Genomic DNA, 42,101 nt, shown 5'->3' with positions numbered 1-42,101 from the left:
TGAAACTTTAAATTAAACCACCATGTCCCAAACAACTGAAATTGTCTCCTTAACATCCTCATACCTCCTAGCATTTGGATGTGAGCATAAAGCTTCATACGGATAGTCATTCCGTTTTGTAAATCCTCACATTGCGGACATACATACATATTCGCAATTATCAGGGATACCCATACCTGTACTCGGACAGATATCTCTATCATCCTGCAAATCGGTGACCATAATAGCGACCTCCCATTTATTCTTGTTTTACATCTACCAACTTCATTTAGCGCCCTTTCTTTATATGTTACCAATAGTATGTAAATTATCATTAAATATCAATTTAAATAATTGTAAACTGAATATTATATTTATGTAAAAAAAATCCGAGTTTAGCTCGGATTTATCGTCTTTGTAAAATTACTTACATCTTTAATTTTACGCATTAATTAACCCTGCGTCACCGTCATCTTAGTTCACATTCAGGCTTGACCTTGATAATGTTGACTAGGTACCATAACCTTGAGCGCTTCTGGAACCAAGGAAATGTTAACCGGTGTCCTCGTAGTTATTTCACCATCCACCTCAACACACTGTGACGGCAAAGCCTCAAGCTTTACTTCCTTCACCCTAAAAAAACGGGCCTGCGGAAAGATTGCCGCTTTTCGAAGCAGGAAGGCAATCCACAGTTTTAACGTATGCCAACGGTGCGGCGTATCCATAACGAAAACCATCAGTTCCTGATCATCCGCCGTGGCATTTTGGGCAAACGGCGTTATTCCAAAGTACCCGCCATTGGCTATCACAACCTGGTGTGTATTAAATTTGAATACTTCGTTATTCATGGTCAGCGTGCATTCAATAGGGCGATGGGAAAACATGATCCGCATTCCCATCAGGACATAAGACAGCATACCTGTGTACTTTTTAAGCCTACGGGAAATGTACCGGGCAATATCTGCAGATAAACCGATGGCAACTACGTTTGAGAAATAATCATGATCTACTTTCCCCAGGTCCACATCAGCCACTTTTCCATTGACAATAACTTCAACAGCCCTCTTCAGGTCTAAAGGTATTCCAAGCGTTCGCGCAAAACTGTTTACCGTACCGAATGGCAGTATGCCAAGCACCACATCCTGACAGGCAAAATAATCCACTACCGAACTTATTGTTCCGTCCCCTCCGCCGACAATTATGAGTTTATGCTTACGCTTTACCGCATTTTGCACCACTTTAGGCAAACGCTCCGGATATTTAACCGGGTATGAAGCCGCAACCGAGATCCCTTGTTTAGTTAATTCGTCCTTAGCCGCACGGAAAAATTTTTGCCCCCTGCGGGAATGGGTGTTAACTATAAGCGCAGCGGCGCGCTCCTTGTTATACATACCATTAGATTCATATTCATTAACTCGTTGAGGCGATGAATTTATCATTTAGTCACTACCATGGTTTCCGTGACGATGATGTCCTTTACTTGATGAACGTGAGAACTTAGACAAAAATCCCATAATTAAACCTCCTGAAATTAATTATTTTTTTACCTGCTGCGGAAAACAAAAGTGGCCCAGGGCGTAAGCCTTGAACCAGATGATATGCGTTCGGATTTACTCTTCCTCGCCCTCTCCCCCGGACTCGCCTCCGTTTTCATTAGCTTCAGACTCAGATCCAGACTCCGCTCCGTTATTTCCCTCATTAGGCGATAAATTGTTTACTGTATCCTGTATGCTTTTGTTGACATCCTGAACTGATTTGTTGACATCCTGGATGCTATCATTAACTTTTTTAACGCCATCTGTAACGTCCTGTACATTGCCACACCCGGCGGCGACCAAAGAAAACATTAAAAAAACGGCTGCGAGGCAAAGTAATTTTTTCATTAAAACACCTCCTTCATAACATTTCGGGCATATTTCTTTTGCCTTAATCATACACGATACTGCTGTCTACTGTCCACGGCTACAGGAATGTTTTTATTCTCTGGATCTTCTGTTCTTAGTATATCCCCGCCGGCTAAAGATCAACCGAGAGAAAACTAAAAGAAAGCTAGGAGATTTGATGACTTAAAAGATCCTCATACCTCCTAGCGTTTGGATGTGAGCATAGAACTTCATATGGATAGCCATTCCGTTTTATAAACCCCTCGCAGTACGGACATTCATAGTTGCAGCTACCAGGTATCTCCATCCCCCTGCTTGGGCAGGTATCCCTATCACTCCGCAAATTGGTGGCCATTATCTCGACCTCCCGCTTTACACCTTAACAGCCTTATTTAACCACCTCATGTTTAGCCCCTAAGTCGCCGTCATCTTCCGGTGTATTCTCCTGCCCAGCCAGCGGGCTGTCAGGTTGAAGCTGAGCACGAACAGAATCAGCACCGCCGCGGAGCCGTCCGCTACTCTGCGCAGGTCTGGGATAAGCCCCTCAGTATTAATCTTCCATATATGAACAGACAGGGTTTCCGCCGGGCGGAACGGGTTGAGAGGTGAGGTTTCGTTGAAAATATTCCACTGGCTGAAATCCATCGGCGGGCTGGACATGCCGGCGGTGAACAGCAGCGCCGCGGCCTCTTCAAACACTCTGCCGCAAGTGATAATGATACCACTGATCAAACCGGGAAAAGCAGCAGGCAATACTACTTTGCAGATCGTCTGCCAGCGGTTGGCGCCCAGGGCCAAGCTCGCCTCGCGCAGGCCGGCCGGCACACCGCGAATAGATTCCTCGGTGATCCTGACCATGAACGGAAGGTTCAGCACTGTCAGGGCAAGAGCGCCCGAGAGCAGCGAATAACCCCAGCCGGTCATATTGACGAAAACCAGGAGACCGAAAAGGCCGACAACAATTGAAGGCAGAGAATTCAAGGTCTCGATAGAAAGCTTGATAGCCTCGGTAAACTTGTTGGCACCCGCGTATTCAGACAGGTAAACCCCGGCTAACAGACCTACGGGAATGGTGATGGACATGGACAGCAGCAGGAGATAAAAAGTATTGAAAATCTGCGGGCCAATACCCCCGCCGGCGCTGATTACCTGGGAAGGCTTTGTTAAGAAGGCCCAGTCGATATACTTTCCTCCATGATAAAGTATGTAACAGACTATGGCACCCAGAAAAAAAATAACCGCAAGAGCGCCGGCCCAAAATATCGCAGTGGCAATCCGATCGACGCGGCGTGAATTCACCGGACAACCCCCCCCTTACGCACAACAAAACGCAAAACCAGGATAAAAAAACAAGACATCATCAAGGTAAACAAGCCCATCGACCAGAGCGCGTTGTTCCACAATGAGCCCATGGGCGTGTTGCCCATATCCATGGTAATAGCGCTGGTCAAAGTAATCACCGGATCCATAATTGACGTGGGCATTTTTCTCATATTGCCGATTACCATCTGCACAGCCAGGGCTTCGCCGAAAGCTCTGGCCAAACCCAGAACAATACCCGTGATTAAACCGGAACGGGCAGCCGGAATAAGCACATGATAGATTGATTGCCAGCGGGTGGAACCCAGTGCCAGCGCCGCCTCCTTATATTCACGGGGCAAAGATCTCAGGCTGTCCGTCAACACGCTGACGATAGTGGGCAGAATCATTATTGACAGCACCAGGAAACCGGCCAGTATGCTAAAACCCATGCCGCCAATATTGTCCCGGATAAAAGGAACCAACAGGCTTAAGCCGATATACCCGTATACAACGGACGGAATACCGGCCAGCAGTTCGATTGCAGGCTGCAAAAACCGCTGTCCCCAAGAAGGTGCGATTTCAGCCATAAATACAGCGCAGATGATGCCAAGCGGCGCGCTCAAAAGAACAGCCAGCATGGCGATTACTACGGACCCAAAAATAAAAACCAGCACGCCTACTTGCGGACCGCCATCTTCCGGCAGGCGGTCGGGCCACCATTGCGTGGAGAATAGAAATTCTTTCACACTGACCCCGTTGATTATAAAAGTAGACAGACCTTTTACGGTAATAAACGATACAATTGTTACAACAGAAATTATTGCCAGAATCGCCGCCCCCATGGTTAGGAATCTGCCCAGCAATTCGCTGTTCGGCCTAAATACTCCCTTGGCAAAACTTTTCTTCATCCAAATCACTCCCGCTTCCAACAATGAACTAGTTGAAAAAGGGCCGGGGACCCGGCCCTTTTAACACACTAACAGCTTTTCTGAACACAAATATTCGTCTTCCGCCGGAGCCACTCGCGGCGTATGCGTCTATTTATTCTTAACATTACCGTTCACATCTCTGACTATTTTCATATCAGTGCCAGGAATATAACCCAGCTGCGGCACTATGTTTTTCTGCACATCATCAGACATCATGTAGTTCAAAAAAGCTTCTGTCGCGCTTCCCGGCTGACCCTTGGTATAACTGTGCATGTAAGCCCATACCGGGTACTTGCCGGTAGTAATATTCTCCTTGTCGGGCGCCACACCATCCAGGCTAACGGCCTTCACGCTGCCGTCCAGATAAGACAGCGCCAAGTAACCGATCGCTCCGGGAGTTTCTTTAATGATTTTGCGAACTGTGCCCGAGGAATCCTCTTCGATGCCTGCCGCCTCCTCGGCGTTGCCCAGGGCGTATTTCTTAAACGTCGCCCGTGTACCTGAAGCCTTCGGACGGTTTACCAGGACTATCTTTTGATCAGGACCCCCCACGCTCTTCCAGTTAGTAGTTTTTCCGGTAAAAATATCGACTAATTGTTGCTTGGTCAGGTTGTCAATTTTAACATCCGGGTTAACTACCGCGGCCATGCCAACAACACAAATCTGGTGGTCAGTCAGTTGAGAAGCGTCGATACCGTCTTTTTCTTCAGCAAAAATATCCGAATTACCGATATCGGCCGCTCCCTGTGAAACTTGAGTAAGTCCGGTGCCGCTGCCGCCGCCCTGCACCACCACCTTCACATTCGGGTTCTTGGCCATGAACTGAGTCGCGGCCTGTTCCGCGAGCGGCTGCATGGCGGTGGAACCTACCGCCGTGACGTTGCCGGATAACTGTTGGGCCGCCTTGTTATCCGTGCTTTGCTGAGCGCCCTGCCCGCCGCAGCCGACCAACGCTGTCACAACGGACAGGCACAGTGCGGCAACCACTATTACTTTTACTTTTTTCAGCAAATCTTTCTCCTCCTTATATGCTTTTTTTATATACAAAGTGGCTGAAATAAAGCCACAATATTTTAGCGCGTCTCACGAAAACGGTATCCCACTCCGCGCACTGTTTCGATATAGTCAGGATTGGCCGGGTCTTTTTCAATCTTCTGGCGCAAGTACCTGATATGAACGTCCACGGTGCGTGATTTCCGGTCATAGTTATATCCCCAGATTTTTTCCAGCAGCGCATCCCTGGTAAAAACGCGGCCGGGGTTAGCCACCAGCAGGTAAAGAAGTTCAAACTCTTTCTGGGCAAGTTCCAGTCTTTCCCCGTCAAGCAACGCTTCGTACTTCTCCGGCTGGATTACCAAACGGTTCGCCCTTACCGCCTCTTTCGCAACCTCCTCTTCGGTAGAAGGCTGCTTGCGACGCAAGTGCACTTTTACCCTGGCCACCAGTTCCCTGGGGGAAAATGGTTTCGTAATGTAGTCATCCGCGCCCAGTTCCAGCCCGAGCACCTTGTCCAGCATTTCACTCCTGGCGCTTAACATAATAACGGGAATGGAAGCGCTTTGCCGGTTGTTCTTTAAGATGCGGAGCACGTCAAAGCCGTCCAGTTCCGGAAGCATTTTATCCAGAATAATCAAATCAGGTGTTTTTTCGCCGGTTAACTTAATCGCGTCATGCCCATTGGTTGCTTCAATTACCTGGTAGCCTTCTCTTGTCAGGTTAAACTTCAGAAGCTGCAGGATATTAACCTCATCATCCACAACCAGGATTAACGGCATCTCAAATCACCCTTTTTCAGTTTAAAACAGCATGGTTAAAAACAAGTTGCCGCCAGTTTAACTGTTTATTAATTGATTATTAACTCTCTGTAAAACCAACCCTGCTCCTGCGGTCACGAACATATACACTGCCGGGAATGGATTTGGCATAACATTTTAGCTGCGCAGCCTTTTCAGACAAAGTCTTCAAATCCGCTTTTTCACCTCCTTCGCACTCAATAACAGCCATGGACACGGATATGAATGGGAACCACTTGGCCAGTCCATTCCTGTCGTACCCGGGAATCCTACCCTCCTTTCGGTCTTCCGGCAGATAATAGGATTTAATCAGGCGGTCAAAATACTTGATGATCCGTTTACAAAGCGTGTCTGTACGTTCTCTGTCAGTAACCAGAATAAAATCGTCTCCACCTATATGCCCAAGAAAGTCTTTTTCACTTCCGTATTTATTGATTACACTGCTCAATAATTTTGAAGTAAACAAAATGACTTTATCACCGTTCTCAAAACCGTATTTGTCATTATATATTTTGAAATTATCCAAATCAAAGTAGACAATACTAAAGGTTGAGCTCTCAGTTGCGCGTTTGAGCAACTCCTGCTCTATGGCAATGTTCCCCGGCAAACCGGTTAGGGGGTTGGCGCCCCTGGCCAGCTCCAGGCGGATCCTGGTCATGGTGTCCAGGAGATTTTGGACCGAGACTACCCCTTTTAGCAAATTGTTTTTTGTTACAATGATGTAATCGTATATTTTGATTCGATCACGGTTCATGGCCACCTGAGACACTAACTCGATGGTTGCATCCTCCTCCACGATGAGCGGAGAGACATCCATAATCACAGAGATCGGGCGCTCGTAATAAAGAGGCACCCCATACTGCATGCCAAGATGGCGGTATAACAGGTGGCGCATGACCAACCCCTTGGGTTCTCCTTCATCCACTATCACCACGCCCGCGAGAAGCTCGTCATTATCCAAAATCTTCTTGACTTCCCGCACCAGAGTGTTCTTGTCAACGCTGACAGCGTTTTCAGCAATGCTGCCCACCGGGAAGGCAGGCTTCCAGATACGGTTGCGATTGTTGGAGGCCAGGCGTATTATTCTTGCGAGAACATCGTCACTAATAAGCGCTTTTGGATAAGCAGGTTTGCCGATAAAGAAACCCTGCCCGTAATGCACGCCCATGCTGGCGAGCGTATTTAACTCCTCCTCCTCCTCAATGCCTTCGGCGATAATCGAACAGCTTATTTTTTCGGCAAACGTCGTGAATGTTTCCAGAAGCGCTCTCTTCACCCGGTTGTTATGAACACCTCTGACCAGAGACATGTCGATTTTGATAAAATCCGGTCTTATTTCAGCAATCGATTGGAGGCAGGAAAATCCCGCGCCGGCATCGTCAACCGCCACGAGGAAGCCCTGACCCCGGTAATATTCAAGAGTCTTGTTAAAATAGGAAAAGTCATCAATACAATGCCTTTCGGTTATCTCGAAAACAACATTGCCAGGATTTAAGCCCATTTCCTTAATTAACTTGATGGTTTCACCATTGACGAAGTTCGGATCACCAAGCGAACGGGGATGAATATTCAAAAAAAGCTTCTGGTCGGCCTCCAATCCACCAAGCTGATTTATGGCAATCCGACGGCAGAGCTTTTCCACCGGGTAAAGCAGGTTTACCTCTTCAGCAAAGGAAAAGATCACATCCGGGCTGTGAAAATAGCTGTCCAGTGGTCCTCTGGCAAGTGCTTCCCAACCTAAAACGCAGCCTGATTGAAAAGAAACGATGGGCTGGTATACAGCGTTAAAACCTGCGCCTTCAAGAATTTCACTAAATTCATGCAGCAGTTTTGCTTTTTGCAGGTCGATAGAGCTCTTGGCTGCACCCTGCGCTTCCCGCACGGCATCGTGCAACCGGCTTTCCAAATTTCCGGACCTGATCTTGCAGCTGCTCTTAACACTGGCAAAGTTGACAAATCGTTCGAACAGACCGGCAACTTTCGTTAATACGGAATTGATGCTAACACCCCCCACTGCACATTTTTTCTATCAATGCTCATGGTTGGTAAAAAGTATGATTTTAATATATACCCCTGATGTTAAATAATGTTTACTTGCGAATTAAAGCTTCGTTAAATAAAGGTTATATTTAAGTAATAATGGAACATAATGAAAGGATAAAAAAAAACCCGGCTACCAATACCGGGAACAGGAGAGGAGAATACCAATATTTCTGATTTGTCAGCGATTTGTTTAATAATATACCTAATCGTTCAGATCTTTGCGCTCACCGGTCGCCAGGTAAACAATCCGTTCACCGATGTTGGTCGCATGATCGGCAATCCGCTCCAGGTGGCGGCTGGCGAACATGAGAGCGGTTGCCTGGTTGATGGTTTTGGGATTTTCCATCATATATAAAAGCAACTCCCGGAAGACCTGGTTATGCAGACTGTCTACCAAATCATCTTCTTTAGCCATCGAGACGGCCAGTTGCACATCCTCCCGCACAAAAGCGTCAAGGGACTCTTTTACCATTTTCTGGGCTATTTGCGCCATTCGCGGAATGTCAATCAGAGGCTTGATCAGGGGCTCACAGGCTATCCTACGGGTTATCTTGGCAATGTCACACGCTAAATCAGCCATTCGTTCCAAATCGGTAATGATCATCAGTCCCGTCGCAATACGCCGCAGGTCCTTGGCCATCGGCTGCTGGGTGGCAATAAGCTTGAGGCATTTATCCTCTATCAGCTGATGCTGGTTGTCAATAAGCACGTCCCCGTCGATAACACCCTGGGCCCTAATTTCATCCTGCCCGACGAGGGATTCCACCGCATGGGCAATGGCCTCTTCCACAGAAAAGCCCATGCGGATAATATCTTGCTGGAGTTCACTTAAGGCCTGGTCAAAAGTTGTTCTGGTCCTCATGTTTAACTTTTTTCTCCCTTCATCGACTGCCAATTAATATAATGATGAATTTACATTATATTATATTATGATTGCTCACGGTATGATGATTCTTCATAACGTATAAAAACACCTATGCCTATTTTAGCCGAAACGGCCCGTAATATAATCCTCAGTACGCTGATCCGACGGTTTGGTAAACATTGCTTCGGTATTGCCGTATTCAATCAGATCGCCGTTTAAGAAAAAAGCGGTGACACCGGAAACACGGGCGGCCTGCTGCATGTTATGGGTTACAATGACAATAGTGTAGTCGTTTTTTAATACTTGAATCAACTCTTCAATTTTCATAGTTGCCAGCGGATCCAAAGCTGAAGTGGGTTCGTCCATAAGCAGCACTTCCGGTTCCACTGCAAGCAGCCGGGCGATACATACCCGTTGCTGTTGGCCGCCGGAAAGCCCCAGCGCCGACTTATAAAGCCGGTCCCGCACCTCGTCCCAAAGGACTGCCGCGCGCAGGCTTTTTTCTACGATTTCATCCAATTTGCGCCTGTTCTTCTCCCCGTGAATACGCGGCCCGTAGGCAATATTATCATATACCGACATCGGAAAAGGGTTGGGGCGCTGAAAAACCATACCCACCCTTTTGCGCAGATTAACCACGTCTTCGTCCTGGCGGTAGATATCCATACCGTCCAGAAGTACCATACCGTCCACCCTGACTCCCTCGATCAAGTCGTTCATTCTGTTCAAGATGCGCAAGAACGTCGACTTGCCGCAGCCGGACGGTCCAATAAGCGCTGTAACCTGGTTTTCCTCAACTTCCAGGTTTACGTTTTTTAAAGCCTGAAAATCCCTGTAATAAAGGTTCAGTCTTTCCACAGATATTTTTGATGACGTCAAGCTGTTTGCCTCCCCAGTCAAGCTGACCGTTGCAGTATTATCTACAAATATGATGTCGCATAAATTATAGCTGAGCGAGGTTAGGTTATTATTATCGCCTTGTTAAATATTGTTAAATTCAGATTAATTTCATGTATATCTCTCTAAATAATAAAAAAATCGACCTGGCGGCTGGCCAGATCAAAAAAAAGACGGAAGTTAGACACGTTAATTAACCCGGTAAAAGTAAAAGACATGTTTTCTCAGAATTAATTTGAGGGTTTATGAACACATGTACTGCCATCGGCGGGGGTTGAATAATATTTTAACTGTCCCGCCTTTTTCAATATAAATTTTAAGTCTATCTTTTCGCCTATTCCAAAATCGATCACGTACATTGATATAAAAGGAAGACTCTCTTGGGTGTAGATCAGGTTTCTGCTTATTTTCCGCTTCTCCTGCTCGTCTAAAGACTTGATCAAACTGTCATAGTATTTGATGGTACGCTCACAAAATGCGCCTACCCGCTCTTTTTCAATGATCGCGATGAAATTGTCGCCTTTAATATGAGCCAGGAAGTCCTTCTTTCCGCCATATTTCTTTAGTATGTTAGCCAGAAGTCTCGCTGTAAACAGAATAATGCGGCTTCCGCCGGATAATCCATATTTTTTTCTGCATATTTTATCCGGCAGGTCGACGTAAACGGCACAGATAGGCAGTTTCTCAGCCGTGCGTCTGCGCAGTTCCTGTTCCAAAGCAATATTGCCGGACAAGCCGGTGAGAGGATTGGCATCCCCGGCCAATTCCCAGCGAATCTTGGTCATGACGCCGGGGAAGGTCTGGTTCTTGTTCAATAAACTAATAAAAAGTTTGACTATGCGAACGGTCTTCGAGCAAATGGAACTCATATACAATTCCTCCCCGAATAAACATTGCATAAACAAACAGCGCAATCATATTAATCAGGGGCCGGCACTCCCGTGTCCCGCCCCCCCAGCCTTGATTATTTATTATTTATCCTTAATTTTGCCGTTTACATCCCTTGTTATTTTCATATCAGCTTCAGGAATATAGCCTAACTGCGGGACTATATTCTTCTGCACATCCTCTGACAGCATATATTGCAAGAAAGCGTCCACCGCACCGCCTGGCTTGCCTTTGGTGTAACTGTGCATATAGGCCCACACCGGGTACTTGCCGTTGATAACGTTTTCCTTAGCGGGCGTCACACCGTCCAGATTGACAACCTTTAGACTACCGTCCAGATAAGACAGCGCCAGATAGCCAATCGCGCCGGGAGTTTCTTTAATGATTTTACGAACTGTGCCGGAAGAGTCTTCTTCAATACCGGAAGCCTCTTCAGCGCCGCCCAGCGCGTATTTCTTAAACGTCGCCCTTGTGCCGGAAGCCTTCGGGCGGTTTACCAGCACTATTTTTTGATCAGGGCCGCCCACGCTGTTCCAGTTGGTCGTCTTGCCGGTAAAAATGTCAATCAGCTGCTGTTTGGTCAGGTTGTCGACGGTTATGGCCGGGTTTACCACACAAGCCATGCCGACGACACAAATCTGGTGGTCGGTGAGCTGGGAAGCGTCAATACCTTCCTTTTCTTCAGCGTATATATCTGAATTACCGATGTCAGCCGCTCCCTGCGCGACTTGGGTGAGGCCGGTGCCGCTGCCGCCGCCCTGCACCACGATCCTGGCATTCGGGTTCCCGGCCATGAACTGGGTTGCGGCCTGTTCCATCAGCGGCTGCAGGGCGGTGGAACCTACCGCCGTAATGCTGTTCGACAACGTTCCTTGTTGAGCCTGCGCGCCGCAGCCGGCCAACATAGCCGCCGCTGCCAGGCACAACACAACAGCAATTATTAATTTAGAATTTTTCAGCAAGTCACTTCCTCCTTGAAACTATTTTCCTTGATACTATTTTCATTTTTTTATGCCACAAATTTTTAATGAAATTCACGGAAACGATAGCCCACCCCGCGCACCGTTTCGATATATTCCGGGTTAGCCGGGTCTTTTTCAATCTTCTGGCGCAAGTAGCTGATATGAACATCCACAGTGCGGGATTTCCGGTCGAAATCATAGCCCCAGATCTTCTCCAGCAGGATGTCTCTGGTAAAAACCCGGCCGGGGTTTGCCGCCAGCAGGTGCAGCAGCTCAAATTCTTTTTGGGTAAGCTCCAGTCTTACCCCGTCAAGCAGTGCTTCATACTTCTCCGGCTGTATGACCAAACCGTTAACCCTGATTTCTTTAACTTCCGCCGGCCCCTCTTCAGCAGGAAGCATCAGCCCGTGGCGTAAATGAACCTTCACCCTGGCCACCAGTTCCCTGGGTGAAAACGGCTTGGTGATATAGTCATCCGCACCCAATTCCAGCCCGAGCACCTTGTCCAGTTCTTCATTCCTGGCACTCAACATAATAACGGGAATAGGGGCGCTTTGCCGGTTGGCCTTTAAAATGCGCAGCACATCAAAGCCGTCCATTTCCGGGAGCATTTTGTCCAGCACAATCAGGTCCGGCGCTTTTTCGCCGGTCAGCTTGATTGCATCGCTCCCATTGGTCGCGCTAATAACCTGGTAGCCTTCTTTGGTCAGGTTGTACTTCAGAAGCTGCAAAATATTGACCTCATCGTCCACAACCAGGATTAACGGCATCCCAAACCACCCCACTACACTATAAAACAGCCTCGTTAAAGTTATGTTATCGGAAGTTTAACCGTTTATTAATATATTATTAACTTTCTGTAAAAAACCCGGCCGACGCACTCGCGCACACATACGCCGCCGGGAAGGATATCATGCTCATATAAAACCGGTGGATCTTCAAATCCCTTATGAGCACTGATAGCCTTTTTTTGTCTAACGGATTATCGGCTCCAGTTCCTGTTTGGCTCCATCCAGCAGACCGTTGCTGGTAGCAGGCAGCAGGGTGAATTCAGCCTGAGGGAAAAACGGTATCAAATTCATGATAAAAGCGCCGGCTTCTTTTACGACGATGCGTTTACCGTCACGGTTATTGTCTTGACCCCGACGGATTCCAGCTGGTCGAGGCTATCTTCCAGCATCAGGCCGTTGGTGCTGACGCACTTGATGATATGAGGGTAGCGTTCATGCATTACAACCTCCTTAAGGTATTCCGCCTGCTGTTATGTAGGCAAAATGGCCGCCGTACGGACCGGGCGCCATATGGTAAGGAAAGAATCTCCTCGCCATCCGGCCCGTGCGTGGCCAAAATTTAATGATCCGGGGGCTTGCGGCTCTCAGATCAAATTCGGCCCTGCTAGCTGGCAGCAGCACTTCTTGATTATTGTAATCCTAACTTCATTATTACCTGTTTCGCTTTTCTCACCGCAGAGGTTGCCTGCCGTCAACTCGGCATCCAGCCACGGCGGGACATGGCTGCACAACACTTCCAGCTCATAAAATTCACCTTTGCGGATAAAAGGAAGCAAGGCCTGTTTCGTGGTGATGCCGGTGTTCCCTTCTTGAATATCTATCAGGGAAATCCGGTAGCGCCCCTCGGCAACCGCCACGGGAGCCACCTGGTTCACCCCGCGCTCACCGGCGGCTCTCCTCATCTGCAAATCTTTTTCTTCCGCAAGGATATGATCAAGAAAGCTTAAGGGATTGCCTTCGTACTCCCATACGCTGAAACCGCCCTTTTCCAGTTCAAAATAAGGTACGCCGGTGATGGAAAGTCCTACGAAAATTTTGCATTCGCCCAGAAAATCCCGCATATTTGTCATTATCTTGCGCAGCTCCGGCAGGCCGGGAGTCCGGCTTAAGGGAAATTCTTTTTCTTTTAGGATAGTCCAACAGCTTTGCTCTTTCCGGTAGACAGCGAGCCTGCCCCTCCCAAGCAGGGGGGCTGTCCGGCCATCTTCCCCAATATATACGGCAATATCATCCGGCATTGATTTTCTCCTTAACCTTTTTTTAAATCAAAGTAAAAGACTTTCTACCACTCTACCGCCTTCAATATGCTCATCCATGATTTCCTCCACGTTTTCCGGCGTGACCCCGCCGTACCAGACGTTGTCGGGATAGACAACCACAATGGGACCCCGCTCGCAGAGGGCGAAGCAACCGGTGTTGGAAACCAGCACTGCACCGCCTAGATCCCTGTCCCGGATCTCCTCCATAAAATTAGTCACTATTTCCACGGACGCCTTGGTATGGCAAAAGCCTTTCTGCTGTCCGTTTACCCTGGAACTGGTACAGACAAAAATATGATACCTTGGTTTATTCACTGCCATCATTCCCCTTAATCTTTATATGGCTTCTTTATTGACTAGCTTTTCAACCGCATATTTCAAACCATTTTCGATGGTATCGTAGCATTCGATACTCGCGACATTATGCTTTGACAGCCTTTTCTTGGCGTGATAGCCAATACGCAGGGAGAGCACCGCGTGGCAATCTTTGATCGCTCCGATTGTATTTTCCTTCACCCTTTCACTGTTTTCACCTTCCTCAATTCCTTTGCAGTAGCTGATAATCTGCCTTTTTTCAACCAGGCTGATTGCTTCTCCGTCAACATGGTAGATGGCAAACTCTGTGGCATGGCCAAAGTGCTGGTCAATCAACCTGCCGGTCTTGGAAGCAACGGCAATTTTGAACTGCTTCCGGTACTGCTCGCCGGTTTTCGGCAATATCTCCTGTTTGCTCCACAGGCCGCTAAATTCCAAGGCTCTGTCCTCTCCCAGCAGGCCGACGGCATCCGCCCTGCACTGCGCGCAGTGGTACATCTGTTGCAGATCATCCCGGCAGATATTTCTCATTTTATTGACTTCCTTCATTGGTGTCTGGGGCAGATATTCAAGGGCGCTCCCCTTGGCCGGGATGAGCGGCATGATATTAGTCATGAACACATCTAATTCTTTGACCTTTTTCACGATTTCCGGGATGTGCCCGTCATTTATGCCCTTAATCATCACTATATTAACCTTTACCGCCACACCCAGTCCGGTCAGGCGTTCTATTCCGGCCAGTTGATTGCCGATTAAAATGGCGGCCCCTTCAGCGCCTTGATACCTTCTGCCTTGATAGTCGACGTACCGATAAATCCTTTTGCCGATTTCCGGTTCCAGGCAGTTCACCGTCACAGTGACGTGCCTGACACCTAGTTCAACCAGTTTACCGGCATAGTGGGGAAGCGTCAGACCGTTGGTTGATAGACAAAATATCACCTGGGGATCGGATTTTTTAATTGCTTCAATGGTCAACCTGGTCTCATCCCAATTGGCCAGGGCCTCCCCGGGCCCGGCTATCCCCGCCACGCTCAGGTTCTCTACCCTGTCTTTCACAAAATCATACTTTTCCCTGGCGGCTTCAGGGGATAAGATCTCACTGGTCACACCCGGCCGGCTTTCATGCAGGCAGTCAAATTTCCTGCTGCAATAGTTGCAGCTGATATTGCAGCGGGGCGCCACGGGCAGGTGGATCCTGGCGTATTTATGTTTGGCTTCAGAGGAAAAACACGGATGTTGCAAAGTTCTATTCCCGTTTTGCACCGGGTTGCAGGCGCAGTTCATTTTTTTCACCTCGACCTTTGCCGGCTGGCTTTATAGTTCCATAGTAAAATTGCTGGTAAATGTTCCTCCGGTAGTTCCTGTACTTGTTTTCCAAAAGTGTATTGGTGATCCGGTCCAACAACATGGCAGTACCCGTATAGCCCACTGAAAGGAGCCGCTGGCCGCCCACCCGGTCGTGAATGGGGAAACCATACCGCACCAGAGGGATGCCCTCCCTTTCCGTGAGGTACCTGCCACCGGAATGGCCAATGGCGATATTGGCTTCCATTTCCCTGCTTTTTTCCCGGATACGGGAAAAGTCTGTCTCACAGAAAACCTGTGCGGCAGGTCCGGCATCGGGCAGCCGGGTTTTTAAAAGATCAGCCAGTTTGCCGCCCTTGCCGCCCGTTGCCGTCACCACCGGGCTAATACCGTTTTCCAGGCAGGTGCAGGCGACAGCATACACATTCTCCGGATCGCCGAAAACCACGCTTTTACCGTACGCGTTATATTTATGGGAGTCGACCATGCAGTCGAGCAGCCTTCCCCTTTCCCGCTCCAGGCTTCCGGGAACCGGATTTCCAGTCAATTTTTTCAAGAGGTTTACAAATAAGTCCGTGTTTTGCACCCCAATAGGCACGGGCACATTGTACAGGGGCACTCCGAACGCTGATTCCAGGTAATGACCCGGCGAAATAGCCTCGTCAACCGTCACGCCCATTTGGATAGTGGCCTGCGCGCCGCCCATACCGGCTATATCCGCCAGCTTCGTTCCTCCCGCCGGCATTTTGCGGTAAGGCCTTTCCAAAGCACGGTCCAGGGTGTCTGAAAAGTCGGGCAGCAAAATGTAGCTTACTCTCATCATTTTAAGAATTCTCTTTATTTCCCTGATATCGGCGGGACTGATGTTGGGAACAATGATATTAATCCCTTTGTGCCGCACAGATTGCCTTACCAGTTCAGCAACAATCCTTTTCACGGCCAGGAAGTAGCCTTCAAAATGGCTGTTGCCGTAACCCGGGGTGGAAACTGTTACCACCGGCAAATCCACAAGGCCCTTTTCCTCCAGGTAATCCGCCGCCATTCTGTCGATATCCTCACCGATGGTCTCCGCCAGGCAGGTGGTAAGTATTCCCACCACTTTCGGGTTGTATAATTTTATTGCATTGTCCAGCCCTTTTCTCAAGTTGGCCTCCCCGCCGTAAATAGTCCCTTTCTCGTTGAGGGATGAAGAGGCCACGTCGATGGGCTCGTTGAAGTGTTCGGCAATATGCCGGCGCATGTAAGTGCTGCAGCCTTGCGAACCGTGGATGATTGCCATGGAACCCTCTACTCCTTTAAAAGCCAGAATGGCCCCCATCGGCATACACATGCTGCACTGGTTTTCGTTGACACTAAGGCAGTGGGTTTGTTCCATTCTCATGAAAACCGCACCTCCCTCACGCCGTGGTAGTTTCATTATTGTCCGCCTCCCCGGCAAAACAGTCATGAGCAGCCGCAGGAACTTGGGTAAAGCGCCAGACCGGTGAGCAGACAGTCGCATAAACTTCCTCGGCAAAGTTCACCGCCCCCACAAAGCCGCTTAAAGGATGCTTGCGGTCATGGTTGTGGTCAATGAAGGCAATACCCAGCTTATAAGCCAGCGGCCTTTCCTTTACCCCTCCCACCAGCAGGTGTGCTCCTTTCTCCAAAACAAACTGTTCTAATTCTGCTGGATTGGCGTCGTCCAGAATCACAGTTCCCTCGTCCACCAGATCATTGATCGTATCATATTCCTCCTGGCGGCCCGTCTGGGTTCCCACCATTACCACATCTATGCCGATTTCCCTGAACTGCTTGATCAGGGAGATTGCCTTGAATCCGCCTCCCACATAGACCGCCGCTTTTTTGCCCCGCAATTTTTCCCGGTAGCCCCGGACAATGTCACCGTACGCGTTTATCTCTCTCTCGATTAGTTCTGCGGTCTTGCCCATAGTTTCCGGATCATCGAAAAACCTGGCGATTTTCCTCAGAGACTCCGCCGTATCCTCCAGCCCGAGGAAGGAGATGTTCATATAAGGGATGCCATAGATCTGCTCCATTTTTCCGGCCAGGTAAAACATCGAGCCACTGCACTGAACAATGTTCAGGGATGCCATGGCGGCTGTTTTCAACGTCTCGCAAGATGAGTCGCCGGTGAAAGCCACGTTCATGTCTATGTCCATCTCCCTGAGGTAACTTTTGATAATCCAGACCTCGCCGGCCAGATTATAGTCACCCAGGTAATTGAGGCTTTTACTCTTTTTAACCTCTTTCTTATTTTTCGGCTCGATCAGGCGCAGGAGAGCATCGCAGGCCGCCCGGTAGCCGGCCGACTTATTGCCGGCGAAACCGGTGGACTGAACCGGGATCACCTCAATCCTGTGTTTGCGGGCGGCAACCCTGCACACCATCTCCAGGTCGTCGCCGATAACCCCCACTATGCAGGTGGAGTAGACAAATACCAGCTTGGGATGATATTTAATAACCAGTTCGTCTATTGCCAAGGCCAGCTTCTTTTCACCGCCGAAAATGACATCGTGCTCCTTCAGGTCGGTGGAAAAGCTGAAACGGTACAAGTCGGAACCGCTGCTCAGAGCGCCCCGGATATCCCAGGTATAGCTGGCGCAGCCGATAGGGCCGTGCACCAGGTGGACAGCGTCGGTCACCGGGTTCAGGACCACTCTGGCGCCGCAGTAGACGCAGGCCCTCTGGCTTACCACCCCGGCAATGCTGTCAGTGTCGCACTTCAGGTTCGGCTTTTGTTTCCCTTTGGCATAGATGGACTCTTTTCTTTCCTCCACGGGCAGTTCCAATAGGTTAACCGCTTTCATATTATCCACACTTCTTTCTTTGTCTTACATTACAGGTTTACTATTCAGGCATTCAGAATTCATATATTCAATGAAACCAGTATCTAGGCACAGCGTTATCACCGTTCACTCCAATGCTTCGCGCCGACAGCACCTCAGCTTGTTTCGGACCGGTCTAGCGCCGCTGCAAAGGCGACGATTGACTTGTTTATTGAAGGCGCCTGTTCTCCTCAAAGCTCCTTATGCTTAAAACCGTAACATTAGTAGCCCGCTGGTTTCGCGCCGCAGTCCGGTTACCCTCACTGCGCTGGGTGCTGTTACCGGCGCTTCGCTAGTCGTTCACTAACGATAACGCCGTGCCTTCACCTGGTTTACTGAATACTGACTACTGACTCCTGATCACCTACATGACAAGCTCAAAATCCTCGTCTCCGGCGTCCCGGTCCGCTCTGTCCAGCAGGGCGTTGCCGATCAATTCGAGCAGCCGCATGGCTCCTTTATAGCCGACTACCGGAAGATAGGGATGCATACTTCTGTCCAGAATGGGAAAACCGACCCGCACGAAGGGTATGTCTTCCGCCCTGGCGATATATTTCCCGTAGGTATTGCCGATTAATAAATCAACAGGTTCGTTCTTGATCCACTGGTGCAGCCTGAACAGGTCTCCCGCCGCTTTTACTTTTCCCTCGATACCTGCCTCATCCAGCATGCTTGCTATCTCTTTTTCGAATATTCCCTGCGGGCCGCCGACTGTTCCCCCGGGTGTCCCGGTCAACACGTAAACAGGCTTCATCCCTAAGCTTAAAACAAATTCAGTCAGCCCGGTGATAATATCCGGGTCGCCGAAGATCGCCACCCTCTTGCCATGAAAATGATAATGCGTGTCAACCATGATATCCACCAGCTGTCCTCTTTCTTCTTCCAGCTGATAAGGCACTTCTTTGATAAAGCTTTGCCGCAGGGCCATCAGAAACTCATCGGTGGCTTTGACCCCTATGGGTGTCTTCAGAGTCACCGCCGGCACTTTGCATTTTCTTTCCAAAAGGTTGGCGGCGTCGCTGGATGCATAGGTCCCCAGCGCAACGGTGAGTTTGGAATTGCCTGTGTCCCGCAGCTCTTCCACCTTAACGCCTCCCTTCGGGTACATCACAAATCTGCCGGTCATGGGTGAGTCCAGCACACCCGAGGTATCGGGGAACATGATCAAGTTAATTCCCATCAGATTGGTGAGCCTTTTGATTTCGCGCATATCCCCGGGGTTGACAAAACCCGGGATGATATTAACCTGCTCCTTCTTGGCTGCTAATGTTGCTTCAGCCAGATAACTGACCATGCCTTTCGTCATATTGGAAAACCCCGTAATATGTGAGCCCTGGTAGCTTGGCGTGTTGGCATGGATCACCAGCTTCCCTTCGGGCACTTCGGTTCCTTTGATAATTGTACTTATATCATCACCAATGGTTTCGGACAGACAGGTGGTATGGACAGCCATCACATCGGGATTATAAATGGCAAAAACATTTTTGATGGCTGTCTTCAAGTTGGCTCCGCCGCCAAAAACCGAAGCGCCTTCCGTGAATGAACTGGTTGTAGCCATGGCTGGTTCCCGGAAATGGCGGGCCAAATGCATTCTATGGTACGAGCAGCATCCCTGGGAACCATGGCTGTGCGGAAGGCAATTATGAATGCCCAGGGCGGCGTACATGGCTCCGATCGGCTGACAGGTTTTAGCCGGATTGATTACCCCGCCGCTTCGCTCGATGAATTCCTTCGGCGTACTGTCTAACATGTCACGCTTCTCCTTCCTGGCTTGGTTTTTCAATGGTACCCTCCAGCAACGGCCTGCTTTTCCACGGCGGGTCGATAAAATTCCAGGTTGGCGTGGCAAAGCTCATGCTGATGTCCCGGGCAAAGTTCACCGCGCCTCTAAACCCGGCATAAGGGCCGCTGTAATCATAATTGTGCAGCTGCTTGGACGGCAAACCCATTTTATGAGGCACATATTTGTCTTTAATACCGGAGGAAAAAATATCGGGCTTTAGAGTTCTGATAAATTCCTCCGTTTCGTAGTGGTTCATGTCATCAACAATGAGGCTGCCATCTTTCATGGTTATATTCATCCCCTGGTAGTTGCTGAGGGGAATCTTATCCTTTAACTCTTCCGTTCTTTCTCTAGACAGCTTCGGGCGATAACGGCGCTCGTCCGGGACAACATGCAGCTCGGGAATGTTTTTGCTGTCCGCGTCAGGCTTGATATCGGGTATTACCTCCCGCCCTTCATAATCGTCACGGTGGGCGAATTCATAGCCGGCCAGCGTCGTTTGAATACCAATTTCCTCATATAAACCCTGGTAGTGGTGGCCGCGTGACCCTCCCACAAAGCAGAAGGTTGTTTTCCCCGCGCAAATCTTTCTATATGGCTCAAGCTGCGGCTCAATTTCAGCCAGTTCCCTGGCGATGACCTCTTCGGTCCGCCGGATCAAGTCTTCGTCACCAAAGTAGAGCGCCATATTGCGCAGCGACTCGCAGGTGGCCCGGATACCGATAAAATTCACTTTTAACCAGGGCGTACCGTATTTCTTTTCCAGCATGTCGGCAATATAATTGATCGAGCGGTGGCACTGGACCAGGTTTAATTCAGCCACGTGGGCGTTCTTAATGTCCTCATAAGAGCCGTTGCCGGTCAATGTCGCCTGAACATGGTAGCCCAATTCTTTTAATACTCTCTCCACTTCCCAGCTGTCGCCGCCAATGTTGTATTCGCCCAACATGTTGATGGTATATTTACCTGGCGGCTCCTCCCAGTCCCCCTGCCCGACGATCCATTCCAGCAAGCCGTTATTGGCGATGTGGTGGCCGGCGGACTGGCTGACACCTTTGTAACCTTCACAATTATACGCGGTAATGCTCAGGCCGTGTTTTTGCCGCGCCGCCCTGGCCACTGCCTGGATGTCGTCACCGATCAGCCCCACCGGGCAGGTGGCGGAAATGGTAATAGCGTTCGGCTTGAATATTTCCACGACTTCATCAATCATTCTGGCTAATTTTTTTTCGCCGCCGAAGACAATATCGCTTTCCTGCATGTCGGTTGACACGCAATAAGTCAGATAGTTTTTCCCCGGTTCTTCAGGTATCGCCTTGTTCCGGCGCGTCAGCCAGCTGTAATAGGCACACCCGATGGGACCATGAACGATGTGCACCATATCCTTTATCGGGCCCAGCACCACTCCCTTGCAGCCGGCGAAAGCGCAGCCCCGGTTCGTCATGATGCCCGGGATGGTGCGGGTGTTGGCCTCGATCTCCTGGCGGTCCAGGGAGGAATCCCGGAGCAGGATGTGCTTCTTGCGCGTCCGCTTCACTTTAGCCGGATATGAATTTAGAATTTCTTCCAAAACTTTTTCATCAACAGCCATAAATAACAACCCCCTTTTACCGCATTTAAACCGCCGCTTCTCCCCGTTCGCCGGTCCTGACCGTGGCAGCGTCCAAAACCGGCGCCACGAAGATTTTACCGTCTCCTTTATTTCCCGCTTTGTTAACCTTGATGATCGTCTTCACCACTTTATCTACTTCAGTGTCTTTGGTGAAAATCGTTAATAAACGTTTTGGAATAAGTCTGCTTCCTTTTGCCAGACCATCGGCCAGAATACCGCCGATCTCTTCCTGGGCGCCCAGGCTGTCCAGTACGGAAAAGTCCACCTGCATCTTGCCCCGTCCCATCACCTTCATCGCGTGCAAGCCGCAAATCCCGTCGTCAGCCAGGGCTTTTTTAGTTTCATTGACCTTGTTCATACGAATAATAGCGATGATTTCTTTCACTGTTACCCCTCCTACAGGCCCTTGGCGCCGCTGCTGATGGTATATGCCTCTTCCACCGGGCTGACAAAAATTTTACCGTCGCCGAAAGCTCCCTTTTCCCCGGTCTTGGCATATCTGGTGACAATGCTGATGACATCCTCCACATCTTCGTCGCGCACAACCAGCATCAACAACTCCTTCGGTATTTCATCGTAAACAACTTCTCCGACCCGGACACCTCTCTGCTTGCCGCGCCCGACCACATCCATCTTGGTTACGGCGGGAAAACCCGCGCTGTTCAGTTCAGCCAGAATAGTATTGGTTTTTTCAGGCCTGACAATGGCCCTGATCATGATCATGGCGTTCACTCCTCACCAGTAAATTAAGATTATTAGAACAAATTTGTTTTTGACAGCAACCTTACTAATCAAGGATCCCGTGCTCCATCAATATTTCCTCCAGCCGGTCCTGGGTCATGGGCTCGGGGATGACAAACATATCGTTGTCATCGATTTTTTGGGCCAGCTTCCTGTACTCGTTAGCCTGGTCCGCCGTCGGGTCAAAATCAATCACCGTTTTTTTGTTAATCTCCGCCTTCTGCACCAGATTGTCTCTGGGCACAAAGTGGATGAGCTGGGAGCCCAGCTCTTTGGCAAAAGCTTCCAACAGTTCGTATTCGTTATCCACTTTACGGCTGTTGCAGATGATGCCGCCCAGCCTCACTTCGCCGGTGGTGGCAAATTTGCGAATACCCTTGCTGATATTGTTGGCGGCGTATAATGCCATCATTTCACCGGAAGCCACGATATAAATCTCTTTGGCCTTGCCTTCACGAATTGGCATGGCAAATCCGCCGCAAACAACGTCACCCAGCACATCGTAAAAAACGTAATCCAATTCTTCCGCAAACGCTCCCAGTGACTCCAACAAATTAATTGAGGTGATGATTCCTCTGCCCGCACAGCCGACGCCCGGCTCCGGCCCGCCGGATTCCACGCATTTGGTGTTTCCAAACCCCTCCCGCATAATATCCTCCATGTCGATATCTTCCCCTTCTTCCCGCAGGGTGTCCAGAACCGTCCTCTGGTTCAACCCGTGCAGAAGCAACCTGCCGGAGTCGGCCTTGGGGTCGCATCCCACCACCAGCACTTTTTTCCCGCTCTCCGCGAGAGCCGCCACTGTGTTCTGCGTGGTCGTAGACTTGCCGATGCCGCCCTTGCCGTAAATCGCTATCTTCCTCATCATCCTTCCTCCTAATTCACTTGTTTTTTTCACTTGTTTTTGGCAATAAAAAAGGACGCCCTCCTCTAAAGGGAACAGGCGTCCTTGCCAATTTTTTATCACTGCCGTGTAAATAAACACACACTGTTTTAGATATTCTTATCTTACTATTACAACGTTGAAACCTGCCGCTCCGTTGCTAAGCAATTTTTCAACATAATTCAAGCAGTCTTATTGACTAAATAGCTTCGTCACCTTTTTCGCCGGTTCTGATGCGAATCGCGTTATCAATCTTATACGTGAAAATCTTGCCGTCCCCGATCTCACCGGTACGGGCGACATTCGTGATAATCTTTAATACTTCAGCTACATCTTCATCCGGAATGACCATCTCCAGCTTAATTTTCGGCAGCAGATTAATGCTGTATTCGGCGCCGCGGTATACTTCGGTGCGCCCTTTCTGAAGCCCGCAGCCGATCACCTGGGTCACGGTCATCCCGTGAATGCCGTATTTGTTTACGGCTTCTTTGACGTCCTCAAGTTTACCCGGACGAAGGATACATTCTATCTTGGTCAAGTTTTTTTCCTCCTTCTTAGTTTTTTACGGCGGAAACTGGTTTGCTGTCCGCTGCCCGCACCGGTTACATCACGGGCTTTACAACTGTTGAGGATTCCTTCAACCCGGAAAATCCGGAGCTCATGGATGCTGAGAGAACAAAATCGGTGTAGGCATCCTCTCCATGCTGGGTAATATCCAAACCGGATTCCTGTTCTTCATCCGTCGCCCGCAGCTTGATAAACACGTTTACAACCTTCAGGATGATATAAGTGCCGACTATCGCCACAGCCCAGCTTGAAGCTATTGCAATTAACTGGATAACCACCTGCTCGGGGTTGCCGTAAAAGAGACCGTCACTGCCGGCCGGGTTGACCGCCGTGGTGGCGAACAAACCGGTCGCCAGGGCGCCCCAGGTGCCGCCGACACCGTGCACGCCGAAGGCGTCCAGCGAGTCGTCGTAGCGGAGCTTCGCCTTGAGCACGCCCACCGCCAGGTAGCAGGCCGCACCGGCTATCAGTCCGATGATGATGGCTGACATCGGCTCCACAAAACCGCAGGCGGGAGTAATGGCCACCAGACCGGCTACCGCACCGGAAGCCGCGCCGAGAGTGGTTGGCTTGCCATGGTGGATCCACTCGGTAACTACCCAGGACAGTGCCGCTGCCGCCGTGGCCAGGTGGGTCGCTACGAAGGCGCTTGCGGCCAGGCCGTTGGCGCCCAGGGCGCTGCCGGCGTTAAAGCCGAACCAGCCGAACCACAGCAGGGCGGCGCCCATTACCGTGAATGGCAGGCTGTGCGGGAGCATCGGCACACTGCCGTGCCCCTTGCGCCTGCCCAGGACTATGCAGGCAACCAAACCGGAAACACCGGAAATGATATGGACTACGGTACCACCCGCGAAATCTAAAGCGCCGAGATTGCGCAGCCAGCCGTTTACCCCCCACACCCAGTGCGCCACCGGGTCGTAAATGAAAGTCGCCCAGAGAACCAGGAAAGCCAGAAAGGCCGGGAAGCGCATTCTTTCCGCAAAAGCGCCTGAAATCAGCGCGGGAGTTATCACTGCAAACATCATTTGAAAGACCATGAAAGCATTGTGTGGTATCGTCGCTGAGTAATCCGGGTTCGGGTCAAGTCCGACATTTTTTAAACCAAGCCAGTCAAGGCTGCCGATGATATGATGCACATCCGGCCCGAAAGACAGGCTGTAACCGTAAAGCGCCCACTGAATACTGATTATTATCATTGCAAAAAAACTGTACATGATCGTGCTGAGCACATTCTTCTTGCGGGACAAACCCCCGTAAAACAAAGCCAGGCCGGGCAGGGTCATCAGCATGACCAGAGCGGCTGCGATTAATACAAATGAAGTATCGCCGGCGCTGATGGTATTTTCCACAACAGCTTCCGCAGCTTCATCATCGGCCCAGGCTAAGGCCGGGATGACGGTGAAAATTGTTGTAAGTATCATTACAAGACGCGGGTACACTTTTGTCATTTTTCCAACCTCCCAATACTTGTTCCATTGAGCATTACGGAGAACCGCTCGATGAGCGCAGTCCCGGACTTGGCGCCTCATTTCGGGAGCTTGCGCTTGTCTTCAGGTCCCCTTATAACAGAAAACGCTCTTAGCGCAGGATGTTGATTCCCTGTGCAAGAGCGTCGCTGCCCGATCAAGTTACATCTTTATAACCCAAACAAAAAAGCTTTTCGGGAATCTATTCCCAAAAAGCGTCTTCGCCGGTTTGATACTGCTTCGTATCAATTACTATCTATCAACTATAGGTATTCTAGTTTAATTCATTTTACTTGTCAATAAGTTTTGCAAAAAAATAGTGTATACATAAGCTTGTCAAATGGCGATTACAGTTAACGGGAGCGCGCTACTGCCTGGCATCCTGCCTGATATCTATGCACAAGATGAAACGGTTACTGTTGACATCCTTAAACTGTGAAGATATTGTAATGCACAGATTACCTGATGCTAAAGAAACATATGGATCGGTTGTAAATCTTTTTGAGCCGGTACTTATCAGATAATAATAGTAATCCTTTAATGAATGGCCTGTTCCCTTTTTAGCCGGTCCATAAATTTTGCCGTTTTTCATTATTTTGACCTGATTGCAAAATGTTTCAGTGACTTGAATGCCGTCTTCATTGATAATATAAATGCATTCTATTATCGTGTATTTTTGAATTATTTCACTGATCATGTGATCGAAGTACTCAAATGTTACATTAGATAGTTCGTAGATAATACTGCTTAAAACTGCATTATATTCTTTATGCATCAATTTAGTTGCTTTAATCTTATTAGTCATATAATTATTGAACTTATTGGCAATATGAAAAATGTTCTTTTCAGTTTTTTCCGCCATATCGGACGTATTATCTCGCGGTTCTGAAAAGTAAAATCCCTGAAGCATATCCGCGCCAAGCTCAAGCGTCACTATAGCTTCTTCCTCCCTTTCCACACCCTCCGCCACAACGAGAGCACCTATTTTTTTTGAGAGGTTAACAAGCGATTTAAATATTTCTTGTTTGTAAAATAATTTGTCAATATTACTGATAATTCCTTTATCTACTTTCAATATATCAGGTTTAACAAGGGCCACTCTGTCCAGATTGGAATAACCGGAGCCGATATCATCCAGTGCTGTTAGAAAACCTCTCTCTTTATAGAAATTTATAAAATTGTCCAGAGATTTGATATCCTGAACTTTAGATTCAACAATTTCTATAACTATATTATTTGAATCTACACCTAAATTATTAACTTGGTTTAACAAATATCCTGAGCCGACAACCCCATTATCTATTATTGAGGTATCTATGTTCAGAAATAAAATATAATTATTTTTTTCGGAATAAGTAGATCTGTAGAATTCCAAAGCTTTTTTTCTGCACAGCCTGTCTAAGTCTACATTTATATTTTCGTGTCTGGCAAATTCGAACAAGATATCTGGAGATATAATTTTTTTGGTTCTGGTATTTAATCCTCTGCATAGGGCTTCAAAGCCAATTATTGATCTTTTCTTAACGGATATAATAGGTTGAAAATATATAAGGATATTTTCATTATTTATAATATTACTTATATTAATTATACCTTTATCCAAAATCTCACCTGCCTCTTATTTGGTCATATTCAAATATATGTGCGGCTTAAAGGTAAAAGGACACCTGTTCCGTCGAATACCAGGCGTCCTTTCACCGTAAAACTTTTAAACATCGACTTAAGTTATTGACTAAATAGCTTCGTCACCTTTTTCGCCGGTTCTGATGCGAATCGCGTTATCAATCTTATACGTGAAAATCTTGCCGTCCCCGATCTCACCGGTGCGGGCGACATTCGTGATAATCTTTAATACTTCAGCTACATCTTCATCCGGAATGACCATCTCCAGCTTAATTTTCGGCAGCAGATTAATGCTGTATTCGGCGCCGCGGTATACTTCGGTGCGCCCTTTCTGAAGCCCGCAGCCGATCACCTGGGTCACGGTCATCCCGTGAATGCCGTATTTGTTTACGGCTTCTTTGACGTCCTCAAGTTTACCCGGACGAAGGATACATTCTATCTTGGTCAAGTTTTTTTCCTCCTTCTTAGTTTTTTACGGCGGAAACTGGTTTGCTGTCCGCTGCCCGCACCGGTTACATCACGGGCTTTACAACTGTTGAGGATTCCTTCAACCCGGAAAATCCGGAGCTCATGGATGCTGAGAGAACAAAATCGGTGTAGGCATCCTCTCCATGCTGGGTAATATCCAAACCGGATTCCTGTTCTTCATCCGTCGCCCGCAGCTTGATAAACACGTTTACAACCTTCAGGATGATATAAGTGCCGACTATCGCCACAGCCCAGCTTGAAGCTATTGCAATTAACTGGATAACCACCTGCTCGGGGTTGCCGTAAAAGAGACCGTCACTGCCGGCCGGGTTGACCGCCGTGGTGGCGAACAAACCGGTCGCCAGGGCGCCCCAGGTGCCGCCGACACCGTGCACGCCGAAGGCGTCCAGCGAGTCGTCGTAGCGGAGCTTCGCCTTGAGCACGCCCACCGCCAGGTAGCAGGCCGCACCGGCTATCAGTCCGATGATGATGGCTGACATCGGCTCCACAAAACCGCAGGCGGGAGTAATGGCCACCAGACCGGCTACCGCACCGGAAGCCGCGCCGAGAGTGGTTGGCTTGCCATGGTGGATCCACTCGGTAACTACCCAGGACAGTGCCGCTGCCGCCGTGGCCAGGTGGGTCGCTACGAAGGCGCTTGCGGCCAGGCCGTTGGCGCCCAGGGCGCTGCCGGCGTTAAAGCCGAACCAGCCGAACCACAGCAGGGCGGCGCCCATTACCGTGAATGGCAGGCTGTGCGGGAGCATCGGCACACTGCCGTGCCCCTTGCGCCTGCCCAGGACTATGCAGGCAACCAAACCGGAAACACCGGAAATGATATGGACTACGGTACCACCCGCGAAATCTAAAGCGCCGAGATTGCGCAGCCAGCCGTTTACCCCCCACACCCAGTGCGCCACCGGGTCGTAAATGAAAGTCGCCCAGAGAACCAGGAAAGCCAGAAAGGCCGGGAAGCGCATTCTTTCCGCAAAAGCGCCTGAAATCAGCGCGGGAGTTATCACTGCAAACATCATTTGAAAGACCATGAAAGCATTGTGTGGTATCGTCGCTGAGTAATCCGGGTTCGGGTCAAGTCCGACATTTTTTAAACCAAGCCAGTCAAGGCTGCCGATGATATGATGCACATCCGGCCCGAAAGACAGGCTGTAACCGTAAAGCGCCCACTGAATACTGATTATTATCATTGCAAAAAAACTGTACATGATCGTGCTGAGCACATTCTTCTTGCGGGACAAACCCCCGTAAAACAAAGCCAGGCCGGGCAGGGTCATCAGCATGACCAGAGCGGCTGCGATTAATACAAATGAAGTATCGCCGGCGCTGATGGTATTTTCCACAACAGCTTCCGCAGTTTCATCATCGGCCCAGGCTAAGGCCGGGATGACGGTGAAAATTGTTGTAAGTATCATTACAAGACGCGAGTACACTTTTGTCATTTTTCCAACCTCCCCAATACTTGTTCCATTGAGCATCACGGAGAACCGTTTGATGAGCGCAGTCCCGGACTTGGCGCCTCATTTCGGGAGCTTGCGCTTGTCTTCAGGTCCCCTTATAACAGAAAACGCTCTTAACGCAGGATGTTGATCCCCTGTGCAAGAGCGTCGCTGCCCGATCAAGTTACACCTTTATAACCCAAACAAAAAAGCTTTTCAGGAATTTACTCCCAAAAAGCGTCTTCGCCGGTTTGATACCGCTTCGTATCAATTACTATCTATTACTATAGGTATTCTAGTTTAATTCATTTTACTTGTCAATAAGTTTTGCCCAATAATATGCAATAATATTGTATAACGGTTTATAGTATCTCAGTTACCATATCTCTCACTATTTCGGCGATTGCCGGAGAAGCGGTTATTCCCGGCGATTCAATACCGATCAGATTGATCAACCCGGGTAAGCCACGGTCCGCCTCGTGCCTGACGACAAAGTCTTTTGGCCCTTCACCCGGCTTCTGCAGCTTAGGTCTTATGCCCGCCATTTCCGGCTCTATATCATCATAGTCCAGAAACGGAAGCAGTTTTTTAGCTTCCTCGTAAAATCGCCGCTTGTTCGAGTCGTCTATGCGATAATCGATCTCTTCTATGTATTGCGCGCTCGGGCCGAGTCGTATCCTGCCGTCCAGATCAAGGGTTACGTGCACTCCGACGCCGGTCAGTTCGGCCGGCGGCACCGGGTATACCAGCCTGTTGATTAACCCGCTTTTTCCCCATGAAACACTGTAGTATTCACCTTTGCAGTAATACAAGGTATAACCAGCCCCGCCGGGGTCGATACCAGCCATGCGGGCTACCTTATCCGCATGCAACCCGGCGCTGTTGATCACAACCCGCGTTTCAAATATAAACTTTTCCCCGGCACTATCAACTTCAATTTGATAGAGATCGTTTTTTCTCTCAACGCCGGTTACTTCAGACTTGTAAACTACCTGTGCCCCCTCATCTTTTGCCTGACTCAAAAACATTTTAATCAATTCATGCACATTTAATATGCCCGTTGACGATGAGAAAAGGGCGGCCACACCGGCGACATCAGGCTCCAAGGAGCGCAGTTCGCGCCGTGACAGCAGCCGCAAACCCTCCACGCCATTTTTCCTGCCCTTATGCAATAAATCTTCCAGCGCTTCACACTCGGACGAGTCCGCCGCCACAATAATCTTGCCGGTGTTTCTATGCCCTATCGCATAGCGCCGGCAAAGCTCATATAGGAGGGTGTTCCCCGCCACACAGGTTTTTGCTTTCAAAGAATTTTCCGGGTAATACAGACCCGCGTGGATAACCTGGCTGTTCCTGCTGCTGGTCTCCATCCCGAAAGATTCATTTTTTTCAATAACATAAACCTGCCGGTTTTTTTGGGCCACCCCGGCCGCGACAGCCGCCCCGACAACCCCGGCTCCAATAATCGTTATATCCGCTATTTCACCCATTTACCCTTAACCTTTTAATTATTAGAAAAAAATTAGTTAGTCGGTTACAATATTGCTAGGATATTTTCATTCTGACTCCTGTCTCCTGACTCCTTGATTTTACCCGCTTGGCTGCACCTTGAATTCACGGTTTACCACATCTCCGGATTTACCCATCAAACCGAGATTCTGACCGTTTAACGAGGCTTCCACCGCCCCGGCGTTGCCGAGAGTAATCTTAATTTTATCTGTACCTTCAAAGTGCTTCGACTGGCCGGGGATCAAGGTACCCACAAAGGCCTGCTTGCCATCCACGGTAACACTCATCCAGCAGTCACTGTTCTTGACATTGAGGTCAAGTTTAACCACGGAGGAATCGGCCGGTTGCTGTGGCTCAACCGGCGGTGGCTGAACCGGAGGCTCCGTTTGTCCGCTTATGGCGGGATTCTCCGGGTTGTAAGCTGACGGGTTGTCGACCGGCGTGCCGCCCTTGCCTTTTGCACTATTGAAATATAAACCCAGAACAGCCACGCAAACAATAACGGCTGCTACCGTTAAATAAAGACGGGAACGGGGTTTTCGGGGAACTCTGGCTTTTTTTTCCTCTTCAAAAATATGTTCCGGCGCTTCAGCAGGGGCTTCAGTAAAGAAATCGCTATAATTCGCAAAAACATCTCCCGCGTCGATTCCCAGAAATCTCGTGTAAGTTTTCAAAAAAGCTTTTGCATATACCGGCCCGGGGAGAACTTGAAACTGCTCTTCTTCCAAAGCGCGAAGATACTTGCGGCGTATCTTGGTTTCTTCCTCAACAGCCTCCAGGGTTAAGCCCTTTTCTTCCCTGGCTTCTTTAAGCCTTTTCCCTATTTCCACAAGCTGTGCACCTCCCCACTAAACTGTTTGCCCGCCGCGCCAAGAAGCTACTGCCGCAAATCAGGCAACGGCAAGCCTGTCACAAACTCGTAAACAACTTTAACCGCGTTTTCCATATCGCCGGTATCCACGCATAAATCGAAGCCGGCGCCTGGACTATCCGGGTAATTGTATAACGGGTCGTAATGACATTTCAACATGTAAGAAATAACCTGGTCGAAATTATTTCCCGCCAGCAACCCGTTTAATTCTTCCACCCGGGCCTGTCCCAGCTTTTTCACCAGAGACGAGGTGGCCTTCTGCAATTCGATTACCTTTGAGCCCGGCCCGCCGGCGTATACTTCCCGGATTCTTTTCACCCTGTTCTCCAAGGAGGTATACACTAGAACCCTTTCGCCGTGATGAATAAATTCCATCACCAGGGGCGGTACAATCAGGTTGCCCACCCGGCGGCTCTCACACTCGACCACAAAGAACCCCCTGTTGCAGGCTTTTTTTAACAACTGCACAATATGGCCTTCAAAAGCCTTCTGAGACGGGGAAGGGGGCAGGCCAATCTTGCCGTAGACCGAGCCGCGATGCCGGGCCAGGCCTTCCAGGTCCAGCACAGGCACCCCTAATTGGGCCAGACGAAGCAGGACGTCCGTTTTTCCCACACCGGTCAAGCCGTGCAGGACGACGGCTTTCAAAGGTATTTTTTGCTGCCCCAGATATTCGTTCACATACCGGCGATAAGCTTTATAACCACCGGCAACACGGTAAACCTGATAGCCCGCAGTGTCAAAAAGCAAGGCCATCAATTCGCTGCGCAGCCCACCCCGCCAGCAAAATACCGCAATTTTCCTGCCGCAGGCCATCCTGTCCACTGCGGACAGCTTCTCACCGAGCTTCGGCGAAACCAAATGCAAACCCATTTTGACGGCTTGCTCCGGGCCATATTTGTGGTAGGCCAACCCCACCGCCGCCCGTTCGCCATTATTTAACAAAGGTATGTTAACGGCACCCGGCATAGTGTCTGTCAAGTATTCATTCTCTGAACGCACATCTACCAGCAGCGCTTCATCCAGTGCAAGCGCTGCTTCAACTGCAATATTCTTATACACCTGATTTGCTCCAAGCCAGCTTGATTATATCGTCTCCTTTTACCCCAAATATATAACACAAGGTGTGGAAACTGTCAACGAAACGCGTCAATTTCTAATTATTCTTAAACAACTGGTTATATTGCTCTAAAGTCATCAGAATAGCCCTGGGCTTGCTTCCTTCGTAACCGCCGACTATCCCCTTCTTCTCCATCATATCAATCAATCTGGCCGCCCTGGCATAACCGATGTGCAGCCTTCTTTGCAGCAGCGAGATGGAAGCGTGGCCGCTTTCAATAAGAATTTGCACTGCCTGGGGCAAAAGTTCGTCTTCGAATTCGGGAATAGCTTCTTTCACCGGCTCTTCATGTAAAATCTTATCATTGTATACCGGTTCAGCTTGTTTTTTCAGGTAATTTACCAGATTCTCAACCTCACGGTCAGACAGATAAGCGCCCTGCACGCGCAAAGGCTTTGAGGCGCCAACCGGGAAAAAGAGCATGTCCCCCTTGCCGAGCAGCTTTTCCGCCCCGGACATATCCAAAATTGTGCGTGAGTCAATTTGAGAGGATACCGCGAAGGAAATGCGGGAAGGGATGTTCGCCTTGATCAGGCCGGTAATTACGTCCACAGACGGCCGCTGGGTGGCAACCAGCAGGTGCATGCCGGCAGCCCGGGCCATTTGCGCCAACCGGCAGACAGCGTCCTCCACATCCGCCGGCGCAACCATCATCAGGTCGGACAGCTCGTCAATAATCACGACTATTAAAGGTAATGGAAGCTTTTTGTTATCCTGATCATTTCTTTCACACAACTTGTTGTAGCGGGTAATGTCCCGCACCCCCGCCGCCGCGAACAACTCATAGCGTTGTTCCATTTCCCTGACGGCCCACCTCAAAGAGGTGGCTGCTTTTTTCGGCTCAATAACCACGGGTGACACTAAATGTGGTATCCCGTTATACATGGCAAGCTCCACCATCTTCGGATCGATCATCAGGAATTTTACTTCTTCAGGTGTTGCCTTAAAGAGTATGCTGACAATCAGCGTGTTGATACAGACGCTTTTACCGGAACCGGTGGCGCCGGCAATCAGCAAGTGAGGCATTTTGGCCAAATCCGCGACAACCGGATTGCCGGCAATGTCTTTGCCCAACGATATTGTCAGTTTTGAAGCGCCCTGAACGAACTCCTGCGTTTCCAGCAGGTCCCGCAAGTGAACCATGGAGGTTTCCTTATTTGGTATTTCTATGCCGACAGCTGCTTTACCGGGTATGGGCGCCTCTATCCGCACGCCCGGCGCCGCCATGCTCAGAGCGATATCGTCGGCCAAGCTGACAATCCGGCTGACTTTGACGCCGGAAGGCGGCTGGATTTCGTAGCGGGTAATGGCCGGACCCCGCGAAACTTGAATTACTCTGGCCTTAATCCCGAAGCTCTCCAGGGTTTCTTCCAGCTTGCGTATATTATCGTTTATATCCTTACTCAACCGGGTATTTTTCAGCCTGAACGGCCTTGATAGAATTGACAACGGGGGCAACCGGTAGGACGTATTGCCCGGCGCGGCTTCCAACGTTATACCCGGCCCGTCGTCCAGGCCGTCTTCAGCGGGTTCCGGCATGCCGGCAGTGTTTTTCGACGCCGCCTGTTGTTTCTTATTCTTCGCTTGTCCCTCAACAGATTGTTCGGAAACAGCCGGGGATTCCGGTATTGTCACGCGCTCACCCTGATCAATAATAACAGGTGTTAACGGCGGCGGTTGAGGTTCCTTTTCATTATGCTCCTGCTCATCCCCGTCCTCCTCAACTTCCGTAAAGAGGTAGTCTACCAGTCCCCGGAAACCTTTTCGGGAACCCTCCTTCATTTTGGCTAAAAACGTCTGGGCCATTGACAAGATGGAAAGGTTCGTCAACAGCAATAACGCGATTAGCCCCGCTGTAACCAGTATAATATAAGTGCCCACTATGCCGAAGGACTTTCTGAACAAGTAACTGAGAAGAGCTCCGAGCAATCCTCCCCCGTCTCCGGCGACCCCCGCGTTAAAGGAATCTTCCAGGGGAATAATCAAGTGGAAAAAGGTCAACGCGGTAAGATAGATCAGCAATACCCCGTACATCCTCGGGGAAACCACGGGCTGGCTTCGCCGGCGCACCAGCCTGCCCCCGGCCAGAACCAGCAAGAATGGGAAAAAGTAACACCCTTCCCCGGCAATGCTCCTTAAAATCCGCACCGCGAAATCACTTACCAGGCCGGAAGACTGGGACAGAAGGCTGACAATACAGAGAATACCCAGCGCGACCAAAATAACCCCGGATATTTCGTATTTCAGTTCTTCCTTCAGTTGGCCATGATTTGCCATGATTTGCCCTCCTAAAATAATATTACCATAGGTGCCCCCAAAAGTCCCTGAAATTCATAAAAAAAAGCCCTAAATCATGAAAACAAGGGCCTTTTGAATAAAACAGAATTTTTCTGAGTTTTATACCCCGGCAGTACGCACCAAGGCCAGGGTTATGACCGCAATCCCCACAACAAAACGGTACCATACGAAAACCACGAAGCTGCGCTCAGTCAAATACCTCAGCAAAAAGCCAATTGACATAAAGCCTACCACGGCTGAGGATACTACGCCGGTAATAAAAGCCGCGTTCAAATCCCCGGCCGACAATTCATCCAATTTTGCCACGCCCGCTCCGAAAATAATCGGCGTTGACAACAAAAATGAAAATCTCGCCGCCGTTTCACGGGTCAACCCCCGGAAACGTCCGGCGGTCATGGTTATACCTGAACGGGATACTCCGGGAATAATCGCCAGAGCCTGCAAAAAACCGATAAACAAACTGTCCGCCAGACTGATCCCGTAGAGCTGCTTCCTTCTTGCCGCTTTCCGGTCAACCCAGTATAAAGCAATACCCATGACAATGAGCATTATCCCAATCAGCACAGGATTTCGAAAAACGGTTTCCGCCTGTTTCTCCAGAAAAAAACCGGATAAAGCGCCGGGCACTGTGGCAATTACCAGATACCAGAACAAAGATCCGTCCCTGGTAGGTTTGCGCAGTAAGCCATTGGTGATCAACCTTGCCCAGTCCCTCCAAAAAAAAGCGACCACTGCCACCAAAGTACCCATATGCAGCGCCACATCAAACGAGAGACCGGGATCCTGCCACTTGAAAACCCAGGGCACGAGAACCAAATGCGCAGAACTTGATATGGGAAGAAATTCTCCGAGCCCCTGTACTATCCCCAGCACCAGAGCCTGTAAAACAGTCAATAAAAGCCCCCCCGGTATACGGCCGCCACGGCACACGGCAGTCAGCCGCAAAAAAACACCGTGTACCTTTCATTAAAAGCCGGTTACCAGGGTCATTATAACACAGCATATTTTGTCCGCAAAAACCTTTTTTGGGATTAACAATCAATTAAGCTGCCGGGCTGTAGATTTGTTTTCAAATAATCATAGGGGTTTGTGCTTAAAAGCTTTACTATCCTTTTTTTTCCGTTGCTTGTATTTTCAACCACCATTGAAACACCGTCGTAATTAATTTCCTGGTACTCCGGATATTTTTCCCTGTCAAAACCCTCCAAAACCAATTCCAGCTGCATCGGAGTATATAAAATCATTGTAACGGCGCCTCTCTTTTCGTTTTTTCATCGTTTTCATCAGTCTCGATCATAGCGTTCAGCTTTTTCACAGCGTCACCGATACCCCCCACCTCGTTGATCAGGCCGATATCCACCGCCTCCTTGCCGATTAGCACCGTCCCGATATCTCTGGCCAGTTCCCCGGTGCGGAACATTAATTCACGGAATTTCTCTTCCGTTATGTGCGAATGCTCCGTAACGAACCGCACCACCCGGTCCTGCATCTTATCCAGATACTCATAAGTCTGGGGAACGCCGATTACCAAACCGTTCAGCCGGATCGGGTGTATGGTCATGCTTGCCGTTGGAGCGATAAAACTGTGCGTACATGATACTGCAACTGGCACGCCGATTGAATGTCCACCTCCCAGAACAATAGACACGGACGGTTTGGACATGCTGGCAATAATTTCCGCGATAGCCAGGCCGGCCTCCACATCTCCTCCCACAGTATTCAGCACAATTAAAACACCCTTGACCTCGGGGGCTTGTTCCAAAGCCACCAACTGCGGAATCATATGCTCGTATTTTGTGGTCTTGTTCTGTGGCGGAAGCACCAAATGCCCTTCAATCTGACCTACTATCGTCAGGCAGTGAATGTTGCTCTTTACTTCGGGCATTGGCGTTGAGCCCATTTCCTTAACCGACTCCAGCGCGCCTTTGGTTTGGCCGGCCACTCTCTTGCCAGGCTTCGGCTCCTTTTCAGGCTCGTCCCTTCTTTCAGGCTCCGGCGCGATATCCGGATCGGGCTCAGGCGCACCAGGATCAGCGGGTATTATTTCGGAATCTAGTTTATTACCGGCAATGGTCATTTTTTCACTCCTCCCAATACTTAGGGATTACTCTAGTTCATCTCTTAGTATGCTTTGGAAAAAGGAAAAGTAACCAACATAAATTCTATAATTTTGGACAAGCGATTACCGCAACTGCAATAGTTCAATAGCCATTGTTATCCCCCCGTTACAATCAGCTTGAATATTTCTTACCTGCAAATATATCACAAAAAGTATATTCATTTAATTACTTCAGACATTTTAGCAGCAGGATATTGTGGAACGCTTTTTATATAGTGGAAAATATAAAAAGGGACTTCGCGTACGCTCGTGAAGTCCCTGCTCTTCTTCCTGGTTCCGTTATATCTAAATAACTTATTAGTTGGTAAATTCCTGCGTGAACATCATTCCATAAGGACCGCCATGGGCAATACCTACCCCTATGTGTTCATAATTGGAATTCAGAATGTTTGCCCTGTGGCCGGATGAGTTCATTAACGCCGTATGGGCCGCTCCGACGGATTGATTTGCCGCGATGTTTTCACCGGCATAGCTAAAAGAGATACCCTGTGATTTCATCATATCAAACGGTGAACCATAAGTTGGCGACTGATGACTGAAGTAATTGTTGTCGATCATATCTTGTGATTTCATACGGGCCACGTTTACCAGTCTCATGTCTACTGTGAGCGGCTGCAAATTAGTTTTTGCCCTTTCTTGATTGACAAGGTTAACCATTTGCTGCTCTTCGGCGGTTAATCCGGATGTGGAAACAGGCGCCGATGCTGCGGGAGCCGGAGTTGTAATCGGAGTCGAATTTGGCCGTGCAGCAGGTGTCGGATTCGGTTTTATTTGTTGAATTGGGTTAGCTTTCTGACTGTATATTTGATTAAAGCCCGGGAAGTTATTGAAGTTATTCATGTAAAAGCCTGTGGCGGCTTCTGCTTTTGGGCTGTTAAACATAAACAACGCCAAAGCGATCGTGAAAGTACATGCTAACAGCTTCGTAATCATTTTTGTGTTTTTAATCATTGACAAAGATATTTCCCCTTTCTTTTTGCGCCTGCGAGGTTAGCTGACGGGTTCGGTAAAAGATACCCTATCCGAAATCAAGTCACGTTTTCCTCCTTTCTTGTGACTATTCCGGGATTCACCCCATTGTGTTTGGTTCCCCCGCTCCCAGTGTGATAAATTTTCTGAGATTTGGCACGAACTATTATTTATTGGACAATCATATCCTTATTAGTACTTTTGTGCAAAACCCCCTTTGCAACGTAGATAAGCATTTATCATAAAGATTATAAGATAACTTAGAAAAAATAATGTAATTTTTGAATCATATAAGCATGGTAAAACATCCCCCGGTTCTTTATTCCAGGCGCTACTTTATGTGACAACAAGAAGAACTATTTAAACAGCCGCTTAATTACAAATTCAATTATCCCAATTGTCATCTCGACATTTTCCCGACACATTCAAGTCGTAAAATAATTACAAAAAACATAGTAATCTTAATTTAGCTAGATTCCATAAACCTCCGCTGCTATAAGTGGGGTTACCCCCGGTAAGCCCGAAGTCTGACGGAAGCTAAACGAGTTCACTCCCTGTTCAGTATTAATTCAGTATTAATGGAGAGGTGGCCTATGCAAACAGTAATGGTTGTGGAAGACGATCGTTCAATAGCCCTGTTGCTCAAAACTTATCTGGAGCATGCCGGTTTTCAGGTACCTGTTGCCTCAAGCGGGGAAGAAGCATTATCTATCTTTCCCGAAGTCAATCCCGCCTTGGTTCTGCTGGATTTGATGCTGCCCGGGAAAGACGGGTGGACTGTGCTGGATGGAATTCGACAAATAAGCAGTTGCCCTGTAATTATGGTGACGGCGCGCGGCGCTGTCGAGGACCGTCTGCATGGGTTCAATCAAGGCGCCGATGATTACATACCAAAGCCTTTTGATCCGGATGAAGTAGTAGCGCGGGTTAAAGCAGTGCTGCGGCGGCCGGTTCATCTGGTTGAGCCTGAACTGGTGCAGTTCGGAACCCTGGTGGTAAATTTTACCTCTCGTGAAGTAACTGTTAAGGGAAAAACGATTTTGCTCGCGCCGCGTCATTGGGAACTTTTAACTTTCCTGGTCCGCCACCCAAACCAGGTGTTCTCCCGGGATCAATTGCTGGACCACGTCTGGGGAATGGATTACGACGGGGGAGACCGTGCCGTGGACGTGTCGATCAAACGCATCCGGCAGTCATTGCAGGAATGGCCGGCGCAGGAAGGGGAGATAGCAACAATACGGGGAAAGGGGTATTTACTGCGTGTCAAGTAAGCAGAACGATTATACAACAAATACCGTATCAATGCTGACCTACTGGACACGCCGCTACGTACTGGTATTGCTGGGTTCTCTCTTGCTCCTCGCAGTGGCCGCGGGAATTTGGATACGAATCAGCACATACGACCACATCTACGACATGCTTGAATTACGCGCCGAGCAATTAGTCGATTTAAACGGCCAAGCGCCGGAAGAAAGCGAATTCTCTAATCGGCTGCGGCAAATGGAAGAGAGGCCGCACGAACCAAAGCATCTCTTTCCAGAAGCAGATATAAAAAAAGACGATTCTTCCAATAGACTGGAAACGGAGGCGGGGCCGCACGAACCAAGGCCGCCCATTCCGGATGTAGTGCACACGGTAGATACAGCGGGAAACATCAAAATAATTAAAAAATACGAAAATGAGGCTATTGATACTTCCGCGTTGTTTGCTGTTCCACCTTCATACCAGAATGTCCTCGCCGGGGAGAATGTCCGCGATCAAGTTAATGTCGCTTCTCAAACCTGGCTGCGTATCGGTGTGCCCGTTTATCAAGACGGAACCATTTGCAAGGCGCTTTATATCAGCATGCCCGTGGATAATCAAATCCGCGGCCCTTATGGTTTATTAGCCCTGCTTACCGGCATTATTACACTGGCCGGCTGGCTCGTACTGTACTTTCTATCCCGGAGGTTAATCCACCCGCTCCGGGAAGTGGCCGCAGCCGCGCAGTCCATAGCTGAAGGCAAGTATGACCCTGTCCTGCCCCAGGAGGTAAAAGAGCGGGAACTGCAGCAATTAATCGAATCATTTCGCTATATGGCCGCTCAGCTGAAACAGCTTGAACAGCTTCGGTCGGTCCTGCTGGCAGGCGTGTCGCACGAACTGCGCACACCCATTACTTCAATCCGGGGGATGATCCAGGCAGTACATAATAAAATAGTAACCGGTGCGAAAGCGGAAGAATTTCTGCAAATTTCCTGGAATGAAGCCAAACGGCTCCAGCAAATGGTTGAAGAACTACTTGATTTTTCTTCGTTTGAAGCAGGCGCGGCACCCATTAAGGGAGAGCCCGTTAATTTATCAAGCCTGATAAGTGAGGTGATCCATCAATTGAGTGTGCTTCCTGAATTCTCCAATATCCGGTTCGACGCAGCCCTGCCGGCTGAACCTGTTTGGCTCAACGGAGACGCGGGAAGGCTCCGCCAAATGTTCCTAAACCTATTCGACAACAGTAAAAAAGCTGCCGCAACTTTGCTCAGAATAACATTTCAGATACATGATCACCGGATCATGGTTGACATTGAAGACAATGGGAAAGGCATTGAAGCAACCGATCAGCCCTTTATCTTTGAGCGGTTTTACCGCGGCAGCGCCCGGCAGGCAATAGGCCGCGGGTTGGGCCTCGGCTTAACGATCAGCCGCTTGCTGGCTCACGCCCATGGCGGAGATTTGGTGCTCTTGCGTACAAGCCCCGCCGGCACAACGTTTCGTCTAAGTTTAACACGGTCCTTAAAATGATCACCTGAGGAGGAAAACCACTTGAGTTATAAACCGAAGATTATTGTTAACGGGCTTGGCTACCTGACCGGAGTCATAAAAAGAAGAAAATTGCTTTTTAGTATTATTGCAATCGCTTTAGTTACGCTGACAGGGTATTTTGCTGTAGGCAACCGGGGAAAAGCCTCTGAAAATTACTTAACCGATACCGTTAAAAAAAGCACGGTCACCAGCACTATTTCAGCCACCGGGACAATCGAACCGGTAAGCACGGTTACCTTAAGTTTTGAAAACTCTGAAATAATTAAAAATATTTATGTTAAAGTAGGTGAGCACGTAACCAATGGCCAGCTGATAGCCGAACAGGTCACCGACAACCTGGAGGCTGATGTCATTCAAGCCTCAGCCAGCCTGAAAGGAACCACCGCCAAGCTGCAGCTCCTGCAAAACGGTTCCACCCAGGAAGATTTGGAGCAAGCCGCAACCGACGTGCAAATAGCCCAGGGAAGCTATGACCTGGCAAAATCCAACCTGGAGCGCTATCAGCAGCTTTATGAAAATGGAGCGATAGCCAAGTCCGACTTTGACAGCGTCAATTTGGAATACATCAATGCGGAAGGCAAATTGGCACAAGCCAAGCAGTCCTTAAAATCGCTGCAAGCCGGCAATCGCGTGGAAGACATTGAAGCGGCGGCCGCTGATGTGGAAAGCAGCAACGCAAAGTTAAAACAGGCGCAAAACAGCCTGGCGGGGGCCAAAATGTACTGTTCAATTGATGGTATTGTCAGCGAGATCAACGGCGCGGTCGGCCAGCGCGCCACCGCCAACAACAACAGCACCACCGGCGGCGGGTTCGCTACCGTTATCTCGGAAGCACTGCAGTTAGAAACCCAGGTCAACGAGGCCGACATCGGCAAAGCCGCAGTCGGTCAGAAGGTTGAATTCACAGTAAATTCCTATGCTGACAAAACATTTACCGGCAAAGTAAGCAGCATTGCTCCCCAGGCAACTACTGTTTCCAATGTTCAACTCTACGATGTATACGTACAACTGGACGAAAACTACAAAGAGTTGAAAGCAGGCATGCCCGTCAATGCTAACATTATCGTCGAACGGCATGAAAATACACTCACTATTCCCAAGGGAGCCGTTACCTATGCCACGAGTTACTTGAATAAAATAAAGCAAACCATCCCGGCAAACTCTGCGGAAAACGGAAACGTCAGCAGCGGCAAGCAAGAAAACAGCCAGGCAGATAACAATAAAACGGAGACCCCAAGTACAACAACAAGTTACCAGGAACAGCAGAGCGTGGTTCTTGTTATGAACAACTCCGGCAGTCCCGCGCCGAAACGGGTTGTATTGGGCCTGTCAGACTTGAAAAATTACGAGGTTGTGAGTGGCTTAAACGAAGGCGAAACGGTGGTAATCGGCTCTTTGAGCGACACTGCAACCACAACTACCACAACCACCAACACCAAAAGCAACAGCATGCCGATGATGGGAGGAGGTGGTGGAGGAGGACCGCCACCAGGAAACTGATAAATACAGGTATTCAGAATTCAGGAGTCAATAATCAGTAGTCAGAATTTGAGAATATTTCGGGACGATAAGCTTTTTCTTGTTCTGACTCCTGAGCAGTTTACAATAATTTATCCGTAGGTGATGCCACATGCAGGAAAAGATAGTGCTCAAGCTTGAAAACATAAAGAAAGTATATGACATGGGAGAATCCAAAGTTAACGCCTTAAGAGGCATCGACCTGACCGTCACCCAGGGAGAAATGGTGGCGATTATGGGCTCCTCCGGCTCCGGCAAAAGC

40 protein-coding genes and 1 riboswitch are annotated in these 42,101 nt (G+C 49.0%); of the genes, 4 read left to right on the top strand and 36 right to left on the bottom strand.

All coding sequences use genetic code 11. The features are described from left to right. Nucleotides 1-464: 464 nt before the first annotated feature. From A4E54_RS02030 to A4E54_RS01855, 36 genes are all read right to left on the bottom strand, one after another. Nucleotides 465-1,418, bottom strand: coding sequence for a diacylglycerol/lipid kinase family protein (locus A4E54_RS02030; RefSeq protein ID WP_286724017.1), 954 nt, complete (start codon nucleotides 1,416-1,418; stop codon nucleotides 465-467). Between the two features lie 171 nt (nucleotides 1,419-1,589). Next, on the bottom strand, nucleotides 1,590-1,862 hold the full coding sequence (locus tag A4E54_RS02025) for a hypothetical protein (RefSeq protein ID WP_240084986.1): 273 nt from the start codon (nucleotides 1,860-1,862) through the stop codon (nucleotides 1,590-1,592). Between the two features lie 414 nt (nucleotides 1,863-2,276). Further along, entirely contained in the window at nucleotides 2,277-3,161 is an 885-nt protein-coding gene (gene pstA / locus A4E54_RS02020) for a phosphate ABC transporter permease PstA (RefSeq protein ID WP_286724013.1), read from the bottom strand. After that, the gene (pstC, locus tag A4E54_RS02015) at nucleotides 3,158-4,072 is read right to left on the bottom strand and encodes a phosphate ABC transporter permease subunit PstC (RefSeq protein WP_286724011.1); all 915 of its coding nucleotides are present in this window, start codon (nucleotides 4,070-4,072) and stop codon (nucleotides 3,158-3,160) included. The genes pstA and pstC overlap by 4 nt, the downstream gene beginning before the upstream one ends. 129 nt (nucleotides 4,073-4,201) lie before the next feature. Then, the gene (locus A4E54_RS02010) at nucleotides 4,202-5,101 is read right to left on the bottom strand and encodes a phosphate ABC transporter substrate-binding protein (RefSeq protein WP_240084996.1); all 900 of its coding nucleotides are present in this window, start codon (nucleotides 5,099-5,101) and stop codon (nucleotides 4,202-4,204) included. A gap of 65 nt (nucleotides 5,102-5,166) precedes the next feature. Further along, the gene (locus tag A4E54_RS02005; protein ID WP_286724010.1) at nucleotides 5,167-5,868 is read right to left on the bottom strand and encodes a response regulator transcription factor; all 702 of its coding nucleotides are present in this window, start codon (nucleotides 5,866-5,868) and stop codon (nucleotides 5,167-5,169) included. 79 nt (nucleotides 5,869-5,947) lie between these two features. Further along, on the bottom strand, nucleotides 5,948-7,792 hold the full coding sequence (locus A4E54_RS02000) for an EAL domain-containing protein (RefSeq protein WP_286724007.1): 1,845 nt from the start codon (nucleotides 7,790-7,792) through the stop codon (nucleotides 5,948-5,950). 339 nt (nucleotides 7,793-8,131) lie between these two features. Continuing rightward, nucleotides 8,132-8,791, bottom strand: a complete 660-nt coding sequence (gene phoU / locus A4E54_RS01995) for a phosphate signaling complex protein PhoU (protein ID WP_240084969.1) — start codon at nucleotides 8,789-8,791, stop codon at nucleotides 8,132-8,134. Between the two features lie 123 nt (nucleotides 8,792-8,914). Further along, nucleotides 8,915-9,673 carry a phosphate ABC transporter ATP-binding protein PstB gene (pstB, locus tag A4E54_RS01990; protein ID WP_240084970.1) on the bottom strand — a complete coding sequence of 253 codons (759 nt, stop codon included), beginning with the start codon at nucleotides 9,671-9,673 and terminating at the stop codon, nucleotides 8,915-8,917. A gap of 248 nt (nucleotides 9,674-9,921) precedes the next feature. Next, nucleotides 9,922-10,560 carry a nucleotidyl cyclase domain-containing protein gene (locus tag A4E54_RS01985; protein ID WP_286724005.1) on the bottom strand — a complete coding sequence of 213 codons (639 nt, stop codon included), beginning with the start codon at nucleotides 10,558-10,560 and terminating at the stop codon, nucleotides 9,922-9,924. A gap of 102 nt (nucleotides 10,561-10,662) precedes the next feature. Then, nucleotides 10,663-11,538, bottom strand: coding sequence for a phosphate ABC transporter substrate-binding protein (locus A4E54_RS01980; protein ID WP_282442404.1), 876 nt, complete (start codon nucleotides 11,536-11,538; stop codon nucleotides 10,663-10,665). 65 nt (nucleotides 11,539-11,603) lie between these two features. Beyond that, nucleotides 11,604-12,311, bottom strand: a complete 708-nt coding sequence (locus A4E54_RS01975; RefSeq protein WP_240084972.1) for a response regulator transcription factor — start codon at nucleotides 12,309-12,311, stop codon at nucleotides 11,604-11,606. A gap of 332 nt (nucleotides 12,312-12,643) precedes the next feature. Further along, nucleotides 12,644-12,772, bottom strand: coding sequence for a hypothetical protein (locus A4E54_RS01970; RefSeq protein ID WP_282442403.1), 129 nt, complete (start codon nucleotides 12,770-12,772; stop codon nucleotides 12,644-12,646). Between the two features lie 144 nt (nucleotides 12,773-12,916). Further along, complete coding sequence (locus tag A4E54_RS01965; protein WP_240084973.1) at nucleotides 12,917-13,570, bottom strand: Fe-only nitrogenase accessory AnfO family protein; 654 nt, start codon at nucleotides 13,568-13,570, stop codon at nucleotides 12,917-12,919. A gap of 27 nt (nucleotides 13,571-13,597) precedes the next feature. Then, the gene (locus tag A4E54_RS01960; protein ID WP_248286108.1) at nucleotides 13,598-13,912 is read right to left on the bottom strand and encodes a 2Fe-2S ferredoxin; all 315 of its coding nucleotides are present in this window, start codon (nucleotides 13,910-13,912) and stop codon (nucleotides 13,598-13,600) included. A gap of 15 nt (nucleotides 13,913-13,927) precedes the next feature. Continuing rightward, the gene (gene nifB, locus A4E54_RS01955) at nucleotides 13,928-15,190 is read right to left on the bottom strand and encodes a nitrogenase cofactor biosynthesis protein NifB (protein WP_240084980.1); all 1,263 of its coding nucleotides are present in this window, start codon (nucleotides 15,188-15,190) and stop codon (nucleotides 13,928-13,930) included. Beyond that, on the bottom strand, nucleotides 15,153-16,592 hold the full coding sequence (locus A4E54_RS01950) for a nitrogenase component 1 (protein ID WP_240084981.1): 1,440 nt from the start codon (nucleotides 16,590-16,592) through the stop codon (nucleotides 15,153-15,155). Before A4E54_RS01950 ends, nifB begins: the two co-directional genes overlap by 38 nt. A 16-nt stretch (nucleotides 16,593-16,608) precedes the next feature. Further along, nucleotides 16,609-18,021 (bottom strand): nitrogenase iron-molybdenum cofactor biosynthesis protein NifE, encoded by a 1,413-nt coding sequence (gene nifE / locus A4E54_RS01945; RefSeq protein ID WP_240084975.1) that lies wholly within the window; start codon nucleotides 18,019-18,021, stop codon nucleotides 16,609-16,611. 382 nt (nucleotides 18,022-18,403) lie between these two features. Then, nucleotides 18,404-19,789, bottom strand: coding sequence for a nitrogenase molybdenum-iron protein subunit beta (gene nifK / locus A4E54_RS01940; protein WP_240084982.1), 1,386 nt, complete (start codon nucleotides 19,787-19,789; stop codon nucleotides 18,404-18,406). Nucleotide 19,790: 1 nt separating this feature from the next. Continuing rightward, entirely contained in the window at nucleotides 19,791-21,413 is a 1,623-nt protein-coding gene (gene nifD / locus A4E54_RS01935) for a nitrogenase molybdenum-iron protein alpha chain (RefSeq protein ID WP_240084976.1), read from the bottom strand. Nucleotides 21,414-21,438: 25 nt separating this feature from the next. Then, the gene (locus tag A4E54_RS01930; RefSeq protein WP_240084977.1) at nucleotides 21,439-21,819 is read right to left on the bottom strand and encodes a P-II family nitrogen regulator; all 381 of its coding nucleotides are present in this window, start codon (nucleotides 21,817-21,819) and stop codon (nucleotides 21,439-21,441) included. 11 nt (nucleotides 21,820-21,830) lie between these two features. Continuing rightward, complete coding sequence (locus tag A4E54_RS01925; RefSeq protein ID WP_240084978.1) at nucleotides 21,831-22,157, bottom strand: P-II family nitrogen regulator; 327 nt, start codon at nucleotides 22,155-22,157, stop codon at nucleotides 21,831-21,833. A 64-nt stretch (nucleotides 22,158-22,221) separates the two neighbouring features. After that, nucleotides 22,222-23,040, bottom strand: coding sequence for a nitrogenase iron protein (gene nifH, locus A4E54_RS01920; protein ID WP_240084983.1), 819 nt, complete (start codon nucleotides 23,038-23,040; stop codon nucleotides 22,222-22,224). Nucleotides 23,041-23,257: 217 nt separating this feature from the next. Further along, entirely contained in the window at nucleotides 23,258-23,596 is a 339-nt protein-coding gene (locus A4E54_RS01915) for a P-II family nitrogen regulator (RefSeq protein ID WP_240084962.1), read from the bottom strand. A 64-nt stretch (nucleotides 23,597-23,660) separates the two neighbouring features. Further along, nucleotides 23,661-25,073, bottom strand: a complete 1,413-nt coding sequence (locus A4E54_RS01910; RefSeq protein ID WP_240084964.1) for an ammonium transporter — start codon at nucleotides 25,071-25,073, stop codon at nucleotides 23,661-23,663. Nucleotides 25,074-25,458: 385 nt separating this feature from the next. Then, nucleotides 25,459-26,694: an EAL domain-containing protein gene (locus A4E54_RS01905; protein ID WP_240084963.1), complete on the bottom strand. Its 1,236-nt coding sequence runs from the start codon at nucleotides 26,692-26,694 to the stop codon at nucleotides 25,459-25,461. Nucleotides 26,695-26,823: 129 nt separating this feature from the next. Further along, nucleotides 26,824-27,162 carry a P-II family nitrogen regulator gene (locus A4E54_RS01900; RefSeq protein ID WP_240084962.1) on the bottom strand — a complete coding sequence of 113 codons (339 nt, stop codon included), beginning with the start codon at nucleotides 27,160-27,162 and terminating at the stop codon, nucleotides 26,824-26,826. 64 nt (nucleotides 27,163-27,226) lie between these two features. Continuing rightward, the gene (locus A4E54_RS01895; protein ID WP_286723999.1) at nucleotides 27,227-28,639 is read right to left on the bottom strand and encodes an ammonium transporter; all 1,413 of its coding nucleotides are present in this window, start codon (nucleotides 28,637-28,639) and stop codon (nucleotides 27,227-27,229) included. 359 nt (nucleotides 28,640-28,998) lie between these two features. Next, nucleotides 28,999-30,126 carry an NAD(P)/FAD-dependent oxidoreductase gene (locus tag A4E54_RS01890; RefSeq protein ID WP_240084960.1) on the bottom strand — a complete coding sequence of 376 codons (1,128 nt, stop codon included), beginning with the start codon at nucleotides 30,124-30,126 and terminating at the stop codon, nucleotides 28,999-29,001. Between the two features lie 99 nt (nucleotides 30,127-30,225). After that, entirely contained in the window at nucleotides 30,226-30,975 is a 750-nt protein-coding gene (locus A4E54_RS01885; RefSeq protein WP_240084959.1) for a helix-turn-helix domain-containing protein, read from the bottom strand. 47 nt (nucleotides 30,976-31,022) lie between these two features. Beyond that, nucleotides 31,023-32,078, bottom strand: coding sequence for a tRNA 2-selenouridine(34) synthase MnmH (mnmH, locus tag A4E54_RS01880; protein ID WP_240084958.1), 1,056 nt, complete (start codon nucleotides 32,076-32,078; stop codon nucleotides 31,023-31,025). A gap of 94 nt (nucleotides 32,079-32,172) precedes the next feature. Further along, nucleotides 32,173-34,413 carry an FtsK/SpoIIIE family DNA translocase gene (locus A4E54_RS01875; protein WP_286723995.1) on the bottom strand — a complete coding sequence of 747 codons (2,241 nt, stop codon included), beginning with the start codon at nucleotides 34,411-34,413 and terminating at the stop codon, nucleotides 32,173-32,175. Nucleotides 34,414-34,533: 120 nt separating this feature from the next. Beyond that, nucleotides 34,534-35,328, bottom strand: a complete 795-nt coding sequence (locus tag A4E54_RS01870) for an undecaprenyl-diphosphate phosphatase (RefSeq protein ID WP_240084956.1) — start codon at nucleotides 35,326-35,328, stop codon at nucleotides 34,534-34,536. Nucleotides 35,329-35,465: 137 nt separating this feature from the next. Then, entirely contained in the window at nucleotides 35,466-35,678 is a 213-nt protein-coding gene (locus A4E54_RS01865; RefSeq protein ID WP_240084955.1) for a YlzJ-like family protein, read from the bottom strand. Continuing rightward, nucleotides 35,675-36,511, bottom strand: a complete 837-nt coding sequence (locus A4E54_RS01860) for an ATP-dependent Clp protease proteolytic subunit (protein WP_240084954.1) — start codon at nucleotides 36,509-36,511, stop codon at nucleotides 35,675-35,677. The genes A4E54_RS01865 and A4E54_RS01860 overlap by 4 nt, the downstream gene beginning before the upstream one ends. Nucleotides 36,512-36,850: 339 nt before the next feature. Continuing rightward, nucleotides 36,851-37,504: a CAP domain-containing protein gene (locus A4E54_RS01855; protein ID WP_286724018.1), complete on the bottom strand. Its 654-nt coding sequence runs from the start codon at nucleotides 37,502-37,504 to the stop codon at nucleotides 36,851-36,853. Between the two features lie 12 nt (nucleotides 37,505-37,516). Beyond that, nucleotides 37,517-37,691, bottom strand: a riboswitch (cyclic di-AMP (ydaO/yuaA leader). A 424-nt stretch (nucleotides 37,692-38,115) separates the two neighbouring features. Between A4E54_RS01855 and A4E54_RS01850 the strand changes: the two genes are divergently transcribed. From A4E54_RS01850 to A4E54_RS01835, 4 genes are all read left to right on the top strand, one after another. Further along, nucleotides 38,116-38,793, top strand: coding sequence for a response regulator transcription factor (locus tag A4E54_RS01850; RefSeq protein WP_240084952.1), 678 nt, complete (start codon nucleotides 38,116-38,118; stop codon nucleotides 38,791-38,793). Then, the gene (locus tag A4E54_RS01845) at nucleotides 38,783-40,300 is read left to right on the top strand and encodes a sensor histidine kinase (protein WP_286723992.1); all 1,518 of its coding nucleotides are present in this window, start codon (nucleotides 38,783-38,785) and stop codon (nucleotides 40,298-40,300) included. Before A4E54_RS01850 ends, A4E54_RS01845 begins: the two co-directional genes overlap by 11 nt. 21 nt (nucleotides 40,301-40,321) lie before the next feature. Continuing rightward, nucleotides 40,322-41,821 (top strand): HlyD family secretion protein, encoded by a 1,500-nt coding sequence (locus A4E54_RS01840; protein WP_286723991.1) that lies wholly within the window; start codon nucleotides 40,322-40,324, stop codon nucleotides 41,819-41,821. 130 nt (nucleotides 41,822-41,951) lie between these two features. After that, on the top strand, nucleotides 41,952-42,101 hold a 150-nt coding region (locus A4E54_RS01835; RefSeq protein WP_353681805.1), incomplete at its 3' end, for an ATP-binding cassette domain-containing protein.

The organism is Pelotomaculum sp. PtaB.Bin117 (assembly GCF_002067195.1).
Lineage (GTDB): Bacteria > Bacillota > Desulfotomaculia > Desulfotomaculales > Pelotomaculaceae > Pelotomaculum_D > Pelotomaculum_D terephthalicicum.
The sequence above is the reverse complement of the archived record's forward strand: the minus strand, read 5'-3'. Positions and strand labels throughout refer to the sequence as shown.

What these genes read in the sequence shown, in the direction of transcription:
- nifD (WP_240084976.1), bottom strand. Translation starts at nt 21,413, where the DNA reads ATGGCTGTTGATGAAAAAGTTTTGGAAGAAATTCTAAATTCATATCCG.
- pstC (WP_286724011.1), bottom strand. Translation starts at nt 4,072, where the DNA reads ATGAAGAAAAGTTTTGCCAAGGGAGTATTTAGGCCGAACAGCGAATTG.
- phoU (WP_240084969.1), bottom strand. Translation starts at nt 8,791, where the DNA reads ATGAGGACCAGAACAACTTTTGACCAGGCCTTAAGTGAACTCCAGCAA.
- A4E54_RS01910 (WP_240084964.1), bottom strand. Translation starts at nt 25,073, where the DNA reads ATGACAAAAGTGTACCCGCGTCTTGTAATGATACTTACAACAATTTTC.
- A4E54_RS02030 (WP_286724017.1), bottom strand. Translation starts at nt 1,418, where the DNA reads ATGATAAATTCATCGCCTCAACGAGTTAATGAATATGAATCTAATGGT.
- A4E54_RS01925 (WP_240084978.1), bottom strand. Translation starts at nt 22,157, where the DNA reads ATGATCATGATCAGGGCCATTGTCAGGCCTGAAAAAACCAATACTATT.
- A4E54_RS01890 (WP_240084960.1), bottom strand. Translation starts at nt 30,126, where the DNA reads ATGGGTGAAATAGCGGATATAACGATTATTGGAGCCGGGGTTGTCGGG.
- nifB (WP_240084980.1), bottom strand. Translation starts at nt 15,190, where the DNA reads ATGAACTGCGCCTGCAACCCGGTGCAAAACGGGAATAGAACTTTGCAA.
- A4E54_RS02025 (WP_240084986.1), bottom strand. Translation starts at nt 1,862, where the DNA reads ATGAAAAAATTACTTTGCCTCGCAGCCGTTTTTTTAATGTTTTCTTTG.
- A4E54_RS01985 (WP_286724005.1), bottom strand. Translation starts at nt 10,560, where the DNA reads ATGAGTTCCATTTGCTCGAAGACCGTTCGCATAGTCAAACTTTTTATT.
- A4E54_RS01865 (WP_240084955.1), bottom strand. Translation starts at nt 35,678, where the DNA reads ATGATTTTATATACTCCGATGCAGCTGGAATTGGTTTTGGAGGGTTTT.
- A4E54_RS01855 (WP_286724018.1), bottom strand. Translation starts at nt 37,504, where the DNA reads ATGATTAAAAACACAAAAATGATTACGAAGCTGTTAGCATGTACTTTC.
- A4E54_RS01860 (WP_240084954.1), bottom strand. Translation starts at nt 36,511, where the DNA reads ATGACCATTGCCGGTAATAAACTAGATTCCGAAATAATACCCGCTGAT.
- nifE (WP_240084975.1), bottom strand. Translation starts at nt 18,021, where the DNA reads ATGAAAGCGGTTAACCTATTGGAACTGCCCGTGGAGGAAAGAAAAGAG.
- A4E54_RS01850 (WP_240084952.1), top strand. Translation starts at nt 38,116, where the DNA reads ATGCAAACAGTAATGGTTGTGGAAGACGATCGTTCAATAGCCCTGTTG.
- A4E54_RS01895 (WP_286723999.1), bottom strand. Translation starts at nt 28,639, where the DNA reads ATGACAAAAGTGTACTCGCGTCTTGTAATGATACTTACAACAATTTTC.
- nifK (WP_240084982.1), bottom strand. Translation starts at nt 19,789, where the DNA reads ATGTTAGACAGTACGCCGAAGGAATTCATCGAGCGAAGCGGCGGGGTA.
- A4E54_RS02005 (WP_286724010.1), bottom strand. Translation starts at nt 5,868, where the DNA reads ATGCCGTTAATCCTGGTTGTGGATGATGAGGTTAATATCCTGCAGCTT.
- A4E54_RS01970 (WP_282442403.1), bottom strand. Translation starts at nt 12,772, where the DNA reads ATGCATGAACGCTACCCTCATATCATCAAGTGCGTCAGCACCAACGGC.
- A4E54_RS01975 (WP_240084972.1), bottom strand. Translation starts at nt 12,311, where the DNA reads ATGCCGTTAATCCTGGTTGTGGACGATGAGGTCAATATTTTGCAGCTT.
- nifH (WP_240084983.1), bottom strand. Translation starts at nt 23,040, where the DNA reads ATGAGGAAGATAGCGATTTACGGCAAGGGCGGCATCGGCAAGTCTACG.
- A4E54_RS01950 (WP_240084981.1), bottom strand. Translation starts at nt 16,592, where the DNA reads ATGAGAATGGAACAAACCCACTGCCTTAGTGTCAACGAAAACCAGTGC.
- A4E54_RS01960 (WP_248286108.1), bottom strand. Translation starts at nt 13,912, where the DNA reads ATGGCAGTGAATAAACCAAGGTATCATATTTTTGTCTGTACCAGTTCC.
- A4E54_RS01965 (WP_240084973.1), bottom strand. Translation starts at nt 13,570, where the DNA reads ATGCCGGATGATATTGCCGTATATATTGGGGAAGATGGCCGGACAGCC.
- A4E54_RS01875 (WP_286723995.1), bottom strand. Translation starts at nt 34,413, where the DNA reads ATGGCAAATCATGGCCAACTGAAGGAAGAACTGAAATACGAAATATCC.